The sequence below is a fragment of the Thalassotalea sp. ND16A genome, from assembly GCF_000764205.1.
GTDB lineage: Bacteria > Pseudomonadota > Gammaproteobacteria > Enterobacterales > Alteromonadaceae > Thalassotalea_A.
This window is the reverse complement of record NZ_JQDZ01000072.1, coordinates 1-51882: the sequence shown is the minus strand read 5'-3', so window position 1 is coordinate 51882 and position 51882 is coordinate 1. Positions and strand designations below refer to the sequence as shown.

The 51882-nt window shown below is 38.5% G+C and carries 38 protein-coding genes; 2 read left to right on the top strand and 36 right to left on the bottom strand.

All coding sequences use genetic code 11. The features are described from left to right. Positions 1 to 734 precede the first annotated feature (734 nt). The 27 genes from ND16A_RS07305 to ND16A_RS07435 all read right to left on the bottom strand — a co-directional run bounded on the left by ND16A_RS07305 (position 735) and on the right by ND16A_RS07435 (position 36364). Entirely contained in the window at positions 735 to 1808 is a 1074-nt protein-coding gene (locus ND16A_RS07305; protein WP_033078024.1) for an acyltransferase family protein, read from the bottom strand. A gap of 230 nt (positions 1809 to 2038) precedes the next feature. Further along, a complete protein-coding gene (locus ND16A_RS07310) occupies positions 2039 to 3205 on the bottom strand; it encodes a nucleotide sugar dehydrogenase (RefSeq protein WP_033078023.1) in 1167 nt (388 codons plus the stop codon). A 1-nt stretch (position 3206) separates the two neighbouring features. Next, positions 3207 to 3791 (bottom strand): acetyltransferase, encoded by a 585-nt coding sequence (locus tag ND16A_RS07315; RefSeq protein ID WP_033078022.1) that lies wholly within the window; start codon positions 3789 to 3791, stop codon positions 3207 to 3209. A 4-nt stretch (positions 3792 to 3795) separates the two neighbouring features. Beyond that, a complete protein-coding gene (locus tag ND16A_RS07320; RefSeq protein ID WP_033078021.1) occupies positions 3796 to 4617 on the bottom strand; it encodes a formyltransferase family protein in 822 nt (273 codons plus the stop codon). Between the two features lie 9 nt (positions 4618 to 4626). Next, complete coding sequence (locus tag ND16A_RS07325; protein ID WP_033078020.1) at positions 4627 to 5196, bottom strand: sugar transferase; 570 nt, start codon at positions 5194 to 5196, stop codon at positions 4627 to 4629. 2 nt (positions 5197 to 5198) lie between these two features. Then, positions 5199 to 5882: a PIG-L deacetylase family protein gene (locus ND16A_RS07330; RefSeq protein ID WP_033078019.1), complete on the bottom strand. Its 684-nt coding sequence runs from the start codon at positions 5880 to 5882 to the stop codon at positions 5199 to 5201. 4 nt (positions 5883 to 5886) lie between these two features. Next, entirely contained in the window at positions 5887 to 6840 is a 954-nt protein-coding gene (locus ND16A_RS07335; protein WP_033078018.1) for a UDP-glucose 4-epimerase family protein, read from the bottom strand. Then, the gene (locus tag ND16A_RS07340) at positions 6831 to 8051 is read right to left on the bottom strand and encodes a glycosyltransferase family 4 protein (protein ID WP_033078017.1); all 1221 of its coding nucleotides are present in this window, start codon (positions 8049 to 8051) and stop codon (positions 6831 to 6833) included. The genes ND16A_RS07335 and ND16A_RS07340 overlap by 10 nt, the downstream gene beginning before the upstream one ends. Continuing rightward, positions 8052 to 9179 (bottom strand): non-hydrolyzing UDP-N-acetylglucosamine 2-epimerase, encoded by a 1128-nt coding sequence (gene wecB / locus ND16A_RS07345; RefSeq protein ID WP_033078016.1) that lies wholly within the window; start codon positions 9177 to 9179, stop codon positions 8052 to 8054. Between the two features lie 6 nt (positions 9180 to 9185). Beyond that, positions 9186 to 10055: a dTDP-4-dehydrorhamnose reductase family protein gene (locus ND16A_RS07350; protein ID WP_033078015.1), complete on the bottom strand. Its 870-nt coding sequence runs from the start codon at positions 10053 to 10055 to the stop codon at positions 9186 to 9188. A gap of 9 nt (positions 10056 to 10064) precedes the next feature. Continuing rightward, entirely contained in the window at positions 10065 to 11081 is a 1017-nt protein-coding gene (locus ND16A_RS07355; protein ID WP_033078014.1) for a polysaccharide biosynthesis protein, read from the bottom strand. A gap of 8 nt (positions 11082 to 11089) precedes the next feature. Beyond that, on the bottom strand, positions 11090 to 12223 hold the full coding sequence (locus ND16A_RS07360) for a glycosyltransferase (protein ID WP_033078013.1): 1134 nt from the start codon (positions 12221 to 12223) through the stop codon (positions 11090 to 11092). Between the two features lie 290 nt (positions 12224 to 12513). Continuing rightward, positions 12514 to 14049: a hypothetical protein gene (locus ND16A_RS07365; protein WP_033078012.1), complete on the bottom strand. Its 1536-nt coding sequence runs from the start codon at positions 14047 to 14049 to the stop codon at positions 12514 to 12516. Between the two features lie 3 nt (positions 14050 to 14052). After that, entirely contained in the window at positions 14053 to 15105 is a 1053-nt protein-coding gene (locus ND16A_RS07370; protein WP_033078011.1) for a Gfo/Idh/MocA family protein, read from the bottom strand. Positions 15106 to 15545: 440 nt separating this feature from the next. Continuing rightward, positions 15546 to 16499, bottom strand: coding sequence for an NAD(P)-dependent oxidoreductase (locus ND16A_RS07375; RefSeq protein ID WP_052073137.1), 954 nt, complete (start codon positions 16497 to 16499; stop codon positions 15546 to 15548). After that, complete coding sequence (locus ND16A_RS07380; protein ID WP_033078010.1) at positions 16477 to 17871, bottom strand: glycoside hydrolase family 76 protein; 1395 nt, start codon at positions 17869 to 17871, stop codon at positions 16477 to 16479. Before ND16A_RS07380 ends, ND16A_RS07375 begins: the two co-directional genes overlap by 23 nt. Positions 17872 to 17874: 3 nt before the next feature. Then, positions 17875 to 18780: a glycosyltransferase family 2 protein gene (locus tag ND16A_RS07385; protein ID WP_033078009.1), complete on the bottom strand. Its 906-nt coding sequence runs from the start codon at positions 18778 to 18780 to the stop codon at positions 17875 to 17877. A gap of 23 nt (positions 18781 to 18803) precedes the next feature. Continuing rightward, positions 18804 to 20054 carry an O-antigen polymerase gene (locus tag ND16A_RS07390; RefSeq protein ID WP_033078008.1) on the bottom strand — a complete coding sequence of 417 codons (1251 nt, stop codon included), beginning with the start codon at positions 20052 to 20054 and terminating at the stop codon, positions 18804 to 18806. Further along, positions 20054 to 21358, bottom strand: a complete 1305-nt coding sequence (locus tag ND16A_RS07395; RefSeq protein WP_033078007.1) for an oligosaccharide flippase family protein — start codon at positions 21356 to 21358, stop codon at positions 20054 to 20056. The genes ND16A_RS07390 and ND16A_RS07395 overlap by 1 nt, the downstream gene beginning before the upstream one ends. Positions 21359 to 22164: 806 nt before the next feature. Beyond that, on the bottom strand, positions 22165 to 24423 hold the full coding sequence (locus ND16A_RS07400) for a polysaccharide biosynthesis tyrosine autokinase (RefSeq protein ID WP_033078006.1): 2259 nt from the start codon (positions 24421 to 24423) through the stop codon (positions 22165 to 22167). Between the two features lie 404 nt (positions 24424 to 24827). Then, on the bottom strand, positions 24828 to 25964 hold the full coding sequence (locus ND16A_RS07405; RefSeq protein WP_033078005.1) for a polysaccharide export protein: 1137 nt from the start codon (positions 25962 to 25964) through the stop codon (positions 24828 to 24830). A 210-nt stretch (positions 25965 to 26174) separates the two neighbouring features. Next, on the bottom strand, positions 26175 to 26537 hold the full coding sequence (locus ND16A_RS07410; RefSeq protein ID WP_033078004.1) for a four helix bundle protein: 363 nt from the start codon (positions 26535 to 26537) through the stop codon (positions 26175 to 26177). 261 nt (positions 26538 to 26798) lie between these two features. Then, on the bottom strand, positions 26799 to 27230 hold the full coding sequence (locus ND16A_RS07415; RefSeq protein ID WP_033078003.1) for an arsenate reductase/protein-tyrosine-phosphatase family protein: 432 nt from the start codon (positions 27228 to 27230) through the stop codon (positions 26799 to 26801). A gap of 1493 nt (positions 27231 to 28723) precedes the next feature. Next, entirely contained in the window at positions 28724 to 32176 is a 3453-nt protein-coding gene (locus ND16A_RS07420) for a Calx-beta domain-containing protein (RefSeq protein ID WP_033078002.1), read from the bottom strand. 480 nt (positions 32177 to 32656) lie between these two features. Next, positions 32657 to 33844 carry a nucleotidyltransferase family protein gene (locus tag ND16A_RS07425; RefSeq protein ID WP_033078001.1) on the bottom strand — a complete coding sequence of 396 codons (1188 nt, stop codon included), beginning with the start codon at positions 33842 to 33844 and terminating at the stop codon, positions 32657 to 32659. Positions 33845 to 33965: 121 nt separating this feature from the next. Continuing rightward, positions 33966 to 35144, bottom strand: a complete 1179-nt coding sequence (locus ND16A_RS07430) for a nucleotidyltransferase family protein (RefSeq protein ID WP_160173518.1) — start codon at positions 35142 to 35144, stop codon at positions 33966 to 33968. After that, entirely contained in the window at positions 35141 to 36364 is a 1224-nt protein-coding gene (locus ND16A_RS07435; RefSeq protein ID WP_033077999.1) for a hypothetical protein, read from the bottom strand. Before ND16A_RS07435 ends, ND16A_RS07430 begins: the two co-directional genes overlap by 4 nt. 709 nt (positions 36365 to 37073) lie before the next feature. On the opposite strand from ND16A_RS07435, the gene ND16A_RS07440 reads away from it, so the two are divergent. Further along, positions 37074 to 38717: an aryl-sulfate sulfotransferase gene (locus ND16A_RS07440; RefSeq protein ID WP_033077998.1), complete on the top strand. Its 1644-nt coding sequence runs from the start codon at positions 37074 to 37076 to the stop codon at positions 38715 to 38717. Positions 38718 to 39525: 808 nt separating this feature from the next. Then, positions 39526 to 41019, top strand: coding sequence for a Fic family protein (locus ND16A_RS07445; protein WP_033077997.1), 1494 nt, complete (start codon positions 39526 to 39528; stop codon positions 41017 to 41019). A 67-nt stretch (positions 41020 to 41086) separates the two neighbouring features. Here ND16A_RS07445 and ND16A_RS07450 read toward each other — a convergent pair whose 3' ends face one another. From ND16A_RS07450 to ND16A_RS07485, 9 genes are all read right to left on the bottom strand, one after another. Further along, entirely contained in the window at positions 41087 to 42508 is a 1422-nt protein-coding gene (locus ND16A_RS07450) for an ATP-binding protein (protein WP_235282129.1), read from the bottom strand. 403 nt (positions 42509 to 42911) lie between these two features. Further along, the gene (locus ND16A_RS07455) at positions 42912 to 43547 is read right to left on the bottom strand and encodes an acetyltransferase (protein ID WP_033077996.1); all 636 of its coding nucleotides are present in this window, start codon (positions 43545 to 43547) and stop codon (positions 42912 to 42914) included. A 258-nt stretch (positions 43548 to 43805) separates the two neighbouring features. Then, positions 43806 to 44471 (bottom strand): hypothetical protein, encoded by a 666-nt coding sequence (locus ND16A_RS20290; RefSeq protein ID WP_052073136.1) that lies wholly within the window; start codon positions 44469 to 44471, stop codon positions 43806 to 43808. A 253-nt stretch (positions 44472 to 44724) separates the two neighbouring features. Beyond that, positions 44725 to 45009 (bottom strand): type II toxin-antitoxin system RelE/ParE family toxin, encoded by a 285-nt coding sequence (locus tag ND16A_RS07460; RefSeq protein ID WP_033077995.1) that lies wholly within the window; start codon positions 45007 to 45009, stop codon positions 44725 to 44727. Then, on the bottom strand, positions 45002 to 45223 hold the full coding sequence (locus ND16A_RS07465; protein ID WP_033077994.1) for a TA system antitoxin ParD family protein: 222 nt from the start codon (positions 45221 to 45223) through the stop codon (positions 45002 to 45004). Before ND16A_RS07465 ends, ND16A_RS07460 begins: the two co-directional genes overlap by 8 nt. 687 nt (positions 45224 to 45910) lie before the next feature. After that, a complete protein-coding gene (locus tag ND16A_RS07470; RefSeq protein WP_033077993.1) occupies positions 45911 to 48115 on the bottom strand; it encodes a GumC family protein in 2205 nt (734 codons plus the stop codon). Positions 48116 to 48124: 9 nt separating this feature from the next. Beyond that, positions 48125 to 48619, bottom strand: coding sequence for a polysaccharide biosynthesis/export family protein (locus tag ND16A_RS07475; RefSeq protein WP_052073138.1), 495 nt, complete (start codon positions 48617 to 48619; stop codon positions 48125 to 48127). Between the two features lie 108 nt (positions 48620 to 48727). Then, the gene (locus tag ND16A_RS07480) at positions 48728 to 49921 is read right to left on the bottom strand and encodes an outer membrane beta-barrel protein (protein ID WP_160173517.1); all 1194 of its coding nucleotides are present in this window, start codon (positions 49919 to 49921) and stop codon (positions 48728 to 48730) included. Between the two features lie 302 nt (positions 49922 to 50223). Next, positions 50224 to 51642, bottom strand: coding sequence for an O-antigen ligase family protein (locus tag ND16A_RS07485; protein WP_052073135.1), 1419 nt, complete (start codon positions 51640 to 51642; stop codon positions 50224 to 50226). Positions 51643 to 51882 lie beyond the last annotated feature (240 nt).

Below are 51882 nucleotides of genomic sequence, written 5' to 3'. Positions count from 1 at the left end.
ACTTAAGCCCAATTTGTGCGACACTTGAATTGGGTCGTGCACATGCACGGTTTGTTGAGGTATGGCGCAAATTGACCGTCAAATCGAAGATGCGCCATACCGCTCTCAACGACTTATCTTGTTATAGTCCTACTTCAATTATTTTGCCTGATAATTTACTTTTCTGCGGTTAATTAATTTTGATGATTTTAGATAACGATATTTTATTGGTTAGATCTGCCTATTTTGATATTCGGCAAATAAACGCGCTTTTAGACCGACGTTAACAATAGTTAAAGTTAGTGCTTACACAAATGATAAGCCTATTTGCCACAAACATAATTTCAAGCAAAAATATGATAAAGAGAACTTCAGAGTCCCCAAACATTAAAACGTCTAGAGGACCAAACTAAAAGCGCCCAATATAAAAATATTGGGCGCTCTTTGATAACACAAATTATAAAGAAAAAGCCGGTACAATGTTTCGGACCATTTTGACACCCCATTGTTTAAATTGTCTAGAATAAATATTTCTATCTAAACATTATTGAGAGTATTTAATCCGCCACCCCTCAATTACTAGGACTTTCATATAAAACTAGCGTAAACCCAAGCGAATGCATCTAGCTAATAGGATTTAACTACAAATCATCTTCCTAGTCGCAGTTGCTCAATATTATTCACCTGCTTGGCAATGAGGCACGTAGTCTTTGGATTAAGCTGAATTATTTAGTTTAACAAACGTGTTAGACAGTTTAATAGCCTATTAAGTATCTTGTTCTTTTATCGTTCTTAAAAAGCTTTTTCACCAGTAGTGCAGATGCTACTGAGAAACTTAAAGTAGCGAAAAGCATTATAAAATACACGGTTAATGAACTAAAGTAATAGTCACTTTCCCCTATCTCCCCGTATAAAAATACATATAATTTACCACAAACCATAATAAACCAAGGATGAATAAAAAATATAGCAAAGCTAGTATTAGAAATCACATTAACAAGAGGATAGTTAAAGCTGAACTTTTCTAGTAGTAAATATAAATATACACACAAAAAAACTTTTTGAATAAACATCAAGTCAAAACCGCCATACTCAAACATCGATTTAGTATAATTATCTATATGATCTGTATAATATTGAACAATAGCAATCACAATAACAATTAATAATAATAATATTAACTTATTTCCAAAACGCTCCTTAATTACATCCGCATTTATAGATGTAAAAATACCAATTAAATAAATAGGCGTATAATAAACTAATGCTTGAAGGGGGTTTGCATTTGCTGTGGGTCTATGAATGAAAATTGATATAACAGATAATAGTGTAATAATTAATATCTGATATTTAATACTGATATTAATAAATTTATAATGAAGATTGGACATAAAAAAAATCAGTATTACGAATGGTATATACCAATAGGCCATTAAAAATTTGCCTGTAATAAAGTATTTTATAAATACAACTAAATTACTATCATCACCTTCGAATAATATACCTTTTTCATACACTACATCAGTTGAAAAAAAACCACTGCTCGTATTATACAAAAGAAGTACCGCAATAGTCGCCAGAATAAAATATGGTACAATAATGTTCTTAAATTTATTTATCATGAACCTTTTATACTCAAATCTTGAGTAAAAAACACTATGAAACATAAACCCAGAAATGAATACAAATAATGCAGTATTGCCCGTTATAATAATTTTTAAGGTCGATGAAACTTGGTCTTCAGAAACAAAACCATAACTATAAAGATGCCCCATTACAATCAGAATTATTGCTATAGCTCTAAAATTTGCTATTGATTGTAAAAACATTTACTTCTCCTAAAGGTTAGAATATTCTAATAAAAATAAACTGTATGGCAGAATCCACGAATGAATTCGAAATGAGATGTGTTTAAGCTGGCATTTTTAATACCCTCTGTATACCAATTCGATTGGGGAATAGTGGTAACAGACAACTCTTAGCTTTATAATATGTAAAACTAAGAGGTGTTAATATGAGCGGTCTGGCCTAAACTACAATTTATAAATAGCCTGAGTAATCAATCACTTCCAAACAGGTCCCGCGTATAAACTTTAGCACTAACATCATCTAATTCTTCAACTAAACGATTAGATACGATTACATCTGATAAAGTCTTAAATTCATCAAAGTTTTTAATCACACGCGATTGAAAAAAGGCATCACCTTCAAATACTGGCTCATATACAACCACTTCAATGCCTTTAGCCTTTAAGCGTTTCATGATGCCCTGTATCGAAGATGCTCTAAAGTTATCAGAACCAGATTTCATAATTAATCGAAAGATACCAACGACCTTAGGGTTCTTAGAGATAATAGAATCAGCAACAAAATCTTTACGTGTTCTATTCGCTTCTACAATAGCTTGGATCATATTATTAGGCACGTCTTGATAGTTAGCTAACAGTTGCTTTGTATCTTTAGGTAGACAATAACCACCATAACCAAATGACGGGTTATTGTAATGGCCCCCTATACGAGGGTCTAAACTAACACCGTCAATAATAGAGCGAGAGTCTAAATCGTGTACTTCTGCATAAGAATCCAATTCATTAAAGTATGCCACTCTCATCGCTAAATAAGTATTTGAAAAAAGTTTTACCGCTTCAGCTTCAGTTGAGCGAATAAATAACTGCTCAATATTTTCCTTAACTGCTCCTTCTGCAAGCAAGCCAGCAAAAACTCTACCTCTTTCAGAGTCTTCACCAACAATAATACGAGAAGGATGTAAGTTATCGTATAAAGCCTTACCTTCACGTAAGAATTCGGGAGAGAAAATAAGCCCTTCACATCCAAACTCTTCACGAATACGACGCGTGTAACCAACAGGCACAGTTGACTTAATCACCATACAAGCAGATGGATTAATTTCCATAACATCACGAATAACAGCTTCAACGGATGACGTATCAAAATAATTCGTTACAGGGTCATAATCAGTAGGCGTAGATATAATAACAAAATCAGCACCTGAATAAGCTTCATGCTTATCTAGTGTTGCTTTGAAGTTTAAATCTTTATTCGATAAAAAATCTGAAATCTCAACGTCAACAATTGGTGATTTACCATCGTTTAACATACCAACTTTTTCTTCAACAATATCTACAGCTACAACTTCATTGTGTTGTGCAAGCAACATCGCATTAGAAAGACCTACATAGCCTGTACCGGCAACTGCTATTTTCATATTAACTTTTGTCCTTTATTAACGTAGTTCCAGGCGGATAAACTACACCTTCTTCCGTTTTCACAAAATACCCAGCACAACTGCCAGCTTGCATCCAAGATCCTGAAGCTACTTCAACACCACCAGCTAGTTGTACACCGACACCAATATGGGCATATTCATGTAACACACAATCATGATCAACAGTTGCGTTAGCGTTAACCAATGCGCCTAGTTTCAACCTAGCATTAGTGCCAACAACAGCCCCCGCCATTACTGCAACGCCATCATCTACTTCCGCGTATTTACTTAACCGTGCATTTGGATGAATTAAGCTTACTAACGATAATTCAGAGTCCTTAATACGCTCGATAATTGCCTTTCGAATTTTATTGTTACCAATAGCCACAAACACAGCATTAAACTCTAATTCTTCTGTAAATAATGATTCAGTTTTAGCAACGATATCTTTACCTAGGGCCTTATTTCTTTCAGGAAAACAATCATCCACAAAACAAATTTCTTCATACTCACCTGTCGACTCGGCTAAATCGGCAACAGCCTGCCCATGACCACCAGCACCAACAATAATTAAAGAGCTTGTCATCGAATTAAACCTTTTCCCAATTTAGACACTCAAGAACACCATCAGAAAACTCTAGGCATAAGTTTGATGTTGGTTTATCAACCTTTTGAGCTCTCCATATCACATATTTTTCATTATCAATGAATGTAAATGCTCCTGGGTATGGTGAAGTAACAGCTCTAATTAACCTATCAGCATCAACAACCGAACCATTTAAATCAATAGCTCCGTCTTCTGGCTTTCTACCATACCACTCTGTAGCTTTAGATTCGTCTTGAACTTTCATTTCTACAGTATCTTGCAAAATATGTGGTGTCACTTTACTCATGAGTTGAATATGCGCATGATCAACCAAATCATACAATTTGCTCGAATCCATCTCGTCATCAAGTTTAATCACTTGCTGATCTAAAATAGGTCCAGTATCAACGCCTTCATCTAATTTAAATAATGTTACACCTGTTTCTTCTAAGCCTTTAATAATTGCCCAAGGAATAGCAGCTCTTCCTCTGCCTACAGGTAGCAAAGTTGGGTGCATACCTAATACGCCTTTTTTAGGTGCATCAAGTAATTCTTTACCAGCAATTTGAGACCAACCGATAATAAATAACCAATCAATTTCTTTCTCTTTGATGATATTGATCACTTCTTGATCGTTTACATGATTCAACTTAAATAAATCAATCGAATGTTCTTTACAGAATTTGTCAATATAAACACGACCAGACTTATTTACCGCACGGTCATCTTCTAATGTAAACGCTTGAACGAGTTCTCCACCTGCTTCATAAAGGGCTTCCATACACGACAAGCCTAACTGTACGCAAGTTACAAATGCTAACTTCATTATTAATCCTTAATAAACTGGTGGTGGACGTAAAAGGTATAAAAACGTATTAAGAATAATCTTTACGTCTGTAAAAAATGACACTTTCTCTGCGTATTTACCATCAAATGTGGCCTTCTCAGGAACAGTCATACCATCAAATGAATTAACTTGTGCTAAACCAGTTAAACCAGGTAAACATTGTAATGCACCGTTTTCTCGGCGAAGTTCAATTAACTCGTCCTGAGAGCCTATTGGAGGACGCGGTCCTACAATACTCATATCACCTTTTAAAACATTAAATAGCTGAGGCAGCTCATCAATATTTGTGCGACGTATAACTTTACCAACCCAAGTAATTTTAACCTGACCTACTTCATCAGATGCTAAATCACCAGTATTAACCGGCATACTTCTAAATTTATAAAACTTAAATGCTTCACCGTTTTTACCGATCCTACTTTGTTTAAAGATAATAGGACCTGGATCAAATACTTTAATAAGAAGCGCCACTAATAAAATTAATGGCGACAAAACAACTACAGCACTAAAGACAATAAAAAAGTCTAATAAACGCTTACCAATACTTTTATAAAACACAATTAAAACCCTTGCTGAAAGATAGTTTGAAACGCTTCAGAGTATTTTTGACCACTTTGACCACCACGATACGCTGCTAAGCCTTTTACTGCTTCAACACTTCTTGGGTGTGGGAAATCACGCATCACATTACGGTAACAAGCAAGCGCTTCTAGTTTTAACTCGATCTCTTCTGTTACTTCAACATAATGATTTGGTTTAAAGCTATCGCCAGAGGCTTCAAAACCCCAATCTGTCGCAGATTGAATTTCAACAAAACTTAATGACTTTAACGATGGAATATCATCACGTCTCTGGTAGTAACGACTAGCTGCCATACATGCCTTAGCAATTTGACAGTGATCGTCATTTAAATCTGCTGGATGATGAGTGAATATACGCTCAGGTTTAAACTCTAAGATTTGCGTTTCAATAAACTGAACAATATCTAAATGATCAACATTATTCATTCGAATATTAGGAAAGTTTCCTAAAACAGGTTCTTCAAAGCCAACGACTTTATTGGCAGCAATCATGTCTTTATATAGTTCATCATCGCTTGGGCGCTTATGGCGCACATCGACATTACCACAAAGAATTATAGGTTGAACCTTCCAACCTTCTTTTACTAATTTTGCGCCTGTTGCACCAAAGCCAAGAATTTCATCATCTGGATGGGCAACAACAACTAATATAACTTTTATCATCTAATTATTTTCTACTTTCTATAAAGTGCTTAACTGTTTTGTCTATACTCTCGTCTACAGAATATGGCGGCTCCCAGTTTAGCAATGTTTTAGCTTTTGAAATATCGACTTGTAACGAGCCAAGCAACCTATCTGAATAATCACTTTTTCCAATTAATTTAAAAAGTAGTTTAATAATATTCGCAGGCACGGGAATTAAAGGGGTTCTATTCTTAAAGCTTTTATATAATTTTATTAATAAATCGCTAGTTGATAAATCATTACCATCATTAACATAAAATATTTGATTTTTAGCTTTAGGGTGAGTTAAGCAAACCTCAATTAATGAAATTAAATTATCAATTGAAACTAAGCTTCGTTTATTGTTAATCGCACCAAATGGCAATGGTATGGGCTTAGAGGCCCATTTCATCATTGTTTCAAAATTAGCTTTAACACCCGGGCCATAAATTAAAGTTGGACGAATAATAACAACTTCCATTTTGGAGTTCTTTGCTAGCTCTAATAATTGTTGTTCAGCTTCATACTTAGATAAGCCGTATGGATCTTCTGGGGTGTACTCTCTACTTTCAGATAGCGGACAGCCTAACCGACTATTTTCACCGCCAGCTTTTATAGAACTAATAAATATAAAACGTTTAACACCGGCTTCTGAAGCCTGCTTTGCTAAATTTAACGTTGCACGAGTATTAACTTCTCTAAATTCTTCTAAAGGGTTTGATGCTATGTCATTCATTACATGCACGCGAGCAGCGCTATGAATTACGATATCAACATCAACTAAAGCCTTAGACCAATCGTTAGTAGAAGTAAGGCTATCAATTATAAACGGACTAAGACTCCCGTTGAACGAGACATGATGTCTTACTACTGGAATCACCTTATGATTACTTTCTATTAACTTGTGTAACAATGGCAAACCAACGAAGCCATTAGCACCGGTAACTATTATTTGCATAATAAATTCTCAAGATTATTCAATGCTGAGCCCTTATGGAATAAGGTATCCGCAACATTTGAACCATTAAAACCATATTGTTTTTTAGTTTCTTCTTCCATTTTAATGAAATTAGCAAACTGTTCTGATATTGCATCAACTTGCGCGGGACTGGCAATTAGTCCAAGTTGGTTAGCGATCACCAACTCGGAAACCTCCCCTTCCATTATCGAGAAAATAGGTTTGCCTGCAGCTAAATATGTCTGAAATTTGGATGGTATGGTTAATGAAAAAATAGGTTCATCAATTAAGGAAATTATTAATACATCACTTCCTTTATAATAACTAGGCATAGCTGTACTCGGCTTTCTACCATGAAAAATTACATTGTCAATCGACTTCCTCTCGACTAATTTTTGTAAATTAACTAAATTTGAACCATCCCCAATGATGTTCAATTGTGCTCTTTCTACTAGTTCGCTTGGTAGTAGGGAGAATCCAATGATGACATTTTCTAAATTTTGAAATTTCCCTATATTTCCTGCAAAGGTAAATTGAACAACCTTATCAGTATTAGAATTTAAAAACTGAAATTCATCTCCGTCCTTTTCAGTGCTCTCTGCCCAATTAGGGACGAATCGAATCTCTTTCTTTGAAGAACAATATTTATTAACTTTATCTTCAAAGCCGGGACAAGATATTGCAAAGTTTGAGCTATGTCGATAAACGAACTTTACAAAATTATCTAAACAAAAGGTCAATAATCGAGATTTTTTAAATCCAAATGCATAGACACTATCAGGCCATATATCTTGAACCCAAAGAGTCACTTTTTTTCCAAAAAACTTTTTTAACAAGGCTGCTGGTAACATTCCCGTTAACGCACCTACATCATATCCAAGTACCGCATCATATCTTTTATGATGTTTTAAACAAAAAATAGAAGCAAGGACCATAAAATTAAAGTATTTCAACAACTTTTTGAAAGTACTTGTTTTATATCCTGTAACAGCTTTTACTCTGTAAATGTCAGCACCAAAGTATTTATCTTTCGAAAACCAAGTATTTTTTCTTCCGTCAAAAACTTTTCCAAAAGGGTAAGTTGGATTCGTAGTTATAACGTCTACTTCATACCCCTTATCTACCAAATCAATCACTACATCATTGATTTTAAACTCTTCAGGATAAAAATATTCAGATACTATTAAAATCCTTTTAATTTGGCCTTTCATTTACTTTTTCCAAACAAACTTATTAACGTAGTCTGTATAACTTGTGATAATCCTTAAAACTTTGTCGGAAACATTTGGAGCAATGTAATCATCAACAACATTAATAAGACGGTCTTCACCTCTAGGTTGGGATTCTAGAATATCTAAAGCCTGTAATATTCTGTCAATTTCCATACCTGTAAACATTACCGAAGCTTGCTCAAACCCTTCTGGTCTTTCATGAGCTTCTCGAATATTAATTGCTGGAAAATTAAGAATAGAAGACTCTTCTGTGATTGTTCCGCTATCACTAAGAACAGTTTTAGCTTCTTTCTGTAATCGAACATAATCAGAAAAACCAAGAGGCTTAAGTAATCTTACTAAAGGGTGGAATTCTAAATTTAAAGAATCAATTTTCTTCTTAGTTCTTGGGTGAGTAGATACAATAATCGGCAAGCCGTACTTTTCAGCTATTGTATTTAAAACACTTACATACTTACCAAGGTTTGATGGAGAGTCAACGTTTTCTTCTCTATGTACGCTAACAACAAAGAACTTACCCTCTTCAACATCTAGCTTATTTAAGACATCTGATTGCTCAATTTTGTCGTTATAATATGCTAATACCTCATCCATCGGGCTGCCAGTTTTAATAACAAATTCTGGTCTTAATCCTTCGCGTAATAAGTAATCTCTAGCAATAGAGCTATAAGGCATATTAATATCAGAAATATGGTCAACAATTTTTCGGTTAATTTCTTCAGGAACTCTCATATCGAAACAGCGGTTACCTGCTTCCATATGAAAAATTGGAATTTTACGCCTTTTCGCCGAAACTGCCGATAATGCACTATTAGTATCACCAAGAATTAAAAGCGCTTCAGGCTCTTCTTTTGCAAATAACTCGTCAGACTTAGCGATAACCTGAGCAATAGTTTCTGCTGCGCTTCCACCAGCACATTCTAAAAACACATCCGGTGCTCGAATGCCCATATCATCAAAGAATATCTGGTTAAGCTCGTAATCATAATTTTGACCTGTGTGCGCTAAAATGTGTTCACAATGCGCATCTAACTTATCAATAATTCTTGATAAACGGATAATTTCAGGTCGTGTACCTACGACCGTTACTACTTTCATTTTTTTCATAGCGAGTTACTTATAGTATTTTAAATAATCTGTGTGCATAAGATTAATCAGCTCGTCCCAACTTAATGGTGAGTAATTAGATGCAGTTCGGAGTCGACTAGAGTCCAAGGAGCGATCTATCTCAAGCTCATCAGATTCGTGAATTGTAATTTCTTTTGAATATACCTTTGCGACTTTGCTTAACAATGTAAATTTATCTATTGGGTCAACACTTAATTGATATAGCCCAGTTAAGTTAGTATTGGTAAATATATTATCAACCAGAACCTTGGCTACGTAGCATGTTGGCAATCCACTAAATATGGCCTTAGAAAAACCTTTTGTTTCTTTAGCTTGAGATAAGAACCAGTCAATCAAACTAACATTTGAACTTAATTCATGTCCGATTATTGAAGTTCTTAACGTTAAATGAGGCTTATAATCAACCTCACCTAATAATTTAGACCTACCGTAAATATCGCTAGCATCAGGAATGTCGGATTCAACATAGTTTCCTTTTTTCCCACTAAAAACGCAGTCTGTAGAAAAGTGAATAAGCTTAGCGCTATTTTCATCGCAGATAGCTGCGATTTGGTGTGGTAACAGCGAATTAGTTCTAATAGCTGCAACAGGAACCTTTGCTGAATCATATTGTTTTATTAAACCAATACAATTTAAAACAACATTTGGTTTAAGCTCTTTTACTACAGATTCGAGAGTTTCTAAATTTTCAACATCAATACTTTTAAATAACTTGCTCTCTAATTTAGAAAAATAGCTTTCTTTATCATTGGTAGCTCTAACAGTACCGTAAACATCTAACGCCGAATATTCAGAGAGATTTCTAAATAGGCTATAACCCAACATGCCTGTTGCGCCAATAATTAATACTTTCATCTAATGAACCTAACTTTCAGCTTCAAAAACGTTAATTTGATTAAGCTTTTTAAGAAGTTCAACCATGCCATCAACGTCCAATCTTTCGGTATTATGAGAGTTGTAGTCTTCTAGTTCAGAAATTTCTTCATCACCTTCCTCAAAGAACTTCTCATAATTAAGATCACGATTATCCGAAGGGATCCTAAAGTATTCACCTTGATCTTCCGCTACAAACATTTCTTCTCGGCTACATAGAGCTTCAAATAGCTTCTCACCATGGCGAGTGCCAATAATTTCTACAGGGTGTTCTGGTAAGTTAGCAATCTTCAAAATAGCTTTAGTTAAAACATCTAGCGTAGCTGCTGGCGCCTTTTGAACAAATATATCGCCGTTTTGACCATTTTTGAATGCATGAATGACTAAATCGACGGCATCTTCTAATGTCATCATAAAACGAGTCATGTTGTCATCAGTGATTGTTAATGGTTTACCTTCTTTTATTTGAGATAAAAACAATGGAATGACAGAGCCGCGTGAAGCCATTACGTTGCCATAGCGCGTACCACAAATAACTGTATTGGTTTTTTCCAAGTTACGGCTTTTAGCCACCATAACCTTTTCCATCATGGCTTTTGAAATACCCATAGCATTGATTGGATAAACAGCCTTATCAGTACTTAAACATACAACACGTGACACACCATTAATTATCGCTGCTTCAAGAACATTATTAGTTCCAACTACATTCGTATTAACGGCCTCCATTGGATAAAACTCACAAGATGGTACCTGCTTTAACGCAGCTGCATGAAAGATATAATCAACACCGCGAGTTGCAGTTAGAACACTTTCGTAATTGCGAACATCGCCTATATAAAATTTTATTTTAGGATTATGATATTTTTTACGCATATCATCTTGTTTCTTTTCATCACGTGAAAATATTCGTATTTCCGAAAAATCTGAATCTAAGAAACGATTTAGTACAGCATTGCCGAACGAACCTGTTCCGCCTGTTATAAGTAATATTTTATTTTTGAACATTTTGATTCCTACGAAATATCTAGCTTAGTTTCTATTAAGTTTAAGTATTTTTTTGCTCTATCCTTTGCCGTTGGAAGATGATTTACATGCTCATATGCTTTGCCAGCCATCTTAGTTAAATCTAAATCCTTATTATGATTTTTATAAATAAGTTCAGCTATACTATCAGGGCTCAAAGGATCAAAATATATTGCGTGAGCATCGCAACAATCTCTTATAAATGGTCTTTCAGATGCAAACACAGGTACTTTCATCTTCATTGCTTCTACTGGTGTAGCAGAGAAACATTCTAACAAACTTGGAAATATTAGCCCGTCAATTTTTTTGTAAAAATTTGGGCATTGTGAAGTGGTTATCGTTCCACAGGTATAGAAATTACGTTGGTGATTGAACCCCAATTCATTAAACTCAGACTCTTCCAGCGTAAAAATAAAATTTAAATTCAAATTATATTTCTTCAACAGTATTTTATTAACCTCATTCAATACAATTAAATTTTTATGAGGGTAAGCTCTTCCTATAAAACCTAAAGTAAAATTAGTATTATCAATAGGCCATTTTATTTCATCCCAAAGTTCGGATTTGTCATAGATAGATGAAAAGCAATTCTCAACGACAGCTACAGAGTTTGGATTGAAACCTTTCTTATCTATTAAAGAGGTTTTAACATGGGGCAACTCAACAATTAAAACGTTATTTTTCTTATAAAAGTACCATTGCACCCAAAACTTTAGTTTAGTTTTTATTTTATCTATTATACTCAAATTTCCATATACTGAATTATTAGGATAAATGATCCAGGGTTGTGCAAAACCACATATAGAATACTTTGACTTCATATTAAAATAATTAGGGCCAAATACTGAAAATGAAACATCAAACTTTTGAAATAAATTCTTATTCATTATAAACGCGGCCTTAAGACCATAAATATCATGAACTACATATGAATTTAGCGAGCTTAACTTTAAGTCCAATTTCCTTAAGTTTAAATCGACTTCTGATGATACTACAACATTAATTTCATAATCCTTTGGGGTATCGATTATGATTTCAATCAATTCTTGAATAAATGACGTAGCGACTTGTACTGCACCACCAAAATGTAGATTTGCAGCATTTATTAGCAATTTTTTCTTCATGTTAATCTCTTTAGAGAGGGAAAGATTACGAAACTTCTTGCCCGATAAAAACAGTTGCCAAAACTAACATTAGAATGTTTGACAAGGCATGTTCAATTTTTATTTGTTCTGTAGCCTATAGATAAGATCGGATACAATTCAAGCGTTTTAATAGATATTATTTAATAGACACTTAAGAGTAGGACCTAATTGGAAGGGATATTAAACAACCTTATTTCCGGTGTATTCATGACCTTTCCAGGATTATAATATAAAAAGACATAATTCTTTTTCTACAAAATAGTAAACGATTATTTAACCACAAGAACCCATTCTCGTGCCGTTGATACTTCGCTTTTATAAAGGTTGCACCATCCATACTGATTTCTATATTTAATATCAAGCCTAAGTTTCGATGGGCGGCCATCCAAAATCAGACTAAATTCAGGACATTCACCAGGACCCTGAATCACAGGCAAATTAAACATAGCTTTTTGGTTACCGCTATTAATATATGTGAAGACTATTTTATCTTTATCAATACTCGTTCTGAAATTATTAAATAACGGAGTGAATTTTATAGACTGACGATCCACAAAAAATCTTGATAATCTCCGAAAAACACGATTATTTTGAAAACTAAAATTCGGTTTTACCGAAAGCAAACCTATATAATTCCTGAGTACTGATTCTTCCAAATATCTATTACCAAACAGCCCTAACCATGGCCCCATAGTTGATTTGAATACAGTACCGTAGCCCTTAACCCATAATGCACTCAACATAGGACCTTTCTCTGCTAAATAGTCACTTCTTCCTTCAAAGCTTACAGAAAAATAATTACGATTCGATGTAACTAGAACTCCCGTACTAGACTTTTTCGGGTAAATAGGCTTAACAGGTTTTTTACAATAGTCTTGGAGTGCAAGTGATAACCAAAATACTAAATGCGCGTTATAAACCGAGCAATAGTGGTAGTCCCACCACAAGTACTTTTCTTCTCCATGCCAATCGTTTAGCATCAGGTTTTGATTTCGAACAGTTATCTCGATCTTTTCTGTCAGAAAATCTAAAGCTTGGGTTAATTCATCGAGCCTTCCGCTAGATGATAGTAAATAAATCCACAACCCCCATCCAAATATTTGATTTGCACCTCGTCCATGATAGTTTATATCTCCGTCTGGCAATACTTTATCAAGTAAAAAACCAAGTTCACGCGAAATATCAAATTCCCCTCCTCTACAGTTAATAAACTGGAGTAAGGCGACTGTTGCAACATTATATTGAAGATTAAAGCTTCGCCCTTTGGGAAGGCAATCCTCTATACCTCCGTCGCTATTTGTAGCGGACTTAATTAGCTCTTTACAATAAAGTACATTCTTATTAAATTTCTCTGAACCACTCCATAGCCCCCTTTTTTGGTTAACATACATGCGCATTGGCAACCAATTAACCGTATAGTGTTTACTATCAATTGTCTGAATAACTATTTTTCTGATATTACTTCTTATATCGTTTTCGTCCGTCTTCAGATATTCTTCCGCTAGGCATAAAGCAAAATTATTAAAATCGAAGTGAAAGTCCTTAAGAAGTGTGTTATTTTCCCAGCCATCAAGTACACTTCTAAGTAAAAGGACCCCTTTATCGTAACTATCTAGGTCGGAGTTCATACGCCCATTTATAATGAGACTCACAGCAAAATGAGACGCTCCATAGTGTGCTGAAATTTCTTCGCCATCATTAGGATCAACAAATTCTAATCGTTCACTTCCCACAGGCTTAACCCATGAATTACAAGCATCTCTAACTATATCCCGTATATTTGATATTCGATTTTCTAAGGTCATAACTTAAGAACTCACCTGTTTATTCTTTTCCAAAAGCATATTCATCCATCTTGCAACCGAAATTGAATTTTCTAAAGGCATTAACTCACTCTCTGTCATATTATTTAAAACACAATGTGCTACTTCATCTACCATATGCTCAAACCCTTCAAACTGATAGTGATATGAAAACTTCTCTACTTCAGTTCCAGCCTCATTATATAGTGTAATAGTGTTAGTTCTATTAAATTGAGCTTCCCACACAATAGAACCAGAATCTCCCGCCACAATTGCTTTACTGGACGCAGAAAAGTTTGATGAAAGATTTATTATCCCGACTCCCTCGCCTCTTGTCGCATGTATATGCCAATTTGTGTCTACATTCGAGGATGAATAGCGAACTGCCGATGAAAATTCTTTAGGCATTCCTTTTAAAAATGAGGTTATAAATGAGAGAGCATAAACACCATAATTAGCAAGTACTCCCCCCGCAGACAAATGATGTTGACTGTCGTATATTTCCTGTTTATTCAAGTCTGCTCTAACTAGCTGAACCTGCCCAATAGTACCTCTTTCAACCAGCTCTACTGCTTTTCTAAAAGTCGGAAGACAATTCATCCACATAGCCTCTATTAGTAGGCATTTTTGATCTGATGCTAATTTTGCAAGATATTTGAGGTCAGAATCATTATTAGTAATAGGTTTTTCACAAATAACATTTCTACCTGCCATTAGGCATTTTTCAATCAGATCACGGTGTGTTTCAAGAGGGGTACAAATGTAAATAACATCTAGTTTCAGTGTATCGTCTAATATCATCGATTCATAACTGCCAAACGGCTTACAATTTCCATGACGTTTAGCAAATTTAATTGCCTTGGTTTTAGAACGAGATGCAACCGCAGCAACTCGACCTGAAACAGAGAAATCTATAGTTGAAGAGAGGGTTTCCCCCATATACCCCAGCCCTATGACTCCCCATTTTATATGTTGATGATTCTTTTTAACTTGCATTACTCCAAAACTAAACAGTGTTTTTAGTAAATACCTTTTAAGTTTGATGTAATAATATTTCATTTTGTTTGCCTATCTTAAAATGTCTAATTGTAAACGTTCCAGCTCTAGAACCGTTTCAACAGAGTCTTCCTATACTAGCGTTTAGTTACTTTGGAGATTAAATCATTCTAAGAAACATAAAGTTCTCTTGGAAATTTCAAATCATCATTCAAATTTTATCTAATACGCCTGAGTTCTGTTAACAGTTGAAACAAAAAGTCCTAACAATAAATGTAAAATAACGTTAAGGATGTTTTGATTTCATGAAACCAAAACAATGCAAGTAAGATTACTAATCTGATGGCGATATATGGCATGGCACCAAGTTATATTCTAATTATTCCTATTCGCAATTTATTTAATTAAATACCCATTTAATCTATTTTTACTGAATTCCAAGAGACATACTTTGTCTACTAAACGTTTCAGCTTCTATTTTATACTCCAAACCTAAATGAATACTATTCGATCGTAGACTCGTATACCCGAACCATTGCATCAACCATTCGCTGGTACTCAAACGATTGGCTACCAGCAATGTGAGGTGTTAGAAAAATATTAGCTGTCCGCAAAAGTGGTGACCAAGGTAATGGAGGCTCCCTTCGGGTTACGTCAAGTAAAGAGCTCGCATAAGGCTTATCGCGCATTGCCTTTACTAAATCTTTTTCAACTACTTGTGCCCCCCTTCCTGTATTGATAAACACAGCACTTGTCTTCATTAAAGAGAAAAGTTTAATATTTAAAATATCCTTGGTCGAGACTATATCGGGTAGATGATTGGATATTACATCACATTGTTTAAACATCTCGACTAAGTCGCATTTCTCAGCCCCTAAGTTCTTCGCCTTAATGTCACTAACTTTAGGATCACAAATATATATTTCAAAATCGTAGCTCCGAAGTAACTTTAAAACTTTTTCTCCTACACATCCAAGCCCTATAAGGCCAATTTTAGCTCTATAGTTTCCAACACGACGGGAGGGGTATCGTCTAGCAAGCCTGAAACTTAATTTCCAAAAAGGTTTTTTATAATAACGTTGAGATTCAAAAGCGCCTTTATTCGCCAAAACGATCTGCGCAACAACGAATTCAGCAACAGGAACTGAATTCTCCTCAATAGCCGACACAACAGTTATCCCGCATCTTTCAAAAGGCTTAACAAAGTACTCAACAGATCCTGCAATATAATAAATACATTTTAAAAGCGGAAAATATGTCTTTATTTCGGACTCGCTAAAGACAGGCATATGCCAAGTTGAGAATATAAATTTGACACCTTTATATTTCTCTGGGGAAGCCAAAAGTTCTTCTTTAGAAATATTTTCTATGGATGATAAAGTTTTGGAAGCGACACGAAGAGCGCCTTTTAACCAAATGCCATCAGTTATATTCTCAGTGATTATAATTGAGTTCATAATTCCCCAAAGATTCTTCTAACTGGATAGCATAAGCAGAGCTGTAAACAAATGCTGTTGAAGTGTAAAAATTGTGCACAACTGCTCCTTCCATACAATATGAAAAAATACCTCCTTTTTCATCACCATCAACTCCTGTATGTTCTCTACACCAATTTAAGGCTTGGAATGCAGATCTCGTAATAAAGTCGTTTGGAAAAAGTTCGCCCCAGTCTAAGATTGATTTTGCTATTATTGGTACTCCTTTGCAATCTTCCCCAAGTAAAGGTCTTTTGAAATTGTATGGCCACCCTCCATTGGGAAGCTGGTAGCTTATGATATTTGCAACCGTACTATCGATTACAACTTTTAGCTCAGGAGACTGCAACACTTTATAAGCTGGAATTAAACCTTCCAATGCCCAAGCCTGACCACGCGCAAACATTCCAGAATTAGGATTATTGTTAGAGTCAATACTAGTCGCAAATCCAGAATTAGATCTCACAAAGAAAAGTGAAACATAACTTTCTACAAACTTTTCGAGAAACGCTTTGTATCGAACTTCTTTAGTAATTTCATAGATATTGGCAAAAAGAGCGGCAGTGAAACCAATATCTACGATTATGTGATTAGTAATCCATTTTCCATTTCTTTCATCATAGCCAGTAAAAACCAATCCATCAGGTCTAGCAACAGATATAATCCAATCTGCACATTTGACTGCAATGTTTAGATATTTATCATCTTTAGTTACTTTGTATAATTCCAGGAAGGCATTATTTGCGATATATGCAGAATCATTTGGAGCAACAATTGGCATAGGTCCTTTAGTTGTATAATCATCACGAACTACCCAACCGCCACAAGGCAACTGCAGATTTGACAGTAACTTTACAATCTTAATTGCCTCATCATAATTACCACTAAGACAATAATGTTTGACTAATGCAGCGTTAGTCCAAATCCAGCTAGGTAGGCACCACCCCTTTGTACCTCCTATGAATCCAGTATAATATAAAGCTTCGTTTTTATAGCCTTGCGGTATGCGCGAACGGCATATAAAAGACTCCCAATACACTCTTGAATTTTCTTGGTCTATCCCATAGCTAAATTTCAAATTTGACTTCTTGAATGAATTTTTCAGATGATTATTTGTACTTGTTGGGACTATATTTTCAACGGGATAGACAGATTTCTTTTCGAAACAACTGTCATTCTTTTCAGTTTTTACAAGACTTTTATCCACCGAAACAATAACTTCCCCACTGTCTGAAAAATCGCTTTCATCGATATCAACCATTCTAAATTGAAGTGTTGATTTGTAGCGATTTAATAGAATTTTAGCTAGCTTATGGGCTGTACAGTAAGCTTTATAAGTAAATTGTTTTATCATTAATTAACGTACCCAACTGTAAAAAAAAAGTACAAAGCAACGCATCTGTTCACGAAGACTCACCCAACCCAAAGCGTTGGCTTTTCGATAGTAAGTAAATGCTACGCCTCTTTTCTTTGACTTAAACCCATGTTCAGCAATTGATAGATAGTTCTTTTGATAGATAAATTTTTTATCTTGCTTTGAAAGACCATCAATAATGCCTATATACTTTTCGATGTATGCTTTTTTTATAGCTATCATTTTTTCTACATCAGGAAGATTGAAATTCTCATTATTTTTTATAACTAATACTTCGCTAACAGCATGAATTGAATATTTTTGAAATAATCGTACTAGAAATTCATAATCCTGATGCCGCTCAAAGCTTTCATCAAAACCTGCCAGTTCATCAAGCACTTCTTTTCGGATAAATATATTTGATCCGGTGCAAAACATAAAACTGCAAGCTAAAGTTTCCACTAAAAAATTCCCGCTCTTTGGAGAACTAAATTTCGCGTATCGCTTACCCATTCTATAGAACTCGCACCCGGTATATACCGCTGGCGTATTTGAATCACATTTTTGAATTACAGACACTAGCTTTTCAATTCTGTCTGGATAGAACTCATCGTCACTATCTAAAAATGCTATATATTTTCCTTTTGCATATTCTAACCCAGTGTTTCTTGCTACAGCACCATTTCTATTCTTATTATGTTTTATGTATTTTATACAATGACCTTGTTCGATAAATTTTTTTATTAGCTTTTCAGTGGTTGTTCTCGCATTTGATGATGGGTCATTGTCATCAACAACAATTAGCTCTATATATTGATAGCTTTGTAAAAAAACACTCTGTATAGTCTTTTCCAATAAAATAGGCATCCCATAAGTTGGAATAATAATACTGACTAACTCTTTACTCATTTGTGCACCATATTCTAAGTATCCTAACGAATGTTTGCGTTTATGTTTTTGAAAATTCGACAGGCAAATTGATAAAACATAATCAAAACTAATGTAACAAGTGGATATCCTACAGACGTAAAATGATTACTAAAAAACATCATAAAAGTTGCAAAACCAACCGTTACCCACAACCCATCTTTGAGAGAATCTTTTTCATAAGTTCCAAATAGATAGGCTTTTTTAACAAACAGTCCTAAGATAAAGGAAAGTATAATAACACCAACCCCTCCTGCATCTAAATAAAAGTCAGTAATGAAAGAATAAGTGTTCATTGGATATTGGTATATAGGTTTGGGTTCATATTCAACAAAACCATCTAGTTGAAGGAGAGATATTAATGGCTTGACGGTTCTCAAACCATAGTCATAGCTATCGTTTATTTCAACATTGTGAGCTAAGTTGGACCAAGGAGTAGTCAAATAAAGATATGGTAGGTAGATAAAGTCACCATACTGCTCTAAAATAGGCACATCCGTAGATATATTTTGTCGCCATTGGTAGTCTGATTGCTCAAATTCACTACGGGCATCAAAAATAAAGCTAAATAACATCGGAATTAATAATACAACAGGGATAATGGTAAGCTTAATAACTGATGCTATTCTACTTTGATGACCATACTTTAATAAACCAAAAAGAATAAACATTAAGGCGAGTAAAATTGAGAACTTTGCCAATATAGCAAATGAAAAAAACAAAGTTACTGATATGGACAATAATATTTTTAACGTACTTTTCTGCTGAAAAGCAACTATAATTGAAATGGGTAAAAATATACTAAATTGGGAAATGATAGGTAACGAATAACTTTCACGGGTAAGTGCTACATTCCCCTGATTGAAAATAGGTAGGCCTGCGATGATAGTCCCGAGAAGGTGAGGCGTTAAACCTACAATAAAAATAACCCAGAAATGCCTATTAACTACCCCATTATCTATAACAAGTTTTTTTCTCTTTACAGCTAAAAGACCTAAGATAAAAAAACCAATTCCTAAAAACATCACTATACCAACCTCAGCATTTAGAGGTTTCAAAAAATAAGTAGATATTTCTTTGTTGTATATGATTATGGTTAGAGGAGTAGATGCAAATAAATTATATGGATTTAATAGGTTTTTTTCACGAGCACCTAACCAAAGCAATAAGATAAATACTAAACCAAAAAATACTGAGAAAAAAGATGGATTGATAATAACAATCAAAGAAACAAATATAGCTCCATACAATAGCATCACTTTTTGACAACCTTATTCATTAACTCTCCTATAGAAAGTACTAAGCTAGGAAAAGTTCGCTTAGTTAATTCCCCCTTATCTAAGCGCATAGTAAATCTAATTGATATCAACATAAACCCTATAAAGAAAACAACGATATTAGTGAGGATAGCACCGATTAATTCATACTCAGGTACCAATATATTCATTAAAACAATTAATAATATTAGTGTGAACAAATGAATTTTTGCAATGACTGACGGTTCGCCGAGTATTTCATTGAAATAAGCTTCAAAAGGCTTTGATAATATCTTGAAAGCAAAACCTGCAAATAAAAATTTAACTAGTGGTACAGCTTCGAGATAGCTAGCTCCAAATAATAGGTATACCAAATCATCAGAAAACAGAAGCAAAAAGAAAAACACACCTAAACATAGGAAAAGTAATACCATAAAAATTAAGATCACAAAATGTCTTTCTTTTACAGTTTTTCCCTCTGCAGCAATTCTTGGCACCATGACTCTATTAATTACATCAGGAATAAATTGCACTCGGGACACAAGTGCGAAAGCAATACTGTATATACCTAATTTCACGCTACTCACATAAAAACTTAGTACTAAAGTGCCCATATGAAGATTAGAGAAGTTATTCAATGTTAAAAACCACGATTTAAACCCATATTTGTATATAAATGACATATCTGTTCGATTGATCGAAGAATCACTTCTAATCAACAGTTCGTATTTATATATGTATACAAATATTACTAAAACATTGGATAAAATAGATGCAACTAATGCTGCTTCTACATTACTAACTAAAAGGAGGGCAATTATGACAAAAAACAATTTTAAAAATTCAAGCCCAGCAGAGATTTTTGATGCATTTCGAAATTTGCCAAGAATGGTTAAAAAAACATTTACCTGTACGCAAATAACTTGAGAAAAACCAAACAATAAAGCCAAAATAAATTGCTGTTCTGTTCCTCTTTTAAAAAATTCTATATCTAGATTTTTAACTAAATAAAAAATCACAATGGAAAAAGCTAACGCAACGCTGACCGTCAATAATAGATATCTAAACGCCTGCTGTATATTTATATTATTCTTAAGTAGTAGATAACGTATCCCATATTCATTCCCCATATAAGTAATAACACTCATCATTGAAGCAAACATTATGCATATAGCATAAATGCCTCTCCCCTCAGGAAGTAGAAGTCTAGCAATAATAATCTGTGTTAGTAAACCTAAAATCATTACAATAACTTGACTTGAAAAAAGCATAGTTAAATTACGAATGAAACTTCGATTTTTCAAATTTCATACCTCATTACGTTTTTAAATCGTAGCATTTCAAATAGGTAAGTTCGAATGATAATACTAACTGGTTAAATTTATTTAATCTCATGCAAAACCTACTACTAGTATTGCCTAAACTGGCTGCACAAATAGTTAATAAGAAGATGTCTGTGAACTTTCTCGTTTTGGCAGTAAGCAGTTATATTTACAAAGAGCTAATTGATTGTAAATTTATGTTCAGATCAATATACAGACCTTTATAAGGCACTTTTATATCGAAATAGTTCATGCTTCAGTCTGCATGTCTCATAAGTAACATAATATACAAACAATCTGCAGATTGAAAAACTGTTGAATTTCGTCACTCAACTATTAATGATACAACTCGAACTTTATGCTTTATATTGTTGTAAATATTGACCAATGCCAATATTAAAACTCTGATTTAATTTAGCTTTAAGACAAAACTTTTCGCGAGGTAGATGGTTGAATAACTCTTGTTAAAGGCTCGTGTTAAATTAAAGAGTTTCCGTCTAAAACATAATTAAATGGCGGTATCTTTTAATACAAGCACGTAGTCTTCAATTACCTGTTAAAAACTTCAAAGAGAAGTTATTTCGTTCCGTAGGAATGTCTGTTGATTCTTTTCAACACCGAAACTCAGAGACATTTTGTGTATGAGACGAAAATTGTCGTCATTGAGACTTGTTTTTTATCGTTTTATAACCACATCGGGATTCAAAAGTTCCCACCCAAAAGCACGGAGGGATGACGGCGCGTCTAATAAAGAGGGCTTTTGCGAACGCCTTAGGCAAGAGGTTTTGCTACTTGTATTCGTAGTTATAGTAACCATAATCACCATAATAACTACTCGCCTTTTTCTCTACTGCGTTAAAGATAATGCCTTTAATATCTACACCATTAAGTTCAAAACGATGTGCTGCTGCAGCAATTTCTTTTAATGATGATTGATTAAACCTTGCCAGCATTAGCGATGTACCTACTTGATGGCCAATAATTGACGCATCGGTTACCGCTAAGACCGGTGGTGTATCTATAATGATCAAATCGTATTGATTTTTTACTTGTTCGAGTAACTCGGTAAAGCGCTGCCCCATTAATAATTCTGACGGGTTGGGTGGTATTTTACCGCGGGTGATCACGCTTAGATTTTCAATTTTTGTTTGCTTAATGGAGCTGCTTAAATCGTTATCACCTATTAAGTATTCCGACAAACCGTTTTCTGCATTTTGTTCAAAAAGCTTTTGTACATAGCCTTTACGCATATCGGCATCAATAATCAGTATGTTTTGTCCGGCTTGCGCAAGTACTGTAGCAAGGTTAGCGCTAACAAACGATTTACCCACTGTTGGGCTGGCACCAGAGATCATCACAATATTATTTTTCGCTTCGAGCATGGCAAAGTGCAGGCTGGTGCGTAACGATCGGATTGCTTCTACAGCTAAGTCGGTTGGGTTTTCTTTGGCTACTAGAATTTCTGGTACTTTAAGTTTTTTTCTGCCAACTTTATGGCTGAGCTTTTCTTTTAGCTTTCGTTTGTCTAAAAATTTTGACTGCGTATCTGACACAGGAATAGTCGCGTATACAGTTAAGCCAATATCTTCGAAGTCTTGTGGGTTAGTAACACCGCGATGAAATGCCGCTTTAATTAATACAAAAGCCACTGAGAACATACCGCCTAGCAAAGTTGCTAATACCACAATCAGTGATTTTTTTGGTTTTACGGCTAACCTTGCCACCTGAGCCTCATCAATAATTCTCACGTTGCCCACAGTACCGGCTTTGGCAACTTTTAATTGTTGAACATTGTTTAAAAGGGAAAGATAAATTTGTTGATTTACCTCCACGTCTCTGGTTAAACGCAAAATTTGCTGTTGGGTTTCTGGTAACCCTTTCACCGAAGTAGATAACTGCTTTTTCTGGGCTATTAATTCTTCTTTCTTCTTGTTAAGCGAGACGTAACTTGGGTGCTCTTTGGTAAAACGTTGCGCAATTTCGGCTTCCTTAAAAGACAGCTCATGTAAGCGCGTATCAAGTACCACTATTTGCTCTAGTATTGATTGGGTTTCAAGCGATAAGTCAACCGACTCATTCTCTAAGCGGTAGTTATTTAATAAACTTTCTGCAGTTTCCAATTTATCTTTAATGCTTGGCAGTTCTTGATCTAGGAAATCGATTGAATTTTGCACTTCTGCCGACATACGTTGTACGTTTTGCAGCAAGTACGCCGCATTTACCGCATTTAAGGTTTTTTCGGCAAGTGCTTTATCCGGCCCTTCAATGGCAAGGTATAAAATGCCCGATTGCTTACCTTTTTCAGATATGCTTAAACTCTTTTGTAAATCTTTGATGGCTTCTATACGGTTTCGTTTGGTCACCAAAAACTCGGTGCCGGTATTTGCTGATAAGTCGGTAATCAATATTTTAATATCACCCGTTGCTGATTGCGCAATGTTGTTTACTGTACCCGTTAAAATGTGCTGTTCGTTTAGCAACAGGTTAAATTTATTATTCCCTAAATAAGTAATGGTTAACGCTTTTTCTTCTAGGCCTTTTGGTACAGTTAAGCTTGCGACATTGATCACTTCACCGCCCCAAGCGTATGAGTCGCTGGTAAAACTTGCTAGCCATGGTTGGTTAAAGCTAACTTTACTAATACGGGTGTATCGTCGGGCGAAGAATTTACCTAAGCTGCCAAAATATTTAGGTGTAGCAACTACGTCTAATTTTACTTCGTCTACGGCTTGGCCGATGACGTAGCGAGATTTCATCAGTTCAATTTCGGTAACGGCTTCTGATTCTGTGGCAAACATTTCACCTAAACTATCAAGGCCAGGCATGCCTGCCGATTTTTCTTCAATTTGAATGAGTGCATCGGCTTTGTAAATTGGCGTTGCCATTAGTGCATAAAAAACACCTATGAACATAAACAGTGCAGTAACAGATACGATTAGCCACTTGCTATCGAGCAATAGACCAAATAAACGGGCTAAGTCGATTTCATCATTTGCGCTGTTATCTTGTACGCGTGTTTTTTGTGATTTTTCTTTAGTTTCTGACATAGGTAAATGAAGGAGTTAGGAACTTGGAACGAGGAACAAGGTGTAACCTAGTTTACTGTTTCGGGTTCTTTTTTACTCTTATCCTTTTTAATAAAAGGAACTAGGAACTAGGAACTAGGAACTATGGCCTGGTTTACTGTTTCTGGTTCGTTTTGTTTTATTTATTAAGAAATCCTGTTCGGGGTGCGAGCTGGTTTCTTTTCTTGTTTTATTTTTAGTTTTTAGATCTCTGAATAATTTGGAGATCTAATCATATTTCTTTTTGGTGAAAATAAAGTGTCGCGATTAAGCGAAATGGCCTTAGGTTTGGTTGCTTGCGCAATTACGCGAGGTTAAAACCCCGCCAATCTTGTTTAAGGGCAATTTATTATCAAGTTGCGTTCGAAATAAATTACCAACCGATTTTATCTATCGTCTAAGATATCGTTACGGATATCACTCATGTAGCGGATGCTGGTGAATGTTGGTAATAATTGCATTATTACGCGGTTCCAACGGGCTACTGGTGCTGAGGTTACGTATACGATGTCTAGTGGTTTTAATTCAAACTGGGTGCTTAGTAGTAACATGGCGCCGTTTGATGCATCTAATTGGAATACGTCTACTAATTTGTCTTTTTCAGTGCTTGCTCTAAGTACAAATATACCGCTGGCATCACCGGTAGTTTCACTCATGCCACCGGTGTTATTTAATGCTTCGGCTAAGGTTAAGCCTGCCCTGCTTAATGTTTGTGTTTGCGCTTGTTTTACGTCACCCATTACAAAAACTTTTAACGCATCGTTACGTGGCACGTGAATAATGTCGTTGTGTTGAATAAGTCGGTTTTGGCTCATGTCGCCTTTTTGATAAAGGGCGTATAAATCTAACTTTTCTTCAGTTGCGCCTTTAGCTGTTGCCCGGGTTAATACTACTGAGCGCCAATCGGCTAATGGGCTGATGCCACCGCTGGCATTCAACGCATCTAAAAGGGTCATTGGTACGTTAGTAATTGGCAAAACTGCCGGTTGTTTTACTTCACCAGTGATAAAGGTACGTTGTGATCGAAATGCAGCTACTGCGACATCAATTTGTGGGTTTTCAATGTAACGGCTTAAACGTTTGCTGATTAAGTTTCTTACTTCAGTAACTTTTAAGCCGGCAACTTTTACTTTGCCTATGTATGGGTAGAAAAGCGTACCATCAGAGTGTACTACGTTACCGCTTTCGCCTGCACTTCTAAATTCCCCTGCAGGAATAGTAAGTTCTGGGTGATCCCATACGGTAATGCTTAATACATCGCCTTTACCTATTATGTAGTTGTAATCGGCTACTTGCGAGTCGAGTTTTTTATTTAAGCTAGCTTTGGGCTCTGCTTGTTTAAGCTCTGCCAATACTTTTGGGGTAATGAATTTGGCATTTACTTGTGGCGATATGTCGAATGCTTCTTCGTTATCTTTTAGTTCTACATTATCTACGTGTCCACCAGGGACTATGGTACAGGCAGTTAAGAATGTTGTTAGTAATGCGATAGTGAGTAATTTAAAATTGTTTTTTGTTGTCATAGTTATTTGGAACGTGGAACTGGGAACTAGGAACTAAGTTGTTTATGGTTTAGTTGTGCTGTTCGGGTTCAGTGTTCTTTATCCGTTATGTTTTATTAATTTTTTTTAAAGCGGTTAAGGAGCTAGAAACGTGGAACTGAGAACTTGGAGCTAAGTTGTTTATGGTTTAGTTGTGTTGTTCTTGTTCTGTGTTCTTTTCTAGCTTTCTTTTTAAAACTTTTTCTTTAATGGTTGGTCTGTGCGTTTCTTTATCATTTGACCAAGCATAAAGGCTATTATTTTGGTTTCGTTTACTAATTCTAAACCGAGTTTTGAATCGATAATACCAACTTTAATGCCGATATAAAGTTGTGTAACTAATTCGCCTGCGGAGCCTTTGGCATAATACAGGAACCTTGCTGATTCTTTTGGCGTTTCTCTTTCTTCTCCTTCGGCTATGTTTGAAGGGATTGAGAGGGAGCAACGAGTTATTTGATCTTTAAAGCCGTAATCACGGCAAGATTTTAATTCTAGATAAACTTTGCAAGCTAAGGTGGAAGATCGCTTCCATACGTTTAGTTGTTCGAATTTCATGTTTTCATCCTTAAATACATGCTTCCTGTTATTTAAGGATAGTTGAAAAATTGGAACGAGGAACGAGGAACTTGGAACTAAGCTGTTTCGGTTTAGTTGTCCTGTTCTTGTTCAGTGTTCTTTATCTATTATGTTTTATTGATTTATTTTAATCTTGGAACTAGGAACTAGGAACTAGGAACTAGGAACTAGGAACTAGGAACTAGGAACTAGGAACTAGGAACTATCAGTTTCTAATTTTATATGTTTTTGTCTACTTACTTATTTAAGTTTTTCGGCCCAGGCTTCGCAGTTTTTTTCTATTTGCATAAACGCGTGGTCGAATGCTTGCTGGCTTTTTTTGTATGGGTCTGGAATTTCTTCTTCACTATTCCATTTGCCCAGTAGCATAATTTTTCCTGATGCTGCGGGGTATTTTTGCATTAATATTTGTTGATGCTGTTTTTCCATTACCAGGATTAACTCGGCATCGTTGATAATGTTGCTACTTACTTGCCGGGCTTTGTGGTTTTCAGCGTTGAAGTTGTTGGTTGCTAGCAGCTGAGCTGCATGCTGTTCAATGCCTTTATCAACTAATGCGCCAATGCCTGCTGACGTTATGTTTTTAAGCGGCAGGAACTTTTGCAGTATTCTTTCGGCGCTTGGGCTGCGGCAAATGTTACCGATGCAGATTGTTAAAATGTTATGGAACATAAGCGCTGGGAACGAGGAACGAGGAACGAAGAACTAAGAACTAAGAACTAAGAACTAAGAACTAAGTTTATTTTTTAGTATCGTTGTGCTCGATATTTTCCTTTTATTTTAAACATTAGATTAGGTTCAATTATTTAGGTTTAAGTAAAAATTAGAAGATTTTTTAATCTTTTAGTTACCGCGTTGCGATAATTACGCGAGGTTGAAACCCCGCCAACCTTATTGGTTGAAACTTCGCCAACTTGCTTTAGGCACGCTTCCGCCCATTGGTTTGGCTCCAAAAGGCATAAATTCAGTTTTTGTGGCTTAACAAATTAAGCACGAATTGCTAGAAACGAAGGTGTTAGGTTTCGTTACTAGTTTAATAAAGTTAAAGGGTAGTTTTTAGGCTTTGGTTTTAACTTCTTATTATTTTTTTGCAAAGCCGTTTGGTTAAAACGGGTTTGCTTTAATGCGAGGTTTAAACCCCGCCAACATCTATAATTTCAAGTCAGCTATTTTAATGATTTTGCCGTACTTTTACTACTATTTTCGCCCTAGATTTAGTGTTTTCCCTGTTTTTTGTCAGCGTTTTTATTACTATGCAAAACGGCACTTTTAGCACGAACGGCATCAATATTTGTATTGTTGCTCATAGTGTAGAGAATAACTGATTGGGAAATAAAGATTTTTTTGATATCGACTTAATTCCCTGTCATTTTTTACCGTTGAGATTTTTGCTAAATCTACAATTCATCCTTGCCAGGTTTCGTTGTTAAACCTGTTTTGCTTTTTTCGACTTACGGGTTAGGACCCACTTAAGTCGGTTCGCTTTTTTTCGGGTTTTGCTGATTGTTACCTATAACTAACATTAACTTTACTTGCTGTTTACTTAACAGCTAAGTTCATTCTATTTAACAAGTCAGCATTGCCGTAATTAAAATGATCGAGAGTATTAATTATGCGGTCATTTTAATGGCGGCTATTATAAATGAGCCAGTGCGTAATTACTAGTGAATGTACTTTTAAAAAATAGATTTTGACTGGTGGCTTCCCAAAAAACGCCGCAAATAAAAGTTACGGTGCTTTAGTTTCTACCTGCTGTAGCTAAAATCCACTTAGGGCTTCCCCACCCGAACTTGAGCCAGCGGCACCACCTGTTTTGGCGAGTAGAATTCTATAGTCGATTGTGACAGCGGCTGGCTATGGGTAATTACCCATAGCCATTCAATGCTTTCAATCTAGCTACACTTACCAGGCTAAAGCGTACTTTTACGCTGAAGTTAACGGCACTATAAATCTAAAATACTCTTTTAAGACAATAGAATGCCTATTTTTCGCTCTTTGCCTTTTACCAACTTGATTAAATCATTTGGCGTTCCCTAAAGTTTAGGTAATGACTTTGGGTTGGTAATGGCTTGGGTTAGGTCGTACTGGTGAAGGGTATTGTTTAGTAAACAAAAAGGCTGGTTCACACCAGCCTTTTACGTAGTTAGCTTGAGCTCAATTAGTGGTTAACCACCATTGCCACCATTGCCACCAGTAGCGCCAGTTACAGCTTCTGGATCTATGTATTTGTAGCCAATTGCCAGTATGGTATCGGCTTTTGATACTACAAAATCGATGCCATTGTCGTCAAACGCTGTGCGGCTGGCCGCAGACAGTTTCATATTCACGTTGAAGTTAATTTCATTCGTGAACAGCTCATCAGTTATGCCAGCATTGGCTACGCTAACACTTAATACCGGAACGTCAAAGGTTACACTAGACTCGCCGGCTGGAATGGTTACCGTTGCCGGGACGTCACCAAAGTGAACCCCTTTTTGACCGCTGCCATCAATGGTTTTTAAGTCAAAGCTAATAGCTAAATCTAACTCAGCCACACCGCTAACTTCAATGGTTACCGGAATACTATGTTCAGCAAAGCTGTCGGTGTTGGTTTCCAGGTTTAATACACCAGCGTCTTTAATAAACATTAGCGCTAAATCATCATTGCCAATGATCAATTGCTTGTAAATGGTCTGTAGATCATCAACGTTATCACTGGTATTGACGTAGAGCCAGTCGTTTTCAAAGTCGATAATGGTTTTGCCCGGGGTAGAAATATTGGTGATATCAATGGCCAGCTCAACAATTTCACTTGGCTCAGACAACTCATCGTCCAATACAGCAACCGTAACGGCATTCTGTTGTTCTTCGCCAGTAAAACCTGTACCGCCTTCAGCGATGGTAAAGTCAACGTCTTTCGTGGCCGTACTATTGTCGGTTACACTGATATTACTGGTTAAAATAATCGGCGCATGGGTTGAACGATAATTTAAATTAAAGTCGACTTCAGCGGTCTGACCTTCCACTACTTCATACGCATCTTGATCAACGTATAAGCTGGTCCAGTGCACATCGTTGTCGATAATAGTAAAGGTATTGTCATAATCACCGTTTAAGGTGGTTGAACTGATTGTCGCTTGCATGTCGTAATCAAAGCTCACTACATTATCGTCAGCGACACCAACGCTTACTAACATACTGCTTTGATCCGCAGCAAAGTTAAGCGCGGTGGTGGTTACATTGCCGTTGATGGTGGTGGTGTAATCAAGACTAAGCGCGGTAACTGGGGCAGTATCTAAACTCACTAACAAGTTGGTCTTCGCACCTTCCCATAATTCATCGTCACCAAATTGAACCACAGTAAAACTTGTTGGTGCAGCGGGTAACGTATCATTATCGATGATCACCACTTGTTGCTCAGTGCTAACCGTATCTTTAATCTTCACCAAGTCGTAAGCAGACAATGTTGCAGTTAAGGTCTCATCACCTTCAACATCTTGATCGTCTCTGATATCAATGCTGGCGGTAAATACACTTTCACCAGGAGTAAGGTCTACTCTTTTTACAAAGTAATTGTGGTAATTGTAACCAGGCGTTTCGTAAGAAAAGTGATAATCTAAAATGTATTCTGCCGAGCTTACTTCTTCGTCTTTAAATATAACCCATGCATATGGCTTGTAGTTTTTAATGCCGGTAGGCACCGGATCTTCGGTGGTAATTTCAAACATTAATTTGCCAGAGGCTTCATCGGCAGAAAGAATTTTAAAATCACTGATGTAAACCGCATCGTTATCACGAATTCGGCCGGTAAAAGTAAGGCTGTCTAAACCACGCTCAAAAATGGCACCCTGGGCATTAGTCAATTGCACTTGATAATACTTGTAACGCTCTTCAATCATGGTATCGGCTAAAATGTCGATGCTGATAACTTTTTCAGTTTCGCCCGGAGCAAAAGTGATCACTTCACTGGCGATGGCATTAATATCAACACCGTCTACTGCGGCAACGTGATAAGAATGGAATGTTCCCTCTGGTGCCGGTTGTAAAGAATAAGTAAAACTCACCGCTTCTTCTGGCGCATCAAGCAAGCGTAGCTTAATTTCGGCCACGCTGTTTTCGCTGTCACCTTCCACCGAGTAGTTATTTGCATAAACCACATCAATAACCGGCGACGGTTGTTCGCTTTGTTGTAAGGTAATAGTAGAGCCTGAAGACTCACATAAATCGATACCGGTGATCACCACAAAGTCAGTATCGATGCTGCCGCCTTCGACTAACGTTACCGAGGTTTTATCGGCAATTAATTTGCTTGAGCTGGTTGTGCCGGTAAAGGTAAAGGTAGTTGGTTCATCGGGTAAGTCGACATAGGTATATACGCCATCGGCGGCACCATTGTAATTATCGGTTAACGATGCACGATCATTGTTTAAGGTAATTTCACCTTTAACCGGGTAAGGGTCGCCATTAACATCAACAATGCGAATAGAGCCAGAACAAGACTGCTCGACATCGGCCCAGGCCAGGTTGTAATAGGATAAATGGGTAAGTGCCATGTTAACAATTAAGTTATTGTTATCATCCAGTGCTACTGTGCCATCGCCTTCATAACGCCAAGCGGCATCGCCTTCAGACAAACTCCAGGTTGGAATAATATCGCCTTCGGCAACAAAGGTATCGGTAGTTGGGTTGATAACATTGCTTGCCAGTGGAATATCCACTTGAATTGGCTCTAAAGAATTTAAGGTGCTGGCTTTTTGCTCACCGGCGGTTAATTCAATGGCAACAAAACCGGCGGAAACAAAACGCACTTCTGCGGCTTCACTCGCACTTACTGCACTGTCACCATCGGTTAATGCCGTGGCCAGTTCGGTGGCATTGGCTACTTGCGTGACTAAGCCGCCAGGTAGAAGGCTGGCAGCATCTTCAACACTGCTGTCAAATGAGGTTAGTACCACTTCTAATTTAGAAGTGTCTAACGCGTCGCCATTGTCATCCAGTAATACCACATCCACCGGGATTTCCAAATTGACGTTATTGCCAAGCTCAGAATCGGTGGAAACGGCAATAACACTTACGCCGTCTTCATTGGTAATAGGCTCTACCGTGGTTAAATCGACACTTTCGGTAACAAAGTCTACACCAAGCGGTGCTGTGTCAGCACTTAACTCGACTAAATCGATACTTGCGGTATTATCACCATAAACATCGATAACCACTTTGCTGTTAGTCGGTAAATAGCCACTGGCATTCACCGCCAGAGTTAACTGCCCGGCAAAATCGGGGTAGCCATTGTTGTCATTATCAAGCAAAAGCTCTTGGCTAATGCTGATAACCGCTTCGCCGTTATTAAAACTAACCTGTTTATCGCCGTCGGCAATAATGGCTAAGTTATCATCTACCACAGTTAATGTACCGGCAGGCACACTGGCGTTGGTGCCGGCATTGTTTATGGTAACAATTAATTGTGAAGAAGCAGGTAACGTTGGATCTTCAGGTTCAACGATAACTGGATCTTTCGGTTCTACCGGGACAAGTTTTTCATCAACTTTGTCGTTATCAAAAAAATCACACCCCGATAACAGGACAGAGCAAGACATCAGCATTATCGGCAATGCTTTTGAACGTTTTGTAAAGCGCATATTAGTTATTCCCTCAACGAAGATTTATATCCGTATCAAAAAGTTATTATTAGTTTGCAACATTCTATGCAACCTAATTAACAATTACAAGGGCTACAGACACATAAAATAACAAGTCCAATACAAATAGTTACAACTTTAGGCGTTTCACTTAAAAGCGCAGTAACGATGTTAGTAGTAGAAGCTTAAAATCAAGTTTACAGCCTGGCAATATTGAAATTACGGAGATTACAACTAACCACAATATGAATTGAAAATACTTAAGATAGGTTGCTACGCAATAACGCGAGACTGAAGTCTCGCCAACCAAACCAATTCGGTTGGTGGAGTCTAACGGGATACGATGGGCGGGGTTTCTAACCTCGCGTTATTGCGTTAGCAACTTAACCAAGACAAGGTCTGCCTTAATGCGAGACTGAAGCCTTGCCACCTTAAGGGTTACCAGCATAATTCAACTGATATAAGTTAAAATTACCATGCCTATTTAAATACTCGCTTGATAAATTTTGATAGTTGTTTTGGTTGTACCGCCATATTGATATGCTTTTTAATGTGTTTTAAGCGGCCGGTTAACAACGGGTAACGGCCAGCATCACCATAATGTTCCTTTATGCCTGCATCCCCGTATCTTGAAATTACGGCAAATAAATGCGCAAATCGTTTGTTCGGATTTTGCCTTTTTACATATTTGCTAATACAACTATTTACCTGGATTTTGGCTTTTGTATCGTCAGGGTTAGTGATTGGCGTTGATAACTTTAACAATTTATCTGCGGCAACCAGTAAGCTACTTAACGCCATTTTTGGGGTTTCACTAATGCAACGCCCAAAGTGATTTTGCACGGTTTGCCAGTTAATATTTTCTTGATGGTATTTTACCAGGGCATGCAGGTTTATTAACTGCCGCCAATCCAGCTGCTTATCACTAAAGCCTGAATGAGATAATTCACTATGCGCAATCGACAATATCACTTGCTGGCTAGGTTCCAGCTGCAATATTTGTAAGCCGCTGGTTAATACTAAGGGAGTTGCTTGTTGCCACACCTCTGTGGTGGATAAGACATCACTTACCGATTTTTTTAATACCCAACGATGCAGTTCAACACAACACTCGCCCCCTTCTCTGAATAATGCCGGCGCATGATGATGGCCAATAGGGGTTTGTTCGTGTTCTTCCAGTTGTGGCAGGTAACCATGACTCACCAATGTCTCATTTGCTTGTTGTTGCAACTCTTCCGGCACCAACAAGTCGATATCGGTCATAAAACGATTACTTATGGGGTTAAACACGCCATTAAATAAGCTGGCACTGCCTTTTAACATGATCACCGGTATTTGGGCATCAGTTAATAACTGGCAAGCAAATATCGCTTCTTGTTTAATCGTTTGGTTACGCTGATCCAAGAACTGTTCAAGCTCGGCTAAATATGCGGTGAGCTCTGGATCAAGTTGCTGCCATATAGTGCTTTTTTTTAAGCTGTTGTGTAGCGCGCCGCCTAACCAGTAGGTATTGGTTAGGGCTATTAGTGGTAAGCGCGCATCTTCATCGAGTAAACTGGTTAACTGTTGAGCAGAGTGTTGCTCCGGGTGGGTTAACCACATACCTAAATCGATGAAGGTTTGCTCGGTGATTTTTGTTTGATCTTTTTGCTGTTTTATTGCTGACATAATGTAGTTACCAGTTTATGGGCTTTTCGTTTGTGTTGTCGCTTATATACTGTCCGCTTATTTGTAGGTTACAGTTTTGTCATTACTCAAATCTCTATGCGATATCTTATACAACTTAGTGTTAATTTTTAAATAGATTTATAAAATGCGCTAAATATCGGGGCTTAGACAACATAGTTAAATGTCGTTTTAAATGCTTTAAACGGCCCGATAGCATGGGGTACTTTCCACTTTCGCCATACATGGTTTTAATGTTTTCATGGCTATAGCCTTTTATTATTGCCAATAAATGCGCAAATCGTTTACTCGGTTGTTGCCTTTTTACATACAGATTAATGCAGTCATTCACCTGCTTATTGGCTGCTTTATCGTTACGCTTGGTGATTGGCGTTGCTAACTTTAAAAATTTATCGGCGGCAACTAATAAAGCATTTAACGCCATGTACGGGGTGTCATTATGGCATCGGGCAAAGTGGTGGTGCACGGTTTCCCAGTCGATGTCTTGGTGATAATGGTTTACCAGGGCATACAAGTTTAATAACTGGCGCCAATCTATGTGTTGGTAGCTAAATCCGCTATGGGATAATTCACTGTGGGCAATTGACAAAATCACTTGTTGACTTGGCGCCATTTGCAATACTGGTAAATTATCGGTTAACGCCAGTGGCGTGGCTTGCTGCCAAACCTCTGCCGTTGCTAGCACATCGCTTACCGATTTTTTTAATGCCCAACGATGTAGCTCAACACTGCACTTGCTACCCTCTCTGGTTAATGCGGGTGCATGGTGGTGCCCTACCGCCGCTATGTCATGCTCTCCAATATCCGGCGCATAACCATGGCTGATTAAAGTGTCACTGGCTTTTTGTTGTAAATTTTCCGGTACCAATAAATCGATATCGGTCATAAAACGATTGCTTATCGGGTTGAATACGCCATTAAAGATACTGGCTCCGCCTTTTAGCATTACTACCGGTATGTTGGCATCACTCAGTATTTGGCAGGCAAAAATAGCTTCTTGCTTTATCGCTTGGTTGCGCTCGTAAAAAAACTGTTCCAGTACGGCTAAGTACTCGGTTAATTGGCTATCAAGTTGTTGCCAAATGCTACTCGCCTTCAGGCTATTATGCATAGCTCCACCTAACCAATAACTATTGATTAGGTCCAGCAGGGGTAAACGTGCATCTTCATCAAGTAAAGTAGATAATTGCTCGGATGTATGTTGCTCAGGATGAGTTAACCACATGCCTAAATCAATAAAGGTTTGTTCGGTGATTTTTGTTTGTTTTGGGGGTATTTTCACGCCTGACATAGTGCCGTTACCAGATTATCCGCTTGTTCGCTGGTGGCGTAAGTTATTTGGTAGGTGCTTATGTGCTGGCAATAATCCAGCAATTTTTCAATGGTATGCTCATTCAGCTCTACCCCTAATTGGTAGCCACCTTCGGTGACCAGCTTCAGCGTATCTGATACTGTTAGCTTGGTTGCTTTTGGCGTGGCACGTTTATCGTATTTCGGGCTGAGTAATAAGGTTTGGGTTGTTGTGTTTGTGTGGCAAGCACCATTTTCAATTGCGCAAGCTAAACCCAAGTCGTCGCCGAAAACTTCATTTTGGGCGATATGTTCCGGCCAAATGTATTTTAATATTCTGCCATCAATTCGGTGCCATTGTTTCTGCTTTTCAATCTCTGGGTATAGCTCGGCGATATGCTGCCAACTGCCCGACTTTATTGCCATTGGCAGTGCTAAACTGGTCAGCGTAAAGTTGTTATCCAGGGCGATGATCTCGTCTGAATACACTTGAAAATTTTGTTTTGATAACTCTGCTGTTAATGTTGATTTACCGGCACCCGATACACCGGGAAGGAGTATAGTGTTGTGCTCATTTTTCAGCGCTGCGCCATGAAAGCCAAAACAGTAGTTGCTTTGTTGGTAACTCAAGATTTGTAGACGGTCGATAAGTATCGGAACCACTTGGTTTTGCTTTAGGTCTTGCTCTACCAGTAAGTTGTTTGAATACAGCTGATATTGGCCTTGTTCAATTTTCACTTCAAAGATGAAATCTATGCGTTGTTGGTTTGCTAATTGTTCAGTTTTTATCTGTATCGGTTGTAACAGCGCTTGTATATCTTGTTCTAAGGTTTTATTTGCACATTGAATCACAAAGGTAGAATTGGCAACTTGAATGCAAAAATCTTGTTTCTTGACGCTTTGGCTATGGTGCGGTTTTAATTCTGGGTACCTGCCATCGGCGTAAGTTCGTGGCTCTTGGCTATTATCAAACAATGCTTTGACTTGCGCTAACGCCGGGGTTATTTGCTGTGTAGTTAACTTACTGTATTGTTGCAGCTCTACTATTGCCTGCTCGTCGGTTAAACCTTCATCTAAGGCGATTAATATCGCGATGGTTATTGGCTCGAGTTGCGATAAGGATTTTTGCCCCTGATGAAACACCAGGCCTTGTTCGCTACTTAACCACAAGGTTAAATGGGGAGTATTGAGGTTAACTTTTTCAAACGGCATGGAGAGTGGTTACTGCTTAGTTATGTTTAGTTATGCTTTATATCACTGAGGTTAACAATTTTGGCAATTAACGTCTATACGGTTGGCTAGGTTTTTCTGGATGGCGGGGTTTTCAACCTCGCGTTATTGCTTTAGCAACTAAACCTAAGGCGAATTTCGCCTTAATGCGAGACTGAAGTCCCGCCAACCAAAAGCAACTCGATTGGTGAGTGGTGTACGGTTGGCGGGGTTTTCAACCTCGCGTTATTGCGCAGCAACTAAAGCTAAGGCGAACTTCGCTTTAATGCGAGACTGAAGTCCCGCCAACCAAAAGCCCAAAACGGTTCGGAGCTTTCACTGGTTGGCGGGATTTTTAACCTCGCGTTATTGCGCAGCAACTAAAGCTAAGGCGAACTTCGCTTTAATGCGAGACTGAAGTCCCGCCAACCAAAAGCCAAAAACGGTTCGGGCTTTCACTGGTTGGCGGGGTTTTTAACCTCGCGTAATTGCGCAGCAACGAGCAAGGCTGGACTCGACTTTGCTGGTTATCTTATTGTTAAATAATGACTTTGTTATATTGTGTTTTTGTTGGTACTACTCCTGATACTAGCAAAAGTGAAAGTCACTCTATTTTTTGATGAGTATTAATCCTTAAATCACTACAAAATAGATAATATCTTTTATTTTGACTAATCTATAATTCACTACGCATTATTTAAAGAGCAATAAAATGAAAATACGTTGGATATTCCCCATTGTCGTAGCTATCTTTCTTACGGGCTGTTTCGATAGTGATAATGGATCCAATTCCGCTGACCATCTTATTGCGGATTTTTCCACCTTAGAAAATAATAATATTTTCGTGACTCATTATACAGTTGAGGATAATGAGTATATATTCCATTTCGAGGATGGGCGCACTTTTAAGTTCTTTGTTGATGATATTACAAGCGTAACGGAAGATCTTACCAATAATAAACTGACGATTGTTGTTAATGCAGATAGTAGTATTACAGTCTCCTATCTGAAAAATTATACATTGGAAATACCAGATTCGGCGATAACGCTTAACCCTACGGGTTATTGCCCATTATGTGCGTCAATAAATATCGAAACACAGATAAGTGGGATAATTCATTTTCGTATTATCAGTAAAAATAATATAGCTGACTTTGAGCATCAATTTAGTGACGTTACTGCAAACCATCAAGTGCCGATTTTAGGCTTATATAACAACTACCCGAATGAAATAGAGATAAGTTTCCTCAATAATCACGGAAATGTAAGAGCAAGTAAAATAGTTACAATTGTCACCACCGATAATGAACATAACAACGCTTCTGTAAGCTTAGTAAATTACCCTGATAATATACCAAGATTCTTTTTTCTATCGACCTTTCAAGCATTCGATCAATCTGGAGAGTTGCGTTGGATTTACACGAATCCATTGGCGGGGAGAATATATCGCCAATTAGATAATGACCATCTTTTAATTGACGGTACCCGAGGTTACATCTATCACAGGCGAGAGTTATTAGAAATTGATATGTTAGGCAACGAAATTGGCCGTTATACCGTTCCTAATCAAACACATCACGATGCCATTCAGTTACCAAACGGTAATTTTTTGGTCGCGAGTAATAGCACAGATCCCGTTAATGGAAACGACGGTTTGCCAGAGGAAGACTATATTGTAGAAATATCGAAACAAACCGGTCTGGTTATCTCATCCTGGGATCTGAACAACATTGTTGATCCAACCCGTCAAATGTTACAAGGCATATCTCGAAATGATGATTGGGCACATTTAAACTCAATTGAATACGATCCAAGTGATGATTCTATTATCGTGTCATTACGTAATCAGAGTGCCGTTATAAAGTTTGATAAGACAACATCAGCCCTTAAGTGGATTATTGGAGCCCATAATTTCTGGGTTCAGCCTTTTACTTCCTCGCTGTTAGAGCCAATTAACTTTGGCGCAAATGTGGCCGACTGGAATTTTGGCCAACATCACGCAACTTTGTTACCTAATGGTAACATCCTGATGCATGACAATGGAAATTACCGCAGCTTTTCTCCCGATGCCGATTTGCGGACTTATACTAGAGCGGTCGAATATAAGATAGACGAAGAGAATAAGACCATTGAGCAGGTGTGGGAGTATGATTTTAATAGAGAAATATTTGCGGCTGGTTTAGGGGCTGCAAGCTACGAACATAGTACTGGAAACCGAACTATCTCTTCTGCTGACAATAATGGCTTTACTCGATTTGTAGAGGTAACAGGCGAAATCAATCCATCACTTATCTTTGAAATGAATATAACTGACGAGCGTATTTATCGGATACAAAAACACCCTCTATATAGGTAAATTTTTAGCAACGGTTAAAAGGGGGAAGTTCATCTCAGCAATACACCCACTCCGTAAAATACGGCAAAAGTTTTCAGGTTGAGTCGGAATATGCAATTAACAGCGGAGGTAAATTCGTAATTTATGATTAACGTTAGTGTTGCTGTTTACATATTTTGCACACCCTGTACCAATGACAAGCAATTATAACGCATGAATTAACCACTACAAAACCACGAATTAAAATTTGAAGTTTGGGGCTTTCACTGGTTGGCGGGGTTTTTAACCTCGCGTAATTGCGTAACAACTAAATCTAAGGCGAATTTCGCGTTAATGCGAGACTGAAGTCCCGCCAACCAAAAGCTATCCCTGTAAGCGGGTGCTGTATGGTTTTCGGGATGTGATTGCTATCCGGTTGGCGGGGTTTTTAACCTCGCGTAATTGCGTTAGCAACCTAATCTAAGGCTAATTAGCCCTAATGCGAGAATGAAGTCCCGCCAACCAAAAGCCAAAAACGGTTCGGGGCTTTCACTGGTTAGCGGGGTTTTTAACCTCGCGTAATTGCGTAGCAACTAAAGCTAAGGCTAACGTCGCCTTAACGCGAGAATGAATTCTCGCCAACCGGACGGTAAACTATCAATATCCCCAAAAATGGCCTTCAGCGCATACAATCTAGTGTCATGGAGAATTAAATCAAATAAACCAATAAAACCTCACCTTCAAAGCAATAAGTCACTACAACGTTAAGTTTACACAGTTAAACCACTTAAATGTTGTTTTTTTGCCGTTAAACCACTAATATCTCATAATTAATGAATAAGGACCAGGCATGCCTCAATTATATTTTAGCAATACCACAGCCGAATCCCGTAAACTGTCTGCACAAGCAAAGTCGGGGATTATTAAACGGATCTACAAGGGTATCTACACAGATGCAGCCTTAGCCGACATTGAAAAAGTTGTGCAATCAAAATGGTACGATATTGTTAACTACTTAATGCCTTCAGCTATCGCCGCTTTTCGAACAGCTCATGAACTAGTTCCTATCAACAACACGGTTTTTGTTGTCGACGACGTCAGCAAAAGACGCAATGTGGTTGTGTTTAGCTCTCTAACCATCGTGGTAATTCCGGGTAATATACAGAATATGGTTGAACCATTTTTGCCGCAAATGCTGCGCACCACACCTACCCGTCAATATCTTGAAAACCTATCTGAGTCCCGAGGCAAGCACAAAAAGTCGCTTGGCCAAATATGGGTAGAACAGCGTTTATGCATTGAAATGCAGCGCTCTGGAGAAATGGAGCTCAATAAAATTAGGGACGGTGCCAGAAAATTTCATCTAGAATGCGGCGGTTTTGAAATTGAATTCGAACAACTAAATGCCATTATCAGCTCTCTATTGTCGACCAATACCAGTAAGGATGCACTAGTTACCGATATCGGATTAGCAAACGCTAGAAAAGAACCTTTCGATCCCCATAGACTTACTTTATTTAGTTCGCTCGCCAACTACCTAAACCGTTGCGAGTTAAAACCTGTCGATTATCATTATAATAAACTTAACTGGATGACCCTGTCATTTTTTGAAAGTTACTTCTCTAATTATATTGAGGGCACTGAATTTGAAATCGAGGAAGCGGAAAAAATTGTATTTCAGAATATAGAGGTTGCTAACCGTCACGCAGATTCGCATGACGTACTGAGTGTTTACCAACAGGTTAGTGATTATCAGGAGATGAGTAACTCACCGCAAACACCAGATGAATTGATTCAAACATTAAAAGACCGACATTTTGCGATGATGGTCGAGCGCCCGGAGAAGAGGCCAGGACAGTTCAAAGAAAAAGCAAATCAAGCCGGAGCAAGTCACTTTGTGCGCCCTGATGAAGTAGAAGGTACATTAAAGCAAGCTTTTGATCTTTATAAAGACCTGCCAGAGGGTTTAGCCAGGGCAATATTTATGCATTTCGTTGTCGCTGAATGTCACCCATTTGATGATGGCAATGGCCGGCTAGCCCGGATCATGATGAATGCTGAGTTACACGCAAGCGGCCAATATAAATTAATTGTGCCGACTGTTCATCGAGATAGTTACTTAAATGGTTTACGCAGTGCCACTAGAAATGGTGAGTTTAGAACTCTTGTTAAGGTGCTATATCAATTACAGCAGTATACAGCATCCATTGACTGGAGTGATTATGGCGAAGCCAAAGACTTAATTGAGGAACATTGTGCCGATAAACTCCCAGATCAGGGAATTGCCGTTTTCAATAATCAGATCAGAAAGTTTAAGTTTAACCCTCCGCTACAGATGGATTAGATCCGGTTGGCGGGGTTTTCAACCTCGCGTGATTGCGTTAGCAACTAAACCTAAGGCGAACTTCGCCTTAATGCGAGACTGAAGTCCCGCCAACCAAAGATATCGCTGCTGGTTGGTCGCTCATCAGATTGCAAAAGCGCTCAAGCAAGTAATGCGGGATGCTATATAGATTTGCTCTATATTCATTTCCATTGTTCATTGTGATATCCCACCTCGAAAATTCACCACACCCGGCATAAAGCCTTACAGAAGTGGGAAATTCTTTTTCAGAAAGCAAAATTTTCAGTGATTTTAGTTTATTGGAGTTGCCAGCCTTGCATTCCAAAGGTACTACCTTCCCCCCAATACCGATAATAAAATCAACCTCTGATGTGGCTCCTTTTTTTTGTCTTTCCCAGTGATTAAGATTAAGTTTCCGGTGAAAAGGCGGAATTGAAGCAATGGTTTGAGCAACATATTGCTCCGCTATAGCGCCGTTAACGACATCATTAATATCTTCGCTGGTGTAAATTGTCGCTGGATGTAGCTGCATAAAGGAATAACAGATCCCTATATCAAGTGCGAAGAGTTTGTAGTCTTTAGGGTTCTCTCCTGTGAGCAGAGGTACTTTATTTTGACTGGTATGCAAAGAGCGTCGAATAACCCTTGCGTCAACCAATACATCTAGATGTGCCTTCACGTCGTTAGCTTTATATCCTGGCGCAAGTTGTGAATACTTCATTCCCCTAGATGGCGAGCTTAGAATTTTCCTTAGCAATAAGTCTAAAAGCTCTGGCTTATAAGTTTTGGATGTCAACTCAGAATACTTAGGTAAATCTTCCAAGTAACCAGTCACAATATCTGTTTTTATCTCATCAAGTCTCAAGGGGCCTGCGCCATTTACTTGAGCTTTAACAACAGCAGGCATACCGCCGCATACAATGTATTCACGAAATAATTTTGTAAAAACATTGTGCAGCGCTAAAGGCACTGGTTTTAGAGTGGGTAGCTCAATAAGCTTGTTATAGGCGACCGGATTAAGCGCTAGCAAGTATTCTTCAAATGACATTGGATCAAGATAGCTGTATTCTACTCGGCCCGTTGGCCCTTGCGGTTTTTCGGATTTCTTGCTTTTGAATTCAAATAATGATCCCGCTGCAATCACTCGGTATTCTGGGGCTTTTTCTTTAAAATACCTTAAATATTCGTAAAGGCCTTCTACTTCCTGGGCTTCATCAAAGAAAAACAGCACATTTTCTGGCCGTAAGTTGATCCCTCGTTCAAGCATGATTAATTCTAGTATATCTTTAGCCTTTTCCTTGAACTGCAACATATCAGTAAAGCTTTGAGTTTCCTCCATGTTTACTTCAATTAAGGTTAAATCGAGTTCTTTAGCAAGTAAGTGAACTAAGGTGGTTTTTCCGACTTGTCTTGCCCCTCTCAACACCATAACCCCACGTTCTTCACGTTCAGCCCAAGATATAAGGCGTTCTTTACATTTTCTGTACATACACTAGTCCTCTGCAAATTTACCCGTAATCACAACAGACAAAAGTCAGGGTAAATATACCAGATAAATAGATAAAAGTCAGGGCATTCACATCAATCAAATAGACAAAAGTTAGGGTAACAACACCGTATGAATAGACAAATATCAAGGGAAGCATTAGTAGAAAGGATAATAGTACGAGCGAATTTTGGTCAATTCATCCGAACGTTCGCCATAAGTGCGGTAAAAACCACCAAAAAATAGCTCAGAAAATTTAAATTTACCCCTCCTGTACAGATGGACTAGAATTCTCGCCAACCCAAAGCAACCGGTTGGCGGGTTTTTTAACCTCGCGTTATTGCGTTAGCAACTAAGCCTAAAGCGAACTTAGCCTTGACGCGAGACTGAAGTCTCGCCTACCAGATTACTTACGGCGTACTATATGGGCAGGACACCCTACTACGGTAACCTCCGGTGGTACGTCGTTTAATATTACCGCGCCGGCGCCAGCTATTACCGTGTGACCAATATTGATCTGGTGAATCAAATTGGAACCTATGCCTATCCAGCAATAATTGCCTACAGTTACTTCGGCGGCCAAATTCACGCCAGGAGAAATATGCACAAAGGCATCAATAGTACAGCCATGATCTATGTTGGCGCCGGTGTTAATGATAGAGCCTTCGCCAATTTTGGTACCGTAGTTGATACAGGCATTGGCTACTATCATTACCCCTTGGCCGATTTCAGAGTAAGGGCTTACGGTGGCGTCTTTTGAGATCAAGGTGGCAATGTTAAAACCCCGTTTTTTAAATTGGGTAAGTTTTAAGTCTCTGATCTTGTTGTGACTAAGGGCGATAAAAATAGCATCGTAGCTACTGCCGTGTTCCATTAAGTCTTGCTCGTTACCCACCACTTGCCAATGGCCACAATTTTTTTGTTGTGGGTATTGGGCATCAAAAAAATAGACTTCATAGCCGTTTTGCTGGGCGATTTCGGCGGCGACTTTGCCGTGGTCTTCAGTACCTAAAATGGCTAACGTTTTTGGTTGCAGGGGCATAATTGAGATCTCTAATAGGTAAAATGGAAAATAAGTATGAATTCATACTAAAGATTCATGGTAAGCAGTGCAATAGGCTTAGTGATAATAAGGGCCGAGATCTTTAAACTAGATCAATATGAGTGTTATTTTTTGCTGGGCTTGCGCTTCACTCATTTGGTTGGCGGGAATTTATTCTCGCATTCAGGGCGAAAATCGCCCTGGTTAGGTTACCGCATTGCGGTAATTACGCGAGGTTAAAAACCCCGTCAACCGGGTTTATGGGGTTAGCTCTTGATGGTATTTGACAATTTCGTGATGAGCTGCAATTAATTGTTTTAGTTTTGGCTCTTCGCTTTGCTGCAATGCGCCGCCAAGTTGGGCCCAAATTAAATGTACTTCTACTCTGTTTTTACCATAGGTATGGGCGTTTATCAGATATTGGATCATTTGATTGTCAAACTCACCCAGATGCCATTTGTTCAATGCCAGGGCAGCCCAGGTACCCGGCCAGGTTGGCCTAAGTTGAGTTGATTGCAGGTATAACTTGTTGGCTACTTTTAGGCTGGCTTGTTTGGGGGCTACGCCTGCCCTTACGCCCCATTCTAATATTTGTGCTTTCGTTTCCAAGTATTGTGGGTTTTGGTGCAAGTTAATGGCGGTATTAATGCTCACCAATGCGTTGTGGTAACTTTCGATGAAATTTATGCGCTCGAATAAGGTCTTTTCAGGGCAGGTTTGTATGCCTTGCGTACAATTAGCTGCTAAGCCTTTGGTTGGCTGTGTGACTGAAATCGCCCCTACTTTCGCTCCTACAATTTGTTGCCAATAGGTGAGTTGTTTATCGGCTTGTTTAAAGGCCAGGTTTGCTGCTCCATAGGTTGCAGCCACATAGCTTAAATAAAGTAATGTTAAGGTTATTATTATTTTGGCTATCTTTTGCATGCTCTGGCGGTTTAGTGCGGTTATTTTTATTGTTTAATCATAAACAATAAACGATTTAGGGGATAGGTTTTTATTGCTACGCAATTACGCGAGGTTGAAACCCCGCCAACCGGGGGGGTTAGATCCGCCGACCGCGTTGCTTTTGGTTTAGGTTGGCGGGAATTTATTCTCGCGTTATGGCGAAGCCAAAGTTTTAGTTACCGCGTTGCGGTAATTACGCGAGGCCTAAGCCCCGCCAACTAAGTTAACAATATTACTTTTTGAAATCTCGATAAAAATTTTCATGCGAGCCTAAAGCGATTAATTCAAGGATTATCTGGCCACGCTCAAAGCTATAGCCTAATAGAGTAGATTGCCTGTTCATTTTGAATTTATACATTTTTAAAAATGCCAAATCCCCTTTTTTACGATCACCCAATTCCGGGTTTGCCATTACTGCTTTAACGGCGCCGTCTAGATCCTTCTTTTGGTTGGCATGCAGTTTCTTTACGGCTTTTTTAAACGTCGGGCTTTGAACTACTTTTAGCGGTTTAGTCAAACTGATACGCCTCTAATTTCCCCGCTTCTTTTTCTGCTTGGGCAATTATGGCCTGCTTTACAAATTCATAAGGTAAGTCTGGGTTATCTTCCATTATTTTACCTATTTTTGCCCAGTGTTCTATTTGCTTAGGCGTACTACGATTAAGCGCCTTAGCCATAATTGCCGCTTTTTCTAATAAATCTTCATCTAAGCGTATGCTCACAGTACCCATGCTTTGCTCCTTTCATTTCATCTTTAATTGTAGCAAAGCGAATCTTTTGTGGCAAATTACCACAGTTACTTTAGTCCCCGTGGAAACGTTCATATAAAAATCGTGAGCTATAGGCTCCTTTGCAAAGAGGTCTTTCTGCAGTCTGGATTCTGGATAAATCAGAAATGATGATAGTTTTCCTTTTTGGTGATAATTGTTATCACTTAACCGTTCTTATTACCGCGATGCCGTAATTACGCGAGGCTGAAGCCCCGCCAACCGAAGTTGGTTAAGCCTGCCGACCGCGTTGGCTTGGGCTTTGGTTGGCGGGAATTCATTCTCGCGTTATGGCGAAGCCAAAGTTTTAGTTACCGCGTTGCGGTAATTACGCGAGGTTAGAAACCCCGCCAACCGGGATTGGTTAAATCCGCCGACCGCGTTGGCTTTGGTTTTTGCTTTGGTTGGCGGGAATTTATTCTCGCGTTATGGCGTTAGCCAAGGATTAGTTACCGCGTTGCGGTAATTACGCGAGGTTGAAAACCCCGCCAACCGAGGGTGGTTAACTCCGTCGACCGCGTTGCTTTTGGCTTTGGTTGGCGGGAATTTATTCTCGCGTTATGGCGAAGCCAAAGTTTTAATTACCGCGTTGCGGTAATTTCGCGAGGTTGAAAACCCCGCCAACCGGAACGAGGTTGCTGGCTGGTTTGGTTAGGAGTTGTAGCCGTATTGGTCGTAGTAGCCGTTGAAGTCTTCGTATTTTTTGGCTTTTTCTAGATCGACCTGGTTTAATACTATGCCGTCTACGTTGATGCCGGCTAAGGCCATGCGCTTTATTCCGGTTTTTATCTGTTTTTCTTTGGTGCTGTCGGCTTTTACCACATAAATGTGCGAGTCGGTCAGTCTGGCTACTATCATCGCATCCGACACCGCTTGCACTGGCGCGGTATCAATAATGATACGATCGTATTTTTCTCTTAAGGTGTGCAGCAGTTGCTTGAACTGGTTCGAAGATAGTAACTCTTGTGGGTTGGGTGGCAATTGCCCTGCTACCAATACATCGATGTTCGCTTGTTGATCGTGCTGAATGCACTCATCTAAGCTATTGGTACCGGCAATATAGTTCGACAGGCCTGGCGTATTGCCTGCTAAGTTAAAGTTTTTCGCAATTGACGGGCGGCGCATATCGGTGTCAATCAAAATCGTTTTATCTAATTGTCCCAACGCAAAGGCCAAGTTGGTAGACACTACGGTTTTTCCTTCCCCCGGCAAGGTTGAGGTAACACTTACCACTTGCGCTTTATCTTCTAGATTTAACAGCAGCAGTGACGTTCTTAGCGTTCGTATTGCCTCGGCGAAACTGTGATCATCCCCATCAAAAAAATGTTTGATGTTCAGTTTGCCAAGCTTTCCCGTTGCCACTAAGGGCACAATACCGAGCAAATTTTTGTGTAATTTGGTTTCAACATCGACTACCGCCCGGATGGTGCTATTTAATGCTTCGAGTAATAGCGTGGCCCCTACTCCCACCATGCCACTTAACAGCACAGCCAATACCACGATCAATTTTTTGCGCGGCTTAATTGGGCTTACCGGTGTGGTGGCGTACTCGATAATACGTCCTGCCGACACTTCTAAGCCTTCCAGTTGCGCGGTTTCGTTCAGCTTGATGAAAAATGCTTCGTATAAGTTTTTATTGGTCTCGACTTCTTGCTTTAATTCACGGCGCTTGTTTTCAATACGGGTTAACTTTTGGTAATTCAGTTTGGCCTGATTAATGGCGTTATTAACCTGGTCTACCTTATTTTCAGCTTTGCGATAATCATTGCCTAAGCTCGAAACCAGGCGCTCTATATTTTTGGTCACGTTTTGCTGCTCACGCCTTAAATCGGCATTGGCGGCGATCATCTTCGGGTGTTTTTTACCATAAGTTAATGCCAGTTCGGCCACTTGCTCTTCGGCTTGTCTTTTTTGACTATTGGCCGCAGTTACCGCTTGATGATTTAAAATATCGGGCAAACTGGCTAAGCCCTCAATGTTATTTTGTTCAGCGTTTACTAAGCGATAAATGGTATCGGTTTGTTGAAAAGATTGCTTCGCCAGCACTAGCTCTGCCGACAGTTCTTCCAGCTCAATGGCCGCCAGGCTCTTGATCCCAACCACATCGATTATTGATTCTTGCTCCTGGAACGCCTGCAGTTTTTCTTCCGATTGTCCCAGTTTATTTTTTAACCCCGACAGTGATCTATTTAACCATTGTGCCGACTTTTCAATGCGCTCAAGGTTTACTTCCATATGATTATCAATATAGGCAATGCCAATGGCATTGGCAATTATGGCCGCCAACTCTGGCTCTGGTGAAGTAAATGACAGGATGACCAATTGCGTGTCTTTGATCGGGTTTGCATCGATGCCACCATAAACATAGCCCAGGGCAGACTCATATTGGTATTGCTGAGTAAGCGCCGTTAATTCATCGTCGGTTAAACTCAGGTATTCCGGAGTGGTTGTAAGCAACTCTTGTTTAGTGATACGAAAAAATGGGTGATTGGCCAAATCTAAGTTCTTCACCACTTTTTCAGCAATCGGCTGAGAGCGAATGATTTCCAGTTGCGTGTAATAGTACTCTTGTTGGCCTACTTCTTGTGAGTAAACGTCTTCAAGGCTCATTAATTTGGCGTTATCGGCTTCTAAATAAAACGTTGCGCTGGCAGTATATATTGGGGTAATCGAATACGCATACACACTAGCAAATAGCGCCACGACCGTACTCAGTAAAATAATTTGCCATTTGCGCCGTAATATTACTCTTAGTAGCTGAGCAAGATCAATTTCATCAACATGCTCACCCCGGCCGTTGCTAGTCTCTTGGTAGTTAGGTTGCAACCTGGTGGGGATAGTTTCTATGTTACTCATGCTATCCCTTTAAAAAAAACTTTGCTTTACGCTAATAATATCGCCAGGTTGAACCTTATCATTCAACTTCGCATTACCGGATTGTGCAGTGTCATCAGCCGCTTTTACGATAAATATTTTGTCTTTTGACGCCCGCTCAGTAAAACCTCCGGCCAGCACTACGGCTTTAGCAATGGTTAAGCCGGGTTGATAAGGGTAAGCTCCTGCTTTTTTCACTTCGCCCTCAATAAAAAAGGGGCGATAAGTGTTTATCGCAACGGCAACATCAGGATTAATTAAGTAGTCCGGTTGTAGCCCTTGTTCTATTTTCTTTTCCAACTCGGCCAAGGTTAGGCCGCTTACTTTCACTTCGCCCAAAAATGGGTAATTGATCACGCCGCGAGTATTGATCAATACCTGGGTCGACAATTCTTGTTCGCCAAACACACTAATGCTGATGGTATCACCTGAATCTAGGCGATAATCGCTTTCGGCCGCTACCACAAAGCTAAAAAGAGTTAACATCAGGGCGGCAAAAACCCGCAAGCAAAACGGTGTTACTAACCGCTTTGTTTGGCTATTCAAGTGAAATACAGGCTGGCAATACAACATAGATATCTTCGAATTATTCGGCTAAAAAGACGCGTTTAGGGTAAAGGTTAATTGATTTTCATTATACTCAAGTTGTTCAAAATTACTACTGCGGTCAATACTTGTCAGTGAAATAACGCATTCAAGATTTCTGCGCATTTGATATTCAATGCCAGCATTGAATACATAGTTATCATCTTCGCGCAACGAGCCGCCATATTCATCCTGGTTAAGGCTGTATGCAAGATTAGTGGCGATTCGGTCTAGCCACTGATGATGCCAGGTGGCGGTGTAGTTCGTATTTTTAATGTAGGTACCCTGGCCTTTGCTTTCGCTGACGTTTTTTGACGATGAAAAATCAAAATTTGAATAGGTTAACGGCCGCCACAATACCCCCACCTGCCAACGCAAACCTGACTCATCACTTAGGGCTTGCTGATCAAAGTTTCGGTTTTCATAGCCCAACCGAACATAACCAGTGGTTAATGCACTGCCTTGCCATTCAAAGCCGACAAAGCCATCAATGGTTTTGCTATCGAGCGGATATTCCCCTTCTCTTGGCTGGTTATAGGTTACCTTAGTTACATTCGCTCTAAAGGTAACTTTGGTAAACGCCCCGGTTTTGTAATGTAAGCGAGCGCCCACACTGCTCTGGTCATATTCTCTGTTGGCGCTGTAATCAATATCGTCGCTGTCGTCGGGTAAATTTAAATCGTCTAAATGCAGGCCTTGCCAGCGCACTTGCTGATAACTGGCAACAACATCGATATTCGCTTGTGCCGTTTTGGCGCCAAAGGTGTATAAAGATTCCAGGTTTAGGGTTTCGTTCGCCGTTGGCTGCTGCAATACTTCAGCAAAACCAATGGAATAGCCTTGACCACGCTCTTCATGATCTTTGAGGTAATCGGCAGAGAATAAAATGCGATGGCGAGTGGCTAAATCAAAAAACGCCTTGGTGGTTAATTGATGATTGGTGTAATTGTCGCTGCCGCTTGCGGCATTATTTTTGTAGCTAAAGCCATAATCGAGCTGATAAAAATTTAAGTTTTTAACTTGGCTAATGGTTACCTTGGGAGCAAGCACGTTATACACAGTATGTTCTTTGCGGTCTTCGCCATGGAGTAAATTGTCACTGTAGCCCTGGCTAATGCTAATTTGAGGAGTAACATTAATGCCTGATAATTTGAACGTTTCCGGCTCTAAGGCATGGCTAAAGGCTGTTGCAAATATTTGCAACAGACACAAAAACATTCCTATAGATTTACAACAAAACGTCATTAACGAATTAAACCCAACTTATTATTCTTTTGTTGATTAATGAACTGTTAAAAAGTTTATTAACCCTTACTTTTTATAAGGTTACAGACTCATTTGCACCTAATGCGATGATAACATAAATCGTAAAAAAACGCTCTATATTATAGCTAATTAAACTAAATCTCATGGTCCCCAACAAGCTGCTAACACAGCTTTAATAAAATATTCACAAACTGTGAAATTTTATGCAAACCAGCCGTGTAGTGTTAATAGTAATTGATTTAATTAACGCTACCGTTTTGTAAACGAGAACTGCGTAAACCATATCGGCTTAACCAGGCCAAGGCTAAGATGAGGTGAAAATACGCGGCATTTGCCGGCGCTTGCAGCTGAAAATCTACCGAAATATGGATAAGCATGCCGGTTATTGCCATGCAGCAGGCAAAGCCCAGGCCTTGCAATAATCGGCTACGTCGCTCTTTCATCGCCATAATGGCATGGCTCAAACTGATTAATACCACCATTGCCAGCCAAATGGTTGCCGGTAAACCATATTCAATGGCAAACTGCAGGTAATCATTATGGGCATGATCAAAATAGGCTGTTACATCACTGCCCTGCACCAATGGGAAGGTGCTGTAGTAACTGCCGCCGCCGGTTCCCGTTTCCGGAAACAGTTTCACCAATTCGAATGAGTATTCGTTTACCTCATCACGCTGCTCAGTTTGCATGCTGGTTTGGGCAATGCGCTGCTTTACCTTATCAATGCCAAAGTAGGCGCCCAGAATGAAGGCGTCGATAATAAAAATGCTGATTAACAAAATGCTCAGACTTTTGTTTTTTTGTTTCATTAAGCCAAACGCCACCAGGCCAGTAAGGGTAAGGGCAACAAAAAAGGCGGTGTTGCCCATTCTCGAGCGTGATAATACGATGGCAATAACCATAATCGCCAGCGCTATTCTTAACGCTGCTTTGCCCGAAACCAGGCTGGTTAAGAGTTTAATTAGGTTGTCTTTATTGCTCGTTTTACTCGCTCTGTTACTATCTAACGTCGATACTAAATAACCCGTGCCAATGGCTAAGGTCAACATTAAAAAGTTGGCAAAATGGTTTTTATAAACAAAACTGCCGTTTGCGGCTGTGCTGTTGGCCAACTGCATAAAAAAACTGTGCTCATTGCCGCTTAATGCTTGCAAGCTGCCGTAAAACGCTTGCCAGGTACCGGCCACAATAAGGGTAATGAGTAATAACTTTAAGCGTTTAAAGTTGTTTACCAAGATCAGCGTAGTTAACATCATTAAAAAATAACTTAAGGCTTTTAAGGTGGCTATGCTGGCTTGGGTAGGGTCTAGCGCGATTGGCCACCAACTATCGCTAGCCAGGATACTTTGCTTAATCAAGTAAGTATTAACACTTACCGCTTTTAATAATGTGGGAGGTATTGGCACCAGCTGCAGCGCTTGGTAAATGACAAAAATACCCAGGCCGGCAATTAACGGCCAATAGGGTTTTAGCTGGGCTTTTATTTGATTGCCGCTATGGGTGTAAATTATACCGATAAACAAGGCGTAACTCATCACTTCCATAATCGACCAGGCCCAGGGACGGTTTGAGCCTAACGGTATAGGTAGCCAAAATAGCAGCGCTAAAAATAGATAGAATATGGCGTTTGTGGTTGTTGAATTATCCGTTTTATTCATATTTATTATTTTTGGTTGGCGAATTTGATTTTGGTTGGCGAGAATTCATTCTCGCATTAGCGCGACGTTAGCCCTGGTTTTGTTAGCGCGCTGCGGTAATTACGCGAGGTTGAAACCTGAAGTATCCCCACAAATATTTGTGTAAGCGTTTGAAATTTAGTTAAATTAATTTCACCACAAAACAAAAAAACTAAACCTCAAACGCTATGAAGGTATTTTCAAACTTTTTTAAGAAAGAAT

What these genes read in the sequence shown, in the direction of transcription:
- ND16A_RS07410 (WP_033078004.1), bottom strand. Translation starts at nt 26,537, where the DNA reads ATGAAATTCGAACAACTAAACGTATGGAAGCGATCTTCCACCTTAGCT.
- ND16A_RS07335 (WP_033078018.1), bottom strand. Translation starts at nt 6,840, where the DNA reads ATGCAAATAATAGTTACCGGTGCTAATGGCTTCGTTGGTTTGCCATTG.
- ND16A_RS07380 (WP_033078010.1), bottom strand. Translation starts at nt 17,871, where the DNA reads ATGATAAAACAATTTACTTATAAAGCTTACTGTACAGCCCATAAGCTA.
- ND16A_RS07330 (WP_033078019.1), bottom strand. Translation starts at nt 5,882, where the DNA reads ATGATAAAAGTTATATTAGTTGTTGTTGCCCATCCAGATGATGAAATT.
- ND16A_RS07340 (WP_033078017.1), bottom strand. Translation starts at nt 8,051, where the DNA reads ATGAAAGGCCAAATTAAAAGGATTTTAATAGTATCTGAATATTTTTAT.
- ND16A_RS07450 (WP_235282129.1), bottom strand. Translation starts at nt 42,508, where the DNA reads ATGTACAGAAAATGTAAAGAACGCCTTATATCTTGGGCTGAACGTGAA.
- ND16A_RS07440 (WP_033077998.1), top strand. Translation starts at nt 37,074, where the DNA reads ATGAAAATACGTTGGATATTCCCCATTGTCGTAGCTATCTTTCTTACG.
- ND16A_RS07310 (WP_033078023.1), bottom strand. Translation starts at nt 3,205, where the DNA reads ATGAAAATAGCAGTTGCCGGTACAGGCTATGTAGGTCTTTCTAATGCG.
- ND16A_RS07415 (WP_033078003.1), bottom strand. Translation starts at nt 27,230, where the DNA reads ATGTTCCATAACATTTTAACAATCTGCATCGGTAACATTTGCCGCAGC.
- ND16A_RS20290 (WP_052073136.1), bottom strand. Translation starts at nt 44,471, where the DNA reads ATGCAAAAGATAGCCAAAATAATAATAACCTTAACATTACTTTATTTA.
- ND16A_RS07485 (WP_052073135.1), bottom strand. Translation starts at nt 51,642, where the DNA reads ATGAATAAAACGGATAATTCAACAACCACAAACGCCATATTCTATCTA.
- ND16A_RS07365 (WP_033078012.1), bottom strand. Translation starts at nt 14,049, where the DNA reads ATGACCTTAGAAAATCGAATATCAAATATACGGGATATAGTTAGAGAT.
- ND16A_RS07470 (WP_033077993.1), bottom strand. Translation starts at nt 48,115, where the DNA reads ATGAGTAACATAGAAACTATCCCCACCAGGTTGCAACCTAACTACCAA.
- ND16A_RS07455 (WP_033077996.1), bottom strand. Translation starts at nt 43,547, where the DNA reads ATGCCCCTGCAACCAAAAACGTTAGCCATTTTAGGTACTGAAGACCAC.
- ND16A_RS07375 (WP_052073137.1), bottom strand. Translation starts at nt 16,499, where the DNA reads ATGAACTCAATTATAATCACTGAGAATATAACTGATGGCATTTGGTTA.
- ND16A_RS07390 (WP_033078008.1), bottom strand. Translation starts at nt 20,054, where the DNA reads ATGCTATTGTATGGAGCTATATTTGTTTCTTTGATTGTTATTATCAAT.
- ND16A_RS07425 (WP_033078001.1), bottom strand. Translation starts at nt 33,844, where the DNA reads ATGTCAGCAATAAAACAGCAAAAAGATCAAACAAAAATCACCGAGCAA.
- ND16A_RS07350 (WP_033078015.1), bottom strand. Translation starts at nt 10,055, where the DNA reads ATGAAAGTATTAATTATTGGCGCAACAGGCATGTTGGGTTATAGCCTA.
- ND16A_RS07475 (WP_052073138.1), bottom strand. Translation starts at nt 48,619, where the DNA reads ATGTTAACTCTTTTTAGCTTTGTGGTAGCGGCCGAAAGCGATTATCGC.
- ND16A_RS07320 (WP_033078021.1), bottom strand. Translation starts at nt 4,617, where the DNA reads ATGAAGTTAGCATTTGTAACTTGCGTACAGTTAGGCTTGTCGTGTATG.
- ND16A_RS07400 (WP_033078006.1), bottom strand. Translation starts at nt 24,423, where the DNA reads ATGTCAGAAACTAAAGAAAAATCACAAAAAACACGCGTACAAGATAAC.
- ND16A_RS07420 (WP_033078002.1), bottom strand. Translation starts at nt 32,176, where the DNA reads ATGCGCTTTACAAAACGTTCAAAAGCATTGCCGATAATGCTGATGTCT.
- ND16A_RS07405 (WP_033078005.1), bottom strand. Translation starts at nt 25,964, where the DNA reads ATGACAACAAAAAACAATTTTAAATTACTCACTATCGCATTACTAACA.
- ND16A_RS07355 (WP_033078014.1), bottom strand. Translation starts at nt 11,081, where the DNA reads ATGTTCAAAAATAAAATATTACTTATAACAGGCGGAACAGGTTCGTTC.
- ND16A_RS07360 (WP_033078013.1), bottom strand. Translation starts at nt 12,223, where the DNA reads ATGAAGAAAAAATTGCTAATAAATGCTGCAAATCTACATTTTGGTGGT.
- ND16A_RS07435 (WP_033077999.1), bottom strand. Translation starts at nt 36,364, where the DNA reads ATGCCGTTTGAAAAAGTTAACCTCAATACTCCCCATTTAACCTTGTGG.
- ND16A_RS07315 (WP_033078022.1), bottom strand. Translation starts at nt 3,791, where the DNA reads ATGACAAGCTCTTTAATTATTGTTGGTGCTGGTGGTCATGGGCAGGCT.
- ND16A_RS07445 (WP_033077997.1), top strand. Translation starts at nt 39,526, where the DNA reads ATGCCTCAATTATATTTTAGCAATACCACAGCCGAATCCCGTAAACTG.
- ND16A_RS07305 (WP_033078024.1), bottom strand. Translation starts at nt 1,808, where the DNA reads ATGTTTTTACAATCAATAGCAAATTTTAGAGCTATAGCAATAATTCTG.
- wecB (WP_033078016.1), bottom strand. Translation starts at nt 9,179, where the DNA reads ATGAAAAAAATGAAAGTAGTAACGGTCGTAGGTACACGACCTGAAATT.
- ND16A_RS07465 (WP_033077994.1), bottom strand. Translation starts at nt 45,223, where the DNA reads ATGGGTACTGTGAGCATACGCTTAGATGAAGATTTATTAGAAAAAGCG.
- ND16A_RS07370 (WP_033078011.1), bottom strand. Translation starts at nt 15,105, where the DNA reads ATGAAATATTATTACATCAAACTTAAAAGGTATTTACTAAAAACACTG.
- ND16A_RS07385 (WP_033078009.1), bottom strand. Translation starts at nt 18,780, where the DNA reads ATGAGTAAAGAGTTAGTCAGTATTATTATTCCAACTTATGGGATGCCT.